The sequence below is a fragment of the Oenococcus sp. genome (genome assembly GCF_047725585.1).
GTDB lineage: Bacteria > Bacillota > Bacilli > Lactobacillales > Lactobacillaceae > Oenococcus > Oenococcus kitaharae_A.
On sequence record NZ_JBDNNF010000002.1, the window covers coordinates 170,927 to 228,597 of the forward strand.

Annotated in this window: 55 protein-coding genes and 4 tRNA genes (2 of these 59 running past the window's edge); 42 read left to right on the top strand and 17 right to left on the bottom strand. The window is 42.8% G+C overall.

The window, feature by feature from the left end:
* The 3 genes in view from ABF487_RS03290 to ABF487_RS03300 are tightly spaced (at most 9 nt apart) and all read left to right on the top strand, a layout consistent with a single transcriptional unit that may run on beyond the window.
* On the top strand, positions 1-1,438 hold the 3' portion of the coding sequence (locus ABF487_RS03290; RefSeq protein WP_415634475.1) for a putative polysaccharide biosynthesis protein. The gene continues 212 nt to the left of window position 1, outside the view; only the last 1,438 of its 1,650 coding nucleotides appear in the window; the start codon falls outside the window, past its left edge; it ends in the stop codon at positions 1,436-1,438.
* Positions 1,439-1,444: 6 nt separating this feature from the next.
* Complete coding sequence (gene pepV, locus ABF487_RS03295; protein ID WP_415634476.1) at positions 1,445-2,863, top strand: dipeptidase PepV; 1,419 nt, start codon at positions 1,445-1,447, stop codon at positions 2,861-2,863.
* Positions 2,864-2,872: 9 nt separating this feature from the next.
* Positions 2,873-3,709: an undecaprenyl-diphosphate phosphatase gene (locus ABF487_RS03300; RefSeq protein WP_415625089.1), complete on the top strand. Its 837-nt coding sequence runs from the start codon at positions 2,873-2,875 to the stop codon at positions 3,707-3,709.
* Positions 3,710-3,768: 59 nt separating this feature from the next.
* Here the strand turns inward: ABF487_RS03300 and ABF487_RS03305 are convergent, their stop codons facing one another.
* A complete protein-coding gene (locus tag ABF487_RS03305) occupies positions 3,769-4,434 on the bottom strand; it encodes a deoxynucleoside kinase (RefSeq protein ID WP_028291697.1) in 666 nt (221 codons plus the stop codon).
* 154 nt (positions 4,435-4,588) lie between these two features.
* Positions 4,589-4,975 carry a large-conductance mechanosensitive channel protein MscL gene (mscL, locus tag ABF487_RS03310; protein ID WP_263778736.1) on the bottom strand — a complete coding sequence of 129 codons (387 nt, stop codon included), beginning with the start codon at positions 4,973-4,975 and terminating at the stop codon, positions 4,589-4,591.
* 97 nt (positions 4,976-5,072) lie between these two features.
* On the opposite strand from mscL, the gene ABF487_RS03315 reads away from it, so the two are divergent.
* Positions 5,073-5,156 (top strand) — tRNA-Leu (locus ABF487_RS03315).
* A gap of 108 nt (positions 5,157-5,264) precedes the next feature.
* Here ABF487_RS03315 and ABF487_RS03320 read toward each other — a convergent pair.
* Positions 5,265-5,552: a hypothetical protein gene (locus ABF487_RS03320; RefSeq protein ID WP_415634477.1), complete on the bottom strand. Its 288-nt coding sequence runs from the start codon at positions 5,550-5,552 to the stop codon at positions 5,265-5,267.
* 351 nt (positions 5,553-5,903) lie between these two features.
* Here ABF487_RS03320 and ABF487_RS03325 point away from each other — a divergent pair, with 351 nt between their 5' ends.
* Positions 5,904-6,377 (top strand): S-ribosylhomocysteine lyase, encoded by a 474-nt coding sequence (locus ABF487_RS03325; protein ID WP_263778738.1) that lies wholly within the window; start codon positions 5,904-5,906, stop codon positions 6,375-6,377.
* A 32-nt stretch (positions 6,378-6,409) separates the two neighbouring features.
* Here the strand turns inward: ABF487_RS03325 and ABF487_RS03330 are convergent, their stop codons facing one another.
* Complete coding sequence (locus ABF487_RS03330) at positions 6,410-6,670, bottom strand: hypothetical protein (protein ID WP_415634478.1); 261 nt, start codon at positions 6,668-6,670, stop codon at positions 6,410-6,412.
* A gap of 218 nt (positions 6,671-6,888) precedes the next feature.
* Between ABF487_RS03330 and ABF487_RS03335 the strand changes: the two genes are divergently transcribed.
* Both ABF487_RS03335 and ABF487_RS03340 read left to right on the top strand, forming a co-directional pair.
* On the top strand, positions 6,889-7,842 hold the full coding sequence (locus tag ABF487_RS03335; protein ID WP_415634479.1) for a DMT family transporter: 954 nt from the start codon (positions 6,889-6,891) through the stop codon (positions 7,840-7,842).
* A gap of 75 nt (positions 7,843-7,917) precedes the next feature.
* Positions 7,918-8,808 carry an AEC family transporter gene (locus tag ABF487_RS03340; RefSeq protein ID WP_415633104.1) on the top strand — a complete coding sequence of 297 codons (891 nt, stop codon included), beginning with the start codon at positions 7,918-7,920 and terminating at the stop codon, positions 8,806-8,808.
* A gap of 49 nt (positions 8,809-8,857) precedes the next feature.
* On the opposite strand, the gene ABF487_RS03345 is transcribed toward ABF487_RS03340, so the two are convergent.
* The 6 genes from ABF487_RS03345 to ABF487_RS03370 all read right to left on the bottom strand — a co-directional run bounded on the left by ABF487_RS03345 (position 8,858) and on the right by ABF487_RS03370 (position 14,065).
* Positions 8,858-9,343, bottom strand: coding sequence for a glutathione peroxidase (locus ABF487_RS03345; protein ID WP_263778742.1), 486 nt, complete (start codon positions 9,341-9,343; stop codon positions 8,858-8,860).
* Between the two features lie 121 nt (positions 9,344-9,464).
* A complete protein-coding gene (locus ABF487_RS03350) occupies positions 9,465-10,892 on the bottom strand; it encodes a nicotinate phosphoribosyltransferase (RefSeq protein WP_415634480.1) in 1,428 nt (475 codons plus the stop codon).
* A 133-nt stretch (positions 10,893-11,025) separates the two neighbouring features.
* Positions 11,026-11,490, bottom strand: a complete 465-nt coding sequence (locus tag ABF487_RS03355) for a nucleoside 2-deoxyribosyltransferase (protein ID WP_415634481.1) — start codon at positions 11,488-11,490, stop codon at positions 11,026-11,028.
* A 70-nt stretch (positions 11,491-11,560) separates the two neighbouring features.
* The gene (locus tag ABF487_RS03360) at positions 11,561-12,211 is read right to left on the bottom strand and encodes a TetR/AcrR family transcriptional regulator (RefSeq protein ID WP_415634482.1); all 651 of its coding nucleotides are present in this window, start codon (positions 12,209-12,211) and stop codon (positions 11,561-11,563) included.
* A 1-nt stretch (position 12,212) separates the two neighbouring features.
* Positions 12,213-13,328 (bottom strand): ABC transporter permease, encoded by a 1,116-nt coding sequence (locus ABF487_RS03365; protein WP_415634483.1) that lies wholly within the window; start codon positions 13,326-13,328, stop codon positions 12,213-12,215.
* Positions 13,325-14,065: an ABC transporter ATP-binding protein gene (locus ABF487_RS03370; RefSeq protein WP_263778750.1), complete on the bottom strand. Its 741-nt coding sequence runs from the start codon at positions 14,063-14,065 to the stop codon at positions 13,325-13,327. Before ABF487_RS03370 ends, ABF487_RS03365 begins: the two co-directional genes overlap by 4 nt.
* Before the next feature lie 184 nt (positions 14,066-14,249).
* On the opposite strand from ABF487_RS03370, the gene arcA reads away from it, so the two are divergent.
* Positions 14,250-15,488, top strand: coding sequence for an arginine deiminase (gene arcA, locus ABF487_RS03375; protein ID WP_415634608.1), 1,239 nt, complete (start codon positions 14,250-14,252; stop codon positions 15,486-15,488).
* Between the two features lie 62 nt (positions 15,489-15,550).
* Here arcA and gndA read toward each other — a convergent pair whose 3' ends face one another.
* The 5 genes from gndA to ABF487_RS03400 all read right to left on the bottom strand — a co-directional run bounded on the left by gndA (position 15,551) and on the right by ABF487_RS03400 (position 22,052).
* Positions 15,551-16,984 (bottom strand): NADP-dependent phosphogluconate dehydrogenase, encoded by a 1,434-nt coding sequence (gndA, locus tag ABF487_RS03380; RefSeq protein WP_263778751.1) that lies wholly within the window; start codon positions 16,982-16,984, stop codon positions 15,551-15,553.
* Between the two features lie 136 nt (positions 16,985-17,120).
* Positions 17,121-19,094 (bottom strand): DUF2207 family protein, encoded by a 1,974-nt coding sequence (locus ABF487_RS03385; RefSeq protein WP_415634484.1) that lies wholly within the window; start codon positions 19,092-19,094, stop codon positions 17,121-17,123.
* Positions 19,091-19,663 carry a LemA family protein gene (locus ABF487_RS03390; protein ID WP_263778754.1) on the bottom strand — a complete coding sequence of 191 codons (573 nt, stop codon included), beginning with the start codon at positions 19,661-19,663 and terminating at the stop codon, positions 19,091-19,093. Before ABF487_RS03390 ends, ABF487_RS03385 begins: the two co-directional genes overlap by 4 nt.
* Positions 19,664-19,696: 33 nt before the next feature.
* Positions 19,697-20,878, bottom strand: a complete 1,182-nt coding sequence (locus ABF487_RS03395) for a pyridoxal phosphate-dependent aminotransferase (RefSeq protein ID WP_415634485.1) — start codon at positions 20,876-20,878, stop codon at positions 19,697-19,699.
* Complete coding sequence (locus ABF487_RS03400; protein ID WP_415633357.1) at positions 20,871-22,052, bottom strand: aminotransferase class I/II-fold pyridoxal phosphate-dependent enzyme; 1,182 nt, start codon at positions 22,050-22,052, stop codon at positions 20,871-20,873. Before ABF487_RS03400 ends, ABF487_RS03395 begins: the two co-directional genes overlap by 8 nt.
* A gap of 56 nt (positions 22,053-22,108) precedes the next feature.
* On the opposite strand from ABF487_RS03400, the gene ABF487_RS03405 reads away from it, so the two are divergent.
* The 33 genes from ABF487_RS03405 (at position 22,109) to ABF487_RS03565 (ending at position 53,433) form a co-directional block, all read left to right on the top strand.
* Positions 22,109-23,245 (top strand): AAA family ATPase, encoded by a 1,137-nt coding sequence (locus ABF487_RS03405; RefSeq protein ID WP_415634486.1) that lies wholly within the window; start codon positions 22,109-22,111, stop codon positions 23,243-23,245.
* 44 nt (positions 23,246-23,289) lie between these two features.
* Positions 23,290-24,786: a Mur ligase family protein gene (locus ABF487_RS03410; RefSeq protein ID WP_415634487.1), complete on the top strand. Its 1,497-nt coding sequence runs from the start codon at positions 23,290-23,292 to the stop codon at positions 24,784-24,786.
* Positions 24,787-24,812: 26 nt separating this feature from the next.
* The gene (locus ABF487_RS03415) at positions 24,813-25,091 is read left to right on the top strand and encodes a hypothetical protein (RefSeq protein ID WP_263778759.1); all 279 of its coding nucleotides are present in this window, start codon (positions 24,813-24,815) and stop codon (positions 25,089-25,091) included.
* 88 nt (positions 25,092-25,179) lie between these two features.
* Positions 25,180-26,880 (top strand): arginine--tRNA ligase, encoded by a 1,701-nt coding sequence (gene argS / locus ABF487_RS03420; RefSeq protein ID WP_415633354.1) that lies wholly within the window; start codon positions 25,180-25,182, stop codon positions 26,878-26,880.
* A 2-nt stretch (positions 26,881-26,882) separates the two neighbouring features.
* The gene (locus tag ABF487_RS03425) at positions 26,883-28,910 is read left to right on the top strand and encodes a transglycosylase domain-containing protein (RefSeq protein ID WP_263778761.1); all 2,028 of its coding nucleotides are present in this window, start codon (positions 26,883-26,885) and stop codon (positions 28,908-28,910) included.
* A gap of 44 nt (positions 28,911-28,954) precedes the next feature.
* The gene (locus tag ABF487_RS03430; protein ID WP_263778762.1) at positions 28,955-29,299 is read left to right on the top strand and encodes a YlbF family regulator; all 345 of its coding nucleotides are present in this window, start codon (positions 28,955-28,957) and stop codon (positions 29,297-29,299) included.
* A 43-nt stretch (positions 29,300-29,342) separates the two neighbouring features.
* Entirely contained in the window at positions 29,343-30,563 is a 1,221-nt protein-coding gene (locus tag ABF487_RS03435) for a metallophosphoesterase family protein (RefSeq protein WP_415634488.1), read from the top strand.
* Positions 30,560-33,028 carry an ATP-binding protein gene (locus ABF487_RS03440; RefSeq protein ID WP_415634489.1) on the top strand — a complete coding sequence of 823 codons (2,469 nt, stop codon included), beginning with the start codon at positions 30,560-30,562 and terminating at the stop codon, positions 33,026-33,028. The genes ABF487_RS03435 and ABF487_RS03440 overlap by 4 nt, the downstream gene beginning before the upstream one ends.
* A complete protein-coding gene (locus ABF487_RS03445) occupies positions 33,021-33,983 on the top strand; it encodes a 3'-5' exoribonuclease YhaM family protein (protein WP_263778765.1) in 963 nt (320 codons plus the stop codon). Before ABF487_RS03440 ends, ABF487_RS03445 begins: the two co-directional genes overlap by 8 nt.
* A gap of 44 nt (positions 33,984-34,027) precedes the next feature.
* Positions 34,028-34,549 (top strand): YqeG family HAD IIIA-type phosphatase, encoded by a 522-nt coding sequence (locus ABF487_RS03450; RefSeq protein ID WP_415625108.1) that lies wholly within the window; start codon positions 34,028-34,030, stop codon positions 34,547-34,549.
* Complete coding sequence (yqeH, locus tag ABF487_RS03455; RefSeq protein ID WP_263778767.1) at positions 34,536-35,690, top strand: ribosome biogenesis GTPase YqeH; 1,155 nt, start codon at positions 34,536-34,538, stop codon at positions 35,688-35,690. The genes ABF487_RS03450 and yqeH overlap by 14 nt, the downstream gene beginning before the upstream one ends.
* Before the next feature lie 14 nt (positions 35,691-35,704).
* Positions 35,705-36,025, top strand: coding sequence for a YhbY family RNA-binding protein (locus tag ABF487_RS03460; RefSeq protein WP_263778768.1), 321 nt, complete (start codon positions 35,705-35,707; stop codon positions 36,023-36,025).
* Positions 36,009-36,662, top strand: coding sequence for a nicotinate-nucleotide adenylyltransferase (gene nadD, locus ABF487_RS03465; RefSeq protein ID WP_263778769.1), 654 nt, complete (start codon positions 36,009-36,011; stop codon positions 36,660-36,662). Before ABF487_RS03460 ends, nadD begins: the two co-directional genes overlap by 17 nt.
* Positions 36,662-37,231, top strand: coding sequence for a bis(5'-nucleosyl)-tetraphosphatase (symmetrical) YqeK (gene yqeK / locus ABF487_RS03470; RefSeq protein ID WP_263778770.1), 570 nt, complete (start codon positions 36,662-36,664; stop codon positions 37,229-37,231). Before nadD ends, yqeK begins: the two co-directional genes overlap by 1 nt.
* Complete coding sequence (gene rsfS, locus ABF487_RS03475) at positions 37,232-37,594, top strand: ribosome silencing factor (RefSeq protein ID WP_415634490.1); 363 nt, start codon at positions 37,232-37,234, stop codon at positions 37,592-37,594. It abuts the gene before it with no gap.
* Between the two features lie 5 nt (positions 37,595-37,599).
* Positions 37,600-38,343, top strand: a complete 744-nt coding sequence (locus ABF487_RS03480) for a class I SAM-dependent DNA methyltransferase (RefSeq protein WP_415634491.1) — start codon at positions 37,600-37,602, stop codon at positions 38,341-38,343.
* Complete coding sequence (locus ABF487_RS03485) at positions 38,340-39,473, top strand: nucleotidyltransferase (RefSeq protein WP_415634492.1); 1,134 nt, start codon at positions 38,340-38,342, stop codon at positions 39,471-39,473. The genes ABF487_RS03480 and ABF487_RS03485 overlap by 4 nt, the downstream gene beginning before the upstream one ends.
* A complete protein-coding gene (locus tag ABF487_RS03490) occupies positions 39,470-40,024 on the top strand; it encodes a YceD family protein (RefSeq protein ID WP_415634493.1) in 555 nt (184 codons plus the stop codon). Before ABF487_RS03485 ends, ABF487_RS03490 begins: the two co-directional genes overlap by 4 nt.
* An 11-nt stretch (positions 40,025-40,035) precedes the next feature.
* Positions 40,036-41,061 carry a membrane protein insertase YidC gene (gene yidC / locus ABF487_RS03495; protein WP_263778775.1) on the top strand — a complete coding sequence of 342 codons (1,026 nt, stop codon included), beginning with the start codon at positions 40,036-40,038 and terminating at the stop codon, positions 41,059-41,061.
* Complete coding sequence (locus ABF487_RS03500; protein WP_263778776.1) at positions 41,061-41,828, top strand: TrmH family RNA methyltransferase; 768 nt, start codon at positions 41,061-41,063, stop codon at positions 41,826-41,828. The genes yidC and ABF487_RS03500 overlap by 1 nt, the downstream gene beginning before the upstream one ends.
* A gap of 21 nt (positions 41,829-41,849) precedes the next feature.
* The gene (locus ABF487_RS03505; protein WP_007746620.1) at positions 41,850-42,158 is read left to right on the top strand and encodes a winged helix-turn-helix transcriptional regulator; all 309 of its coding nucleotides are present in this window, start codon (positions 41,850-41,852) and stop codon (positions 42,156-42,158) included.
* A gap of 233 nt (positions 42,159-42,391) precedes the next feature.
* A complete protein-coding gene (gene pheS, locus ABF487_RS03510; protein ID WP_263778778.1) occupies positions 42,392-43,435 on the top strand; it encodes a phenylalanine--tRNA ligase subunit alpha in 1,044 nt (347 codons plus the stop codon).
* Positions 43,436-45,868: a phenylalanine--tRNA ligase subunit beta gene (pheT, locus tag ABF487_RS03515; RefSeq protein ID WP_415634494.1), complete on the top strand. Its 2,433-nt coding sequence runs from the start codon at positions 43,436-43,438 to the stop codon at positions 45,866-45,868.
* A gap of 59 nt (positions 45,869-45,927) precedes the next feature.
* Entirely contained in the window at positions 45,928-46,632 is a 705-nt protein-coding gene (locus ABF487_RS03520) for a rhomboid family intramembrane serine protease (protein WP_263778780.1), read from the top strand.
* Between the two features lie 61 nt (positions 46,633-46,693).
* The gene (locus ABF487_RS03525; protein ID WP_263778781.1) at positions 46,694-47,665 is read left to right on the top strand and encodes an ROK family glucokinase; all 972 of its coding nucleotides are present in this window, start codon (positions 46,694-46,696) and stop codon (positions 47,663-47,665) included.
* Between the two features lie 87 nt (positions 47,666-47,752).
* A tRNA-Trp gene (locus ABF487_RS03530) sits at positions 47,753-47,826 on the top strand.
* 2 nt (positions 47,827-47,828) lie between these two features.
* Positions 47,829-47,902, top strand: a tRNA-His gene (locus tag ABF487_RS03535).
* 50 nt (positions 47,903-47,952) lie between these two features.
* Positions 47,953-48,036, top strand: a tRNA-Leu gene (locus ABF487_RS03540).
* Between the two features lie 131 nt (positions 48,037-48,167).
* Complete coding sequence (locus ABF487_RS03545; protein WP_415634495.1) at positions 48,168-48,575, top strand: GNAT family N-acetyltransferase; 408 nt, start codon at positions 48,168-48,170, stop codon at positions 48,573-48,575.
* A gap of 247 nt (positions 48,576-48,822) precedes the next feature.
* On the top strand, positions 48,823-49,065 hold the full coding sequence (locus tag ABF487_RS03550; protein ID WP_263778783.1) for a single-stranded DNA-binding protein: 243 nt from the start codon (positions 48,823-48,825) through the stop codon (positions 49,063-49,065).
* A gap of 8 nt (positions 49,066-49,073) precedes the next feature.
* Positions 49,074-49,634, top strand: coding sequence for a GNAT family N-acetyltransferase (locus ABF487_RS03555; RefSeq protein WP_415625117.1), 561 nt, complete (start codon positions 49,074-49,076; stop codon positions 49,632-49,634).
* A 93-nt stretch (positions 49,635-49,727) separates the two neighbouring features.
* Positions 49,728-50,309, top strand: a complete 582-nt coding sequence (locus ABF487_RS03560) for a TetR family transcriptional regulator (protein WP_415634496.1) — start codon at positions 49,728-49,730, stop codon at positions 50,307-50,309.
* Between the two features lie 52 nt (positions 50,310-50,361).
* Positions 50,362-53,433: an MMPL family transporter gene (locus ABF487_RS03565; protein ID WP_415634497.1), complete on the top strand. Its 3,072-nt coding sequence runs from the start codon at positions 50,362-50,364 to the stop codon at positions 53,431-53,433.
* 171 nt (positions 53,434-53,604) lie between these two features.
* On the opposite strand, the gene ABF487_RS03570 is transcribed toward ABF487_RS03565, so the two are convergent.
* On the bottom strand, positions 53,605-54,582 hold the full coding sequence (locus ABF487_RS03570) for a glycosyltransferase family 2 protein (RefSeq protein ID WP_415634498.1): 978 nt from the start codon (positions 54,580-54,582) through the stop codon (positions 53,605-53,607).
* Positions 54,583-54,813: 231 nt separating this feature from the next.
* Between ABF487_RS03570 and ABF487_RS03575 the strand changes: the two genes are divergently transcribed.
* Positions 54,814-55,788, top strand: a complete 975-nt coding sequence (locus ABF487_RS03575) for an alpha/beta hydrolase (RefSeq protein ID WP_415634499.1) — start codon at positions 54,814-54,816, stop codon at positions 55,786-55,788.
* Positions 55,789-55,814: 26 nt separating this feature from the next.
* Here ABF487_RS03575 and ABF487_RS03580 read toward each other — a convergent pair whose 3' ends face one another.
* Positions 55,815-57,671, bottom strand: the 3' portion of a protein-coding gene (locus tag ABF487_RS03580; protein ID WP_415634500.1) for an ArnT family glycosyltransferase. It continues 141 nt past the right edge of the window; the window shows 1,857 of its 1,998 coding nt (coding positions 142-1,998); its start codon lies beyond the right edge, outside the window; its stop codon occupies positions 55,815-55,817.

The following is a 57,671-nucleotide window of genomic DNA, read 5'->3' on the forward strand; positions in this document are numbered from 1 at the left end:
GATGATCTCGACAGCCGGAATTCCGACAGCAATCAGCAATTTAGTGGCGCACTACAACGCCATTTCAGAAGCGCAAACATCTTTAAGGCTGCTTTGGCAAGGCTTAAAAGTGGCACTGCTGACAGGTATTCTGTCAGCTTTGATTTTGGGTTTTTTGGCGCCGATCCTAGCTGCTGGGCATCAATCTTTGGCACCGGTATTATGGTCTTTGGTTCCGGCTGTGTTTGTTTTTCCGATTATGTCCATGTTCCGCGGCTTTTTTCAAGGGAATCAAATGATGAAGGAGTCCGCTATTAGCCAGATTATCGAGCAGTTAGCCCGGATTGTTTATATGCTGGTTGGCACTTTTGCTGTCATGCGCGTGAACGCTGACAACTGGCGAGGGGCTGTGATACAGTCTACGTTCGCCGCCTTTGTGGGCGCTTTGCTGGGGCTCTTATATCTTTTATATGCTTTTTCACTTCACCGCAACCAATTTATTTTGCAGGCCAAGCAGTCGCTTAAAAAGATTCACATTAAGGCTGGCAGGCTGATCCTACATATTCTCAAACAATCGATTCCCTTTGTTATTGTGGCTTCGGCGGTCACTTTTTATCAATTAATTGATCAATATACTTTTTTTGTAGCTATGAACCGTTTCTTCAGCTTTTCTGACCAAGAATTAATTGTGCAGTTTGCACGTTTTAATGCGAATGCGAATAAACTGGTGCTGATCATTGTGCCCATCGCTGGGGCGATTGCTGAAACAAGTCTGCCTATGCTTTCTAATGCTTATGCCAATCGGGATGTGCCGAGCGTTCGCAAACAGATCAAAAATATTTATCGCTTGTTTTATGTCGCGATGTTTCTCAGTGCCTTTGGTCTTTATGCCGTAGCATTGCCTATGTATACTCTTTTTTACGGAACGAGCGACCCAAATCTACAAGCGGGGGTCGGCCTTTTGCGAGTGAATGCCGTCGTTGCGATTTTTTATGGTTTTTTTACAGTTCTTGCTTTTATTATCCAAGGCTTGAATCATTCTAGAATAGCGGTGAGGTCGCTGCTTTACGGCCTTATTTTGAAGATTGCTTTCCAATTGCCGATGATCTTTTTGCTGCAGGCTACTGGCGCAATGCTAAGTACTTTAATTGGTTTTGTTTTCAGTTGCTGTTATTTGTCTTTGACTATCAAACGATTTTATCAGGTTGATGTCACAGACACACAGGATGATTTATTCAAAACAGTTCTCATTGCGATAGCAGTTTTGGTTACTGCTTGGCTAGTTGTTGCGGGACTTGAGAGCTTTCTCCCACTGACCAGATTCGCTCAGATCATTATTCTGATTCCATCGGTTGGAGCAGGCGGCGCAGTTGGTATCTGGCTGCTGGTCAAATTAAAAGTTGCCGATGATTTATTACAGCGTTTTATCCCGGCACGTTTTTTTAAAGAAAGGAATTAACTTGATATGACTAATTGGAAAGAAGCTGTGCAGGCCAATCAGACTCAACTGATTGCTGATTTAAAAGGCTTGATTGCTGTTGTTTCTGTCAGAGATGACAGTCGGGCAACCGATGGTGCACCATTAGGTCCTGGACCGCGTGACGGCCTGCTTAAATTTGGCGAGTTTGCAAAACGTGATGGTTTTGAATTTCATAATTTGGCTAATTTGGTCGGGTATGTTGAATACGCACCTGAATCAGCTGACGATCAATATATTGCACTTTTGGCCCATGTTGATGAAATGCCTGCCGGAGACGGCTGGACAACGGATGCTTTCACTGCTGTAGAAAAGAACGGCCGCCTTTATGGCCGCGGCAGTTCAGATGATAAAGGCCCAGCTTTGACTGCCTATCACGCGCTAAAAACAGTTCGTGACCTTGCATTGCCTCTCAAACATAAAGTCCGCTTTATTTTGGGCACTGACGAAGAAAACGACTGGACCTGCATGGATTATTATTTTAAGCACGAACCAGCGCCTTTGCTAGGTTTTTCGCCCGATGCTGAGTTTCCAATCATTAATGGTGAAAAAGGGCTGGCACAGTATGAAATTCATTTTCAAGGCAGTAATGCTGGAGACATTCGTCTGCTAAAGTTTCAGGCTGGTGAACGGACAAATATGGTGCCTGGAAAGGCGATTGCGACTATTCAGACCGCAGCCCCATCAAAAGTATCGCAGGATTTTCAAATTTTCTTATCACAGCACGCTGTCTTGAGCGGACAAGCTGCTATTGACGGGCAGCAGATCAGTTTGACGGTTAATGGTAAGCAGGCACACGGTGCTTGGCCTGAAGATGGTGAAAACGCCGGTACTTATCTAGCAGATTTCTTAAGCCAATATAGTTTCAAAGAAAGTGCTGCTGCTTTTTTGTCTTATCTAGGCGGTATTGCCCATCAAGATCCAAAGGGCAGCCAATTAGGTATTGCCTCTCATGATGATTTGATGGGTGATTTATCGATGAATGTCGGCATTATGCGTTTTCAGCAAGATGCCGACAGTTACATCAATCTCAATGTCCGTTTTCCTAAAAGCACCAGCAATGCGGCGATTTTGAAAGGACTCAATTCGACTCGGCCCGTGGGCATTTCGGCAGAATTTGCCAATAAGGGTTTTGCTCAAGCGCCGCATTATGTACCTGCTGATGATCCAATGGTTAAAAGCCTGCTGCGTATTTATGAAGAACAGACGGGTCAAAAAGGACACGAACAGGTAATCGGCGGTGGTACATACGGCCGTTTGATGAAACGTGGCGTCGGTTACGGTGCTCTGTTTCCACAAAGAGAATCAACCATGCACCAAGCGAACGAGTATATTGAAATAGATGATTTAAAACTGGCTGATTCGATTTATGCGCAAGCCATTTATGAGTTGGCTAACCTGGATTAAGGAGAGAACATGTTATTTGAGATTTTAAAAGCGATTATTTTAGGAATCGTTGAAGGTGTCACAGAGTTTTTGCCGATTTCTTCGACTGGCCATTTAATTCTCGTTGATGAATTTGTGAAGCTTTCTTCTGATAAAGCTTTCACCACGACTTTTGAATATGTGATTCAGTTAGGTGCCATTATTGCGGTTGTTCTGCTTTATTGGCGTCGACTCTGGCCGTTTGGAAGCGATAAGACTGAAAAACAGCGTTTTAATATCTGGGCAACTTGGGTCAAAGTGGTCGTGGGTGTGATTCCTTCGGTTGTTATTGGTTTTTTGCTGAATGACTGGATGGACCAGCATTTGATGACTTGGCAAGTTGTTTCGGCAGCTCTGATTTTTTATGGTATTGCCTTTATTCTGATTGAAAATTTCCAAAAGAATCGCAAGCCGCGTGTTAGCACTGTTGGGCATTTAACATTAGGCGACGTCATCAAGATTGGTTTGTTTCAGGTACTAAGTATCATACCAGGTACTTCGCGTTCCGGGGCCACGATATTAGGGGGCTTGTCTATCGGTGTTTCTCGTGAGGCGGCGGCGGAATTTTCTTTCTTTCTATCAATTCCAACAATGTTAGGTGTTTCAGTTCTGAAGATTGGCTCTTATCTGCATGATCATGGTATGTTTTCTGGTGAACAAATTGCTGTATTGCTTGTAGGCATGATTGTGTCATTTGTCATCGCCTACGTAGTCATTAAATGGTTGCTGAAATTCATTCAAACGCATGATTTTAAGGCATTTGGCTGGTATCGAATCATATTGGGCGTCGTGGTGGTTATTTTCGGTTTTCTGGGTGTTATTCACTAAAGCATTTTTATTGAAAATTAATCAGCAATTAAAAAACAGCCTGTCAAGGCTGTTTTTGTTTAGGCAATTTTTATACTCGCGCCGTGATTCCCACCGCGAATTTCTGCTAATTTATCATCGATCATTGAAAGAACGACTTCTTGATTCTTTGGGTCTTCTAAGTTCCAGCGCTGGAGATCAACGCGCATTTTTGGTGACTTATCGAAATCATCAAACCATTGTTTATAGGCAGCCCACATTTTGTGGTAGTAATCGCGCAAAGACGGATTGTTTTCGAATTGCTCGTAAGGGCGTGCACGTTTTTTAATACGATACAAAATTGTGTCGAAATCTGTGTCGGCATAAACCATTAAGTCCGGCGCTTTCTTTTTTAATCCCTGCAATTCGGACATCATATTGTCTAGCAGCTCATTGTAAACAGACATTTCTTGATCAGAAATGTTGCCATCTAAATGATTTTGTTCGGTGAATAGGGCATCTTCGTAAATAGAACGGTCTAAGACGTTGTTATCATCCGCTAAGGCGGACTTAATCATACTAAAGCGCCGATTCAAAAAATAAATCTGTAAAAGAAAACCGTATTGTTTCGGATCGGAATAATAAAGAGGCAGCACGGGGTTGTCAGCCACCGGTTCGTAAAAAGGCTTTGTGCCCAAATGGTCGGAAATCAATTTTGTTAAAGTCGTTTTTCCAACACCAATCATTCCTGCTGTTATTATCACCATATCTCCCCGCTTTCAGTTTTTTCTTATTCAATTTATCATCTAGGCGAACATAAAAGGGTGGATAAGTCTGTGGATTTATCCACGCACTTAATTTTGCAATATACAAAAAGCGCTATAACAGCGCTTGAAAAATGTTACAAGTTTTATACAGTGTTTATGCCTTGTTCGCACCTTGATTGCTTTTCTTCAATTCATTACGAATCTCAGTCAGCAGCTTTAATTGGGGATCTTCTTTGACAGCTTCTTTAGTATTTTTCTTGAAGAACTTGTTGATTGCTTTAATGATCAAGAAAATCACAAGTCCAACAATGACAAAATTAATAATGTCGTTCAGTACCTGGCCATATCTGAATACAGCAGAACCGATCGAAAACTTCAAAGCAGACAGGTCAACAGCGCCAGAAAAAATCGCGATAATCGGTCCAATTAAATTATCTACAATCGATTTAACAATTGCAGTAAAAGCGGCTCCCATAACAACGCCAACCGCTAAATCGATTGCATTGCCGCGAATAATGAACTCTTTAAACTCTTTTAACATCGATTTCTCCTAAAAAATTAAATTTACTTGAAAATCATAGCAAAAAAATTGAATTTTTGTCCTTTTTTTTGCGATAATAAGGAAGTCGCGTATTAATGCCCCGATGGCGGAATTGGCAGACGCGCAGCGTTCAGGTCGCTGTGAGAGCAATCTCGTGCAGGTTCGACTCCTGTTCGGGGCATACATCGACAAACACTGTATTGATGAAAATTAATACAGTGTTTTTTTATTTATAATTGCACGAATATTGCTAGCACCGTATCTATCGGTGTTTTGCTGAATTGACTCATTATTTGTCGCTATCATCGTCATCTTTGGGTGTAACATCTTTTGGTGCTTGCTCAGAACCGAAAGTCTCCTCATAATCAGTCGAGGAAGATCGTTGATGGCGGGAAAAATAGGCCCAAATGTAAATTACAAGACCAATTATCACAAACAGCCACCATAAGCGCAGGACCAAAATAAGCAGGAAAATAATGATAGCTGCAGTATCAATATAGATGTTGTAGGGTTTAGCATATTTTTCAGAGAGAAAAAGAATCAGCAGCAGAATTAAAAAACTAATGATTATTGACATTTTTGTCCTCCTTATTAAGGATACATGGTCGTTGCGTTCAGTGCTTAACTTTCAGTTTATGCTGTCTTAATCTTCTTTTAATCTGCCGCATGAATAATCAAAAGTGTTCCAAGGGCGGATTGCAATTTAATCACTCTTGGAACAACCCTCCCTTTAAAATATTGAATCCCCCTGAAACAAGCTGAAAAAACTTTCTTAAAAATATATAAATTTTAATCCCAAATCAAAGCAGCGATGAAACGCTGTTTTTTTATGTGTCGATTAACTTCTTTTTTTCAGAGGTCAACAGTCCTAAGGGTGTTCTTTAACGGTCAAGATTGTATAATGGCATTAACTGTATTGGAGGTTTTTATGGCAGAAGTTGAAAGTTTTACATTGGATCATACAAAAGTCAAAGCACCATATGTGCGTTTGATCACTGAAGAAAAAGGACCAAATGGCGGTACGGTTGCCAATTATGATTTGCGCTTGGTACAGCCAAATGAAACAGCTATTGAAACAGCTGGTATCCACACTTTGGAACACTTATTTGCTGATTTAATGCGTAACCGCTTGGACGGCATTATTGATATTTCACCCTTTGGCTGCCGCACGGGATTTCATATGATTTCCTGGTACACTTATTCGACCGAAGAGGTAGCTAAAGCACTTAAATCGACGCTTCAGGAAATTGTCGATAAGATCAAGTTTTCTGATATTCAAGGCGTTAGTGCTAAGACCTGCGGCAATTACAAGGATCATTCGCTGCATAGCGCCAAAGAATGGTCTAAGATCATTTTGAGTCAAGGCATTTCCTCTGATCCCTTTGTTAGAAAAGTTGTTTAAGATAAATGCCAGCCCTGTCGATGTACAGGGCTTTATTTTGTCTTATTTTTAGCTTGTTTTTGCAAGCGATGTAGTTTTGAAACGAGTTCTGGTACACCATATTTTTCAATCGAGTCCGCGTACTTGAGCATACAGGCCTCTTGAGAAAAATCCGGGAAGTAGTTGCTCTTTAAGTCCTGATCCGGATAACGATTTGTAAATAGCTCGATCAGATTATAATAGGCAATCTGTTTAGCTGGATCAGAGGCATCGTAAACAACTTTTCCTATTGAATTGATAATTTTTGCACCCATAATCTAATTTCATTGTAAAAAGCCTATATTGAAAAAGAGTTAAAGGCAGGTTACTCAAACGTGAAAAAATTCGCCATTTTGCCTTGATTTTGTCATATGCTGAGGGAACAGGGATTTTTTGCAATATAAATGTAAATTGCTTAACAAAGGCTGTAAGTGCTAGAATTACAACTGTTTTTCACAAACTTTTATATCACGGAGAAAATGGAGATCAACTTTTGTTTGCAATCATAATTGGACTATCTATCGGTGTCGGCCTGCCCATCCAGACCGCAATTAATTCACGTCTCAGGGCTTTACTAGCATCACCACTACTTTCGTCAATGATTTCGTTTACTATTGGGGCGGCATTTTTACTGATTGTCAGCTGGCTTGTCTCAGGGACTATCGGTATTAATTTATCTCTAGCGGCTAACCAGCCATTTTGGATTTGGACCGGCGGCATTTTTGGCGTTATTTTCCTGACTGGCAACATTCTATTGTTTCCGAAATTGGGCAGTGTCCAGACTGTCATCATGCCGATTGTCGGACAGATTATCATGAGTATGCTGATCGATAATTTTGGCTGGTTTTTTTCGCCTAAACATACTTTAGGTTTTTTACGGGTCGTTGGTGCACTTTTATTGCTTGCCGGTGTTTTTCTAGCTGTGGCGGCGCGGGATTTGCTTGCCAGCAGAAAGGCAACCGACCTGCAGCAGGACAGATTGCCATCCAGTGAACGCTTGTTGCGGTGGCTTTGGCGGGTTAGCGGGATTGTTATTGGCATGTTCAGTGCCACCCAAACAGCCATAAACGGCCACCTGGGAATTATTTTGCATTCTCCAATAAAATCAGCACTAGTCTCTTTTGTTGTCGGTACAGTGGTACTTTGGCTGCTTGTACTGATTGTTGAGCATGGCTATCATTTGTCTGCTGCCGGTCATAAAAAAGCACCCTGGTGGATTTGGATCGGCGGCTTGATCGGTGCTTTATTTGTCTTGGGAAACGCCTATCTGGTACCTTTGATCGGGACCGGCCTGACTGTGGTTGTGGTATTGTTGGGGCAGATTGCCGGCAGCATGCTTGTCGATCAATTCGGCTGGTTTGGCGCCAAGAAAAATCCGGTTGATTTGGCACAAATTGCTGGTATCGTTTTGATGATTGCCGGTGTCGCTTTGATTAAGCTTTTTTAGGAAATAGCGTAGGGTGAATTCTGAGGTTGGATAGGTAAGGGACTGGATTTGATCATTATATTATTTAGAGAAAGCATGGAGCTGATCATTTTTATGCTGTTCGGCTTCTTGCTTCTCAAACTTGGGTGGATTAAAAAAATACATATTAATGGATTATCAGGCTTGCTGACGAAATTATCTCTGCCATGCGCAATACTCATGAGCTGTCAGATGCCCTTTAGTTGGCAAACGGCGCAGATCATTGGCGAGTCGGCCGTTATTAGCTTGCTGTTTATGATTGTGACGCTATTGTTAGCGTTGCTGATGCCGAAAATTTTCAGAATCAAAGCTGATCTGAAAAATATTTGGGTTGGATGCTGTACTTTTTCAAATATTCTGTTTATCGGTATCCCGATTATTGGCAGTTTGTACGGGCATGTGGGCCTGATTGTGTTGGTGACCTATAACGCGTTTTCAAATCTATTTCTATTTTCTTTGGGTATCAAACTATATTCATCCGTCTCAAAGTTCGAGTGGCGGTCCTTTTTGCTGACACCGGCCATTGCAGCCTCCATCCTGGGATTTCTGCTCTTTTTTGCCCGTATCCGCATTGTATCCCCAATTAGCGATTCTCTGAGCGACTTAGGTAATATGACGGCACCGCTTTCGATGCTGATCACAGGCGCCTTATTTGCGCAAACAGATTTTAAGCACTTATTCAAACGACTCGATCTTTATGAGTTTTGCCTTACTCGTCTGGTGATTCTGCCCTTGGTACTTGTGCCGCTTTTAAAATTCGGCATCCAAAATCAAATTATTCTCGGTGTGATGGTGATTGCAGCTGCCATGCCGGCTGGTGCTATTAATACAGCTTTAGCCGAATTATATTCGGGACAGGGAAGGCGTGCTTCGGAATATGTCGTGAGTTCAACGCTGCTCAGTATGCTGACGATTCCGCTAGTCGCCTGGGTCAGTTTGTTTGCATAAAAAAAGCATCTCCGAAAATCGTGTTGGATTTGGAAATGCTGTTCATGTGTTAGACTGCTTTAGCTTTAAGCAAAGCTTCGATATCAGGTACCATTTTCTCAGGATTTGTCTCTGGTGCATAGCGCTTAACGGGATTGCCTTGTGCATCGACCAAAAACTTCGTGAAATTCCACTTAATCATTTTGCCGGCCGGAGCTGGTGCATTGTCCTTAAGGAATGTAAAGAGTGGCAATGTGTTTTTTCCGTTAACTGAAATAATTTCGTGCATAGGAAAACTCACACCGTAAGTTGTTCGGCAGATCTGAGCTGCTTCTTGACTTGAGTCAACCTCTTGTTTGAATTGGTTGGAAGGGAAACCCAAGACCATCAAACCTTGATCCTTATATTTTTCATAGATTGCTTCTAAATCATTGAACTGTGGTGCAAAACCGCATTTTGTGGCCGTGTTGACAATGACGAGGATCTTGTCTTTATACTTATCGAGCTTGTAGGATTCGCCATTTTCTAACGTCACTTCATAATCGTAAATCGACATATATTCTCCTTTGAATCAATCCGATGGATTGATGGCGTCAATGATTGAATTTATTCAATACGCTGCGCTAAAGAATAGTTTACTACTTTGTGAATTTTTCTTTTTCACTCTGCAGGCAGAATTAATCGATGCCGATCAGCCGATCTTGCAGTTGCGCAAGTTCTTCTGAAATATAGACCGGATACTTATTGGGGTTGGATAGCCGCTTACTCTCTTCAGGAAGCTCTTTTAACGCTACTTGACACGCGGCCTGAATTTCTTTGACGGTTGGGGAAGTATAAACGGGTTTTCCTTGGTCAAAAATGGCCGTTTGCAATGCTTTGAAATCAAAATCGCGTAAGGAACTATGCTGTCTAGTGTCTAGTGGATCAGCCGAACGGACTGAAATCTGACTATTGGCAGTTATTTCTTCATCTGCGAGTGTAATCACATCTGCAAAAGCCTCGTGAGTCTGTTTGTTGTATAAGCGATAAACTTTTTTTAAGCCCGGCAGCGTTACTTTTTCGCGGCTGTCGCTAATCTTGATCTTTGGAACCAGATGGCCATCATGGACAACCGCGACTAATTTATAGACACCGCTTAATACTGGATCGCTGGCGCTCGTAATCAGTTTTTCACCAATACCGAAGTTATCAATCGGTGCTTTTTCGTTTAACAGCAGGGACTGAATGGTCGTTTCGTCTAAGGCGTTAGAGGCTGTGATCTTGGCTTTTTTAAAACCCGCATCATCTAATTTTTGTCTGGCTATTTTAGCTAAATGGGCAATGTCGCCGGAATCTATGCGAATACCAATTGGCTGGTGGCCTTTTTTAACTAGATCACCAAACACTTTAATGGCATTTGTCACACCGGAATTGATGACATCATAGGTATCTACGAGTAGGGCACAATTGTCCGGATAAAGTTCAGCCCATTTTTCAAAAGCGGCTAATTCGCTAGGAAAGGCTTCGATCCAGCTGTGAGCCATCGTGCCGGCTGATGGTACATCAAATAACTTAGCTGTCAGCAGGTTGGAAGTACTGGCACAGCCGCCAATAATGGCTGCCCTGGCGCCATAAGTCGCAGACATTGGTCCTTGAGCCCGGCGTGCACCGAATTCCATGATGGGACGGCCTTGAGCTGCATAAGTTATTCGACGCGCTTTGGTTGCGATCAGTGATTCATGGTTAATGATGCTTAATAAGAGTGTTTCAAAAAGCTGAACCTGGATCAGCGGGCCTCTGACCGTCAGAATCGGTTCTCTTGGAAAAATTGGTGTGCCTTCGGGAACGGCAGACATTTCGCCGCTAAAATGGAAATCTTTCAGAAATGACAGAAATTCCTCAGTGAAGAGATGCAAGCTGTCCAGATACGTCAGATCTGTTTCGTCAAAATGAAAATCGGCGACCGCGTCGATCACTTGTGCCAATCCGGCCGTCACGACAAAACTACCATTATCCGGTACGCGGCGATAAAAGATATCGAAAATGCCTTCTTCATCGGGAATTGTCTGCTGATAGCCGTTAGCCATCGATAATTCATAAAGATCAGTAACCATTGACAAATTCATATAATTAGCCTCTTTCACAAGTTATTTGATTCAAGTAATAATATATTATAAGTTGTTTCACAGATTCAAAATTTTTAAAACTTATAAAAAAGCATACCGGCGATTAAGAGTCGTGGCATGCTTGTTTGAAAAATTAATAAACAAGACCGTAATATGGCTGGTAAACAACATTATTAAAATCGAAATCTTTCAGCTGGCTGATTGTGATGACTTTCGTGACACCCATTGCCGGCATCAGATTAACGGCTTCATTTTCGCCATCCGGCACCACAAGAACAACTGCTTTATGGATGGCATAGGCGTAACCCAATTCCCAAGCAATACCTTCGTCAGCTTCATTGGGCAGATACATTGCGACAACTAGGTCGCTGGTATTAATACCGTTGACATCACCGTTGAAAGTACCCATTTGCCATTCACTGTCGTTAAGCAGTTCTGGGTGTTCTGTCACTGACAATCCCTTATATTGATGATCTAAGGGGTAGTAGGACTGTGCCCAGTTAATTGACTCGTTTTCCTTGATCAGGCTGATGCCTTTGTTCATGTTCTCGACTTGTGTGTCGGTGAACCAAGAACAGGCGAAATAAACTTTTTTCATGCAGATAACCCTTTCGTTTCAAGTTTGCAAATTTTATTATACTACCCGGCTAGCGGCCTTTGAGGTGATTTTATGAATTGGATAAAGCTTTACTGAGGAAAATCACCAAATAACGCGTCTCGCTGGCAAGATCAATTTTGCTGTTGGGGAATAACATCATCCTAATTGCAACCGTAAAGATACTGGCAGCGATCAGCGAAAGAATACGAGGCGCCGGCCAATCGACGAGCTGTTTTTTTGCTTGCAGGATACGTATTGGTTTTTCAGCCTGAACAATAATTGTATCGATGAATTTTTCTTTTAACAGCGCAAGCATCTGCGGATCAGTTAACACTTGTGTGAATATAATTTTCAATACTTTGTGGTTTGCCTGAATGAAGGCGAGGCGGTCTAAGACTACGATATTGAGAAGCTGTTCTAGGTCATCGTAGTCACGATTTAAATTTTGGCCGGCAAATTCCTGAACTGCTCGAGGGAAAACTTCTGTCAGAATCGGTGTCAGCACTGCTGCTAATAAATCTTGCTTGCTTTTAAAACGCCGATAGACAGTGCCTTGGGCAACGTGAGCCTTCGCTGCAATTTCAGCGGTGCTGGTTTTATCAAAACCTTTTTCAGCAAATAAATCCAAACTGGCTTTGAGAATCTGCTGCTGTTTTTCTGGCAAATCCTGCATCTGCAGTAAGACTTGGTCGAAAATTGTTTGCAAATCGTTTTCCGGCATTTTAAACCCTCCGATAACGGCGCATGCCCAAAATATTCAGAGCAATGAAGATAACGGCAAATAGGCAGAGAATAGCCAATGATTGCCAGATATCGCCTAGCTGCCAATTTTTCTCGATGACATTCGTCAGTGCTGAAGCGCCATAGTAAAGCGGCATAATATGGGCAATTGCTTGGAGCCAGCCAGCCATATGGTCGACGGGGATTAGACCGGAGAAGAAGACTTGCGGGACAACGATCAGCGGAATGAACTGAATCATCTGAAATTCGCTGCTTGCAAATGTCGAAACAAAAATACCCATGGCCAAAGCAATCAGAGCCAGCAGCAAGTCAATGAGAATGACCAGCCAAAGAGCACCGAGAATCTCAACTTTTAATACTGAAATGACATAAAACACAATGAGCAGCGTCTGCAGACAGGCGAATAGGCCATATCCGATCAGATAGCCGACAATAATTTGACTGCGGCGAATTGGTGTGGCCAGCAAACGATCCAATGTTCCTGAAGTTCTTTCAGTTAAAAGTGAAATGCCTGAAATCAGAAAAACGAAAAAGAAAACAAAGAATCCCATAAAAACAGGCAAAAAGCTTTGAAAGAAAGTTGAATCACGGCTTCCGTACAGATAATTGTTTTTGGTTTTGTATTGCTGGGGCGATGCTTGCTTAGTGGCGAGCATTTTTCCAGGGAGAAGCTGGCTTTGAGCCTTGGCCTGCTGGATCAGTTTGGTTAGGTGGGCGACCAAAATTTTAGTATTGGCTACTTGCAGAGATTGCTTGACAATGGCGGTTTGCGAAAGGTCACTGTTTGAATAGGTCACAGTCAACTGATGACCGGATTGGTTGATAAAGGCAGACAGGTTATTTTGTTTGATTAAATCCTTGGCCGAACGCCCGCCGGCGTAATGGCGCAGCTTGATATTTTTATTCTGCACAGCTCTTAAAAGAGTCTTATCCAGATTTTCATAGCCTACTTGAGTTTGATTATCTGAATTCGTTTTAAACAAGAAAAACATGAGTGTCAATATGAACAAAGGTGCTAAAAACATTAAAGCGATCGTGCGTTTATCGTGACGCATTTCTAAAATGACGCGACTAACAATTGCCAACACTGCTTTCATTTCTGACTCTCCTTATTCTGTTCGCCTGCTGCCAAAAAGACGGCCTCGATGCTGTTGACGTGGTATAACTGCTTTAATTCCTGTGGTGTGCCGGCAGTGATGACGCGGCCTTCACGAATTAAAGCCAAATAATCACAGCGTTCGGCATCAGACATAATATGCGTCGTAATAATGATTGATTTGCCCTGCTTTTTCAGGTGATTTAATTCCTGCCAAATTTGCAGGCTCAGTGCCGGATCAATACCTACAGTCGGTTCGTCTAAAATTAATAATTGCGGATCGGCTAATAATGCAATTGCTAACGACAAACGGCGTTTCATACCACCGGAATAATTGCTGACACGCTTTTTTAAATCATGGGTGAGATTGACAATGCCGGCGGCGTAATCAATTGACTGTAACAATTCTTGTCCTTTCAAAGACAATAAACGGCCGAAGAAAAGCATGTTCTCCAAACCGCTCAAATTATTGTATAAAGCGTCTGATTGAGCCATGTAACCGATTTTTGCTAAAATAGGGCGATTTGGCATTGACTGACTCAGCACTTTGATTTGACCGGAATCAATGGCCGTCATACCCATAATCGCTTTGATTAAAGTCGTTTTGCCAGCACCTGAAGGGCCGATTAAGCCCATTAGCTGTCCCGGGTGCAGCTGGATGCCAGCATCTTTTAGTAAGACCTGACTTTTGATTGTTTTATAAACGTGGCTCGCGTCAACACTGATCATCTGTGTCATACTAATACTCACTTTCTTTGAAAATGTGAGTGACCACTCACTCACATAGAATTGTAGCACGAACAGATGACAATGCCAAAAATTAGACCAATCGTCAAACCAGTTGATTGTTTTCTCGGATAAGGGATGTTTACAGAGTAGGATTAAATATGTTTAGCAGGTCATTAAAAGGGAGAGATAGAATATCATGCCGGCAATTCACGTATTTTCGGAAATTGGCAAGCTAAAGCGCGTCATTGTGCATCGGCCAGGCCGGGAGGTCGAAAATTTGACTCCGGCAATCATGAAGAGACTGCTGTTTGATGATATTCCTTACCTGCCGATTGCACAAAAAGAACACGATGCATTGGTCGGAATTTTGCAGGAAAACGGTGCTGAGGTTCTATATCTGGAGCAGTTAACTAGTCAAGCCATTGCAGCTGGTCAAATTAAAGCAGCCTTCCTAGAAAAAAATCTTCAGGAGGCTGGTCAAGCTTCAGGAACGATTCACGACGCCTTAAAAGAATATCTGTTAAGTCTGGATACTGATCGCATGGTCAGTAAATTGATTGAGGGTGTTCGAAAAAATGAGCTGGACGTTAAAGCAAATGATTTAGTGAGTGCCGTTGATGACCCTGATTATCCCTTTTACATCGATCCGCTGCCGAGTATGTATTTCACGCGTGATCCGCAAGCGTCCATCGGTAAGGGGATCACAATTAACCGTATGACTTTTGCTGCACGCCAGCGCGAATCAATGTTTATGGAAACTGTCACCAAATATCATCCGAGTTTTGCTAAGAAGGACTTTTCAGTCTGGCGGAATCGTGATCATCAAACACATATCGAGGGTGGAGATGAACTCATTTTGTCAGACCATGTTCTTGCAATCGGCATTTCTCAAAGGACTTGTGCTGCCGCAATTCAAGACGTAGCCAAAAAATTGTTTCTTGATAGCAGCCAGTCGCATTTCGATACTGTGATTGCCATCAAAATTCCAGAAAACCGCGCCATGATGCATCTAGATACGGTTTTAACAATGGTTAATTTTGACCAGTTTACGGTTCACCCCGGCATTTTGGATGCCGGCGGCAAAATAGACACTTGGACCATGCATCCAGCTGATAACGGACAGGGCTTAACGATTAGTTATAGCCAAGACTTGGAAAGTGTTTTAAAAAATGCCTTGGGAGTTTCAGAACTTGATTTGATTCCAACAGGGGCTGGTGATTTAATCACGGCACCGCGAGAACAGTGGACGGATGGCTCAAATACTTTAGCAATTGCACCAGGGGTCGTGGTAACGTATGATCGCAATTATGTATCCAACGCGCTTTTACAGCAGCATGGAATTAAAGTGATTGAGACGGTTTCGAGTGAATTATCTCGTGGTCGTGGCGGCCCGCGTTGTATGACGATGCCCTTGATCCGCGATGATATTTAATTATTAAAAAAAACGGCCCCATAAGGAGACCGTTTTTATTTTGCCTAATGGTTATTGACGAATTAAGCTTCAGCATACCAAGGATAATGGAATGACTGATCAAAAGGTTTGTCAACACGCTGATAGGTATGAGCACCAAAGTAGTCACGCTGAGCCTGCAAGAGGTTAGCTGGCAAAACTTCAGAACGATAAGAATCAAAGTAAGTGATCGCTGCAGACATCGAAGGCACAGGAACGCCGGCTTTAACAGCCAATGCAACGACGTCACGAACGGCATCTTGATACTTGTTGGCGATATCTTTGAAGTAATCATCCAACAACAAGTTGTCCAAATCAGGCTTCTTGTCATAAGCATCCGTGATATTCTGCAAGAATGCAGCACGAATGATGCAGCCGGCACGCCAGATTTGAGCTAACTTGCCATAATCAAAGTCCCAGTCGTACTGTTTAGCAGCAAAACGCAATTGTTCAAAGCCTTGCGCATAGGACATGATCTTTGAGAAGAACAGAGCCTTGCGGATTTCCTCGATCAATTCTTTTTTGTCAGCTGGCAGTTCGACCTTTTTGTCTGGGCCATTGAGAACTTTAGAGGCTGCGACACGTTCGTCTTTCATCATTGAGATGTAGCGAGCATAGACAGCTTCAGTGATAACAGATTGTGGTACTTGAACTTCTAGGGCATCGCCAGAAGACCAGCGGCCCGTTCCTTTATTGTTACCACGATCCAGAATCATATCAACAATTGGCTTGCCGGATCCAAGATCATCTTTACGAGTCAAAATATCAGCAGTAATTTCAATCAAGTATGAATTCAATTCGCCTTTATTCCACTCTTTGAAAATATCAGCTGTTTCATCAACAGACAGACCAAGAACATGACGGAGAATGTTGTAGCTTTCGTCGATGATTTCCTCATCGCCGTATTCAATACCGTTATGTACCATCTTGACGTAATGTCCGGCACCATTTTCACCACAGAAGGTAACGCATGGCTTGCCATCTTGTGTGGCTTTAGCAGCAATTTGTTCGAAGATTGGGCGAACTAATTCATAGGCTTCTTTTTGTCCACCGGGCATCAACGATGGTCCCTGCAGAGCGCCAAGTTCACCACCGGAAACACCAGTTCCGATAAAGTTAATTCCTGAATCTGCTAAACGTGCATTTCTTGCGATTGTATCTTTGAAGAAGGTATTTCCGCCATCAATCAAGATGTCACCCTTATCCAAAATTGGGATCAATTCATCGATAACAGCATCAGTACCAGCGCCAGCCTTAACCATTAACATGATTCGACGTGGCTTTGCGATTGATTTAACGAAATCTTCAATCGTGTAAGAAGGGATTAATTTCTTTTCTGAATGCTTTGCCATAACATCGTCCGTTTTTGCGCGGGAACGATTAAAAATAGCTACGGTATAACCGCGGCTTTCAACATTTAATGCCAGGTTGCGGCCCATTACGGCCATCCCAACAACACCAAAATCTGCTTGAGTCATAAAATTCCTTTCAATTTAGAAATTGTGAAAATTTTTTGATAGCTTTTTCACAACTACGTTTTTAATTATATCTCAAAAAAAATACTAGGTCACAGAGATTATAAATCTTCGATCAGAATCCCTCAGCATCAGGCAATCAGAAGGCACCGCCTCCGCCTCCGCCTCCTCCGCCGGAAAATCCGCCGCCAGATGAGAAACCGCCTCCGCCACCGGTCCAGTTGCCGCTATTTGAGATATTACTCGGTGTTGGTGCTGAGCTGCTGACGAAATTATTATCTACTTGCCACATTGGGAAATAATAGTAGGCAAATAACAGCGGTGTCACTGACGACTTGATTTCGTAGGCAGCTAAATTGCTTCGAAGGTATTTGGCTACTCGCTCGGCCTCATCGAAAACCACCGCATAAGCTAGGATGCGGTCCCAGATAGCAACATCTTGAATCTGCCTAGCATCAAAATGTCCGATATCGTGCAGCATCGATTTAAATCCATCCCAGCGGTATTTTTCTTGGAAACCATCGCTTGTATAATACAAACTTGGTGCTTGCCGGAAAACAAGATAAATAGCTGCTGCAATTACGAGATAGGCTGCCACAAAGAGAAAGAAATAGGCACTTTGCAATATGAAGCCCGCAACTACCAAAGCCGTGGTGCCTAAAAGTGAAGCTAGAATATAAAGAGCCTGTGCTGAATTCTGTCGACTCTTGGCCATATCTGTCTGTTCTGGATCGACAATCGAAAACTTATCTGCTTCCTGACTAATTTGATTAACGAAGCTTGGCAATTTGCGACGAATCTTTTTATTGACTTTAGATTGGGCATTTTTCAATTGGTTTGCATCAAAAGCTGCATTCTCTTCATCGAAAAAAGCGGAAAGAAGCGTGTCTTCGAATGGTTTTGTTTGATCCTTATTAGCCAGATTGAAGAGAATATGTTTGGAGTTGAGTTTGCTGGCTGAGTTAATCTTGACATTTTTACGCGCGATCAAGTCCATGAAGGTTGCCGATAGTAGTTTGCCTTTATCGTGATCACTTTTGGAAAAATTGTCTGGTGAAAGCCGGGCAGCAATCACAGCTGGTCCAAGATCGTTAGGAATGTCGAAATCGTGTACAACTGGCCGGTCAACCCCGGCAGCAGCTTGGGCAAGCTTATAATCCTTTTTTAATCGTAAATTGGTTCGGATGAGTTTAATTGCGGCCAACAGCAGCAGAACCGGTGCCAGAAGGAGACTCAAAGCCAATACGATGCCGCTTCTGACATGAGAACGAAAGGTAATGGCACTCTCTTGTTTGAGAATTTCTGAGGCGCGATTATTGTTTTTATGCAGAGGCGGAAGCTGTGTCACGGCCTTATTCCAGTAACTATGAATTTCCAGCTGTCTATTTGCAGGTATTAGGGGCGAGCTCACTAAAACACGGCCTTGCTTAGGCTTTACATCGACTCTGCCGTTCACACCAGCTGGTGTGTGGACCCAAGCTCTCAGTGTTTTTGCGCGGTCGGGTAACTGCACCTGCATTGAGAAGTTGCGAATATCAGCTTGCCAATTTGAGATAGGCAGCCAATTTAGTTCATCAATTTTTGAATTAGCGGCGATTAGGTTTGTAAAACGCCAAGCCAGGCGTACACGGATTTCCTGTCCCGGCAGAACGTGATCAAAAAGCTTGACCTGCAGAGATTTTGCCGCTGCTGATCCCGCTTGTGCACCGTCAGGGTTGCTAATCAGCTGGGCATAGAAAGGATCCTGCTCGAATCCGCTGCTCTTGCCATCGATGGTCCAATAGCCGTTAGCAGGATGTAATGCCTGCCAGCTACTATTTGAGGCATTGAAGACTTCGAGAGAAGTTAAGGCGATGGCAAAACCTTTTTCATTTTTCGCATTGGCCAATTGATTAATAAAGACGCCATTATGCTCGCCATCAAATCGATAAGTCAGTTCTTGCGAAAAATCAGCAATATTGTCATTTTTGTGGATAGCCAGCTTTGATTGATAGCGGCTAATTTCGTAATCCGCTGCCGAGACTTTATGATTAACGAGAACGCCAGACAAAAAAACCGTTGCAAAAACGGTCAGTAACAATAATAGTTTTTTATAAATCGTTTTTTTAGTCATGATTTGAAATCAACTTTAGGAACTGCCTTTTCATTTTCAGGTGTTTGCAAAAGTTCAAAGGACTTGAAATTAAAGGATTGTGCAACCAGATTTGCTGGAAACTGCTGAATGCTGGTGTTGAAATTGGCTGACATCGAATTAAACAATTGTCTCGTATAAGAGATTTTATCTTCGGTGTTAGACAATTCATTCATGAGTTGCGTGAAGTTGCTGTTTGCTTTCAAATCGGGATAAGCTTCCGCAACGGCCATTAAGCGGCCCAAAGCATTTGTCAAACCATCAGAGGCTGACAATTTATCATTTAAGCTGGCTTGCTGGTCTAAAGTAGCTTGGCTTAAATTTCGCGCACGGGTCACGTCTTCAAGAACAGTTTTTTCGTGGGATGCGTAGCCCTTGACCGTTTCAACCAAGTTGGGAATCAAGTCGTTTCGCCGTTTTAACTGGACGTCAATCGCTGAGCTGGACTCAAGAACGTTATTTTTACCTTTTACAAGACCGTTGTATGTCAGGATCGTATAAAGGATGACCAGCAGCAAAAGTACCAGGATGACAATTAACCAAATAGGCATAAGAAAGAACCTCCTAACAATAATTTTAACATGTTATGCCAGTTTTTTGAGATAGGCAGATAAGCGGCTGATGGCCGTATCAAGGTCTTGATCGGCACCAGCACATGAAATGCGCACATAGGCTTTAGCAGTATCCGAGAAAATAGAGCCTGGAAATATCTGAACACCGGCTTTTTGTGCGAGCTCAACACAAAATGGAAAGGCATCATCGCCGAATTTGTCTGGTATCTTAGCCCATACATAGAATGCGCCAGTCGGAATATCAGCTTGAAAACCAAGATCTGTCAATGCATGAGCGACTTTACTGACACGTGTTAGATAACGGCTTCTTGTTTTTATACCTGCATCCGGGTCCAAGGTCAGTGCTGCTGCTGCTGCCTCTTGAATCGGTGTCGCAACACAAGTGACAAGTGTATCCTGTATTTTTCTCATCGCTGTCATGACAGCGCCGTGTGCAATGACAAAACCTAAGCGGTAACCGGTCATTGAATGAGATTTGGAAAGACCCGTAATCAGGATGGTACGTTCAGGGATGATGGCATAAAGAGAATGGTGTGAGCCTTTAAAGGTCTGTTCAGCATAAATTTCATCACTGAGAACCCAAAGATTCAGTTTCTCAAATACATGTGCCAACGCAGTCAATTCATCCAAACTGTAACTAACGCCAGTCGGATTGTTGGGGTAATTGACGATGATCGCGATGACTTTAATCCCTTGAGCGATAGCCTGATCATAAGTCTGCTGAATTAATTCCGGCGTTAACTTGAAATTGTTTGCGGCTGTGTCGACAGGTACTTTTTGGCCGCCAGCCAACAGAACTGAATTTGAATATTGTGAATATTCCGGTTCAACAATCATGACGCCATCGTGTGGATTCACAATAGCCATTAAAGCTAAGTTAATACTTTCAGCTGCACCGACTGTGACTAAAATATCATCCGGCCCTTGGATATCGCAAGCATATTTATCGTTGTAAAAATGGCAGGCAGCTTGACGCAAAGGCAGGATACCTTGGCCATCTGCATAGTGAGAATGATCGGCATCGATTGATTGCTTGAAGGCTTCTTTGGTTGTTTGGCCAACCGCAAAATCAGGGTCGCCAAAACCGAGGTCGATTAAATTCTTGACCGGTCCGACTTTATCCAAAAAATCCAGCATGGGATCGTGGGGAATACTCGCTACCAATCGGCTGAGTGGATTTAATTCATTAGACATAGTCAACACCTTCTTGAATATAATTTGTCATTCTCTGCAATGCTTCGTCTAAGTCGGCATCCGAACTGGCATAAGAAATTCGGACATAGTTTTTTGCGTTTTTACTAAAGGCTTCTCCCGGTAATACAGCGACTTTTGCCTGATTGGCTAAACGGATTGCAAAATCGTAACCATCACTTCCAAAGGCAGCTGGAATTTTTGCAAATACATAAAAAGCACCTTGCGGGTTGACTGGCTCAAAACCAAGCAGCTTTAACTGTTTAACCAAGCGGTCTCGTCGTTTTCTGTAGGCCTTTAATGCATATTCAGGCACATCTTCGCCAACTGTCAAAGCTGCAAATGCCGCATCCTGGCTCAAAGTGGAAACAGCAAACGCTAGCGCTTCGTGAACTGTCAGCATTTTTTTAATCAAGGCTGCATCGCCAAAGATAAAACCGATTCGATATCCTGTCATGGCATGGGATTTTGAAAGACCGGTCAATAGAATTGTCTGATCCGGCAGCATTCTATAAAGAGAACTATGCTGCCCCGAGTAAGTCAGTGCTGCATAAATTTCATCTGAAATAACCCAAATTCGGTGTTTTTTCAAGGTGTCGGCAATGGCAGATAACTCAGATTCAGAATAGGTGACACCAGTCGGGTTATTTGGATAATTGATCAAGATGGCTTTAACAGGAACAGTGGCCTGGTCGATTGCTCTTTCGATAGACGCAGGTGTGATTTTGAAATTATCTGGAGCCGTGTCCAAGGCTACTTTCACGCCGCCAGCCAAGGCTAGGCTGGTAGAATAGGGCGAATAGCTTGGTTCGGGAATAATCACACCATCGCCGCGCTCCAAAATCGTCATGAAGACAACGTTAATCCCTTCGCTGACGCCTTGTGTGACCAGAACCTGGTCAATTCCGCCTAAATGGATGTCGAAATGGCGGTTAAAGTATGACACAGCTGCGCGTCTGAGATTGGTTTCTCCTTGTGAATTGGCATAGTGACTGCGGTCATGATCAATTGATACTTTTGCGACAGCTTTGATGCGGTCATCAACAGCAAAACCGGGTTCTCCAAAAGTTAATTGAATTAGATCCTCAATATCACGAATTTTGGCTTGGAAGTCCAAGATTGGATCACGTTTCAATTGATCAACGGTTTTATTGAGTGGAAGTATGAAGTTAGACATATTTTTATTATACGTATGACAAGCTGAAACTCGTGTTCGATGTTAGAATAATTGAGATGAATTATGTCACGAATCTAAAAAAAGAAGATCTTTCCGGTGATCGGATCGGTGTTTTTTTTGGCACTTTTGCGCCTTTGCATGTTGGCCATCAGGCTGAGATTTACAAAGCAGCCGCACTAAATGACGGCGTTTTGGTGGTAACTTCCGGTTATACTGGCGATCGAGGTGAAAAAATCGGGCTGCCGCTTCGCAAACGTTTTCGATATCTGCGCCAGGCCTTTGCTGATGAATGGCAGATTAAAGTTGACTATCTCAATGAAGATAATATGCCAAAAATGCCCAACGGCTGGGATGCTTGGCTGGCAAAGCTGATCGCCATTGTAAAACGGAATATCCTTAATAAGGACGCAAAAATTATTTTTTATACTGGTGAACAGGATTATAAAGACGAGATTGAAAAACGTTTGGGGGATGACCCGCAATACAGTGTTTCGCTGATGGACCGTACCATTCTAAATATCTCTGCTACAAAAATCCGTCAGGATCCCTTGAAATATTGGGATTTCATTAATCGTGTCTTTCGTCGGCACTTCGTACAAAAAGTGGTCGTCATGGGCGGTGCCAATTCAGGAAAATCAACCTTGATCAGACGTTTGGCACGGTCAGCGAACTCGCCATTTTCTAATGACTTTGCCGAAATTTACCAAGAAGCCTCAAATGTGGCTGATTCCGAAATGGATATCAAAGATTACCTCAATATCATCCAAGGCCAATATCAAGCTAATTCAACGGAAATTAATTCCCCAGCCAACAACGGCTTGGCCATTTTTAATGGTGATGCCATTAGTTTGCAGGCCTATTCGAATTTGCTGCTGAATGAGGACGAACGAGAACAGTTGGAACATTTGTATAATACAACTATTTCTGCTGAAGAAATTGACCTCATTTTGGTGATTCCGCCATTCAGTGATCAAAGACGAACGATCATCCGGGCAACTGGCGAAGCTGTTGATCCGATTAGATATCATCGCGAATTATTGCGTCTAATTAATCAATATGGTTTTACCGACAAATTGGTTGTTTTGGATGCTCAAAATCAGCCCAATGACCCAGCTGGGTATTATGCGCGTTATTTGCAGGCTTTGGATGCAATTCAAGCCTACACAGGTTTTGATATTGAACACCGTCGTTGATTTTTACCCGGTTTCTCTTTAAAAACCGTTACAATGGTCACAGTATGAGTGAAGGATTTGAAAGTCTTATTGTTGGCAAGACCCTAAGAGAAGCGGGCGTTTTGCTGAAACAAACTTCTAATATGCCCGCAGTTTTTCAGGACTTGCAGTTTGATACCCGAAAAGTTACCAAGACGGGTACTTTATTTGTCGTCAAGGGTGATTTTAAGGCGGACTATCTGACGGCAGATTTGTTAGAAAAGATTTCTGCTTTTGTCTGCAGCCAACCCATCCATACTAAAAAACCGCAATGGCTTGTTTCTGATTCACAAATTGCGCTAGCTTCTTTATCAGCAGCTTTTTTTGGTCATCCGGAAAAAGAGCTGATTATTTTGGGTATCACCGGGACAAAAGGCAAGACTAGCAGCTCTTATATGGCCTATGCCATGCTGGATCAATTAACAGACCATCGAACAGCCCTTTTTTCGACCATTGATACAATCATCAGTCCGGAACTGCATTTTAAAAGTCATTTAACAACCCCAGAATCTTATGAGCTGTTTAAAAATATGCGTCTTGCAATTGAAGCGGGTGATCGCTATTTGGTCATGGAGGTCAGTTCACAGTCATATTTGAAGAAACGTGTTTTTGGCATTCATTTTCAAGTCGGCGCTTTTTTGAATATCAGCCCTGACCATATCGGCGTCAATGAGCATCCGACTTTTGCTGATTACATTGCAAAGAAAAAAATGCTGGCTGAAAATTCGGACATATTTGTTTCTAATATTGATGATGCCCATGGCCAGGAATTTATTGAACATGCTCGTTCATTCGGTGCCAAGGCGCTTTCGATTTCGGAAATGCATCCGAGTGATGTGACTTTTACCATCCAGCGAGCGGATTTGGACCAATCTTTATTTACAGTTAGCCACGATCATAAAGAGACAAGATATTTATTAGACATTCCGGGCAGTTTTAATATTTATAATGCCGTTACTGCAATTACGATGGTGGAAGCGATCGGTTTTGATCCAAGTAAGGAAAACGCAAAAAAAGCACTGGCCGACTTGCAGATTCCTGGAAGAATGGTCAAAATTAAGACGAGATCACATGGTTTGATCATTGTGGATTATGCCCATAATGGCCAGTCGGTCTCGACCTTGCTAACTTTTCTAAAGTCTCAGCACCAGGGCGGCCGCATCATCATCGTCTTGGGGTCTCCTGGAGACAAAGGGGAAGATCGGCGAGCACAGTTTGGCCAAGTCATCAGCGAAATGGTTGATGTCGCCTACCTCACGACTGACGATCCTGGCAGTGAGAATCCGCACGTTATCAACGATCAAATTCGGGCTGCAATTACTAATCCTAAAGTTGAATTGCACGAAGAGTTAGATCGGGTAGAAGCGATCCATCTTGCTATTGACCAGGCCGGCCCAAAGGATTTGCTGCTTCTGGCTGCGAAAGGTGATGATGCTTTTCAAAAGACCAATCGTATCGATGTGCCATATATTGGTGATCGGAAGGCAGCTTTGCAATATTTAGCTGAAATTGAGAAAATCTGATAGAATAGCACGGTTAAGGAGAAAAAATGCCACTTAAACCAAATGAATTAGCAGAACAGAATTCAAGATTCCGTGTTGGCGATGTGCTGTTAGCTGAACCTTATGGCGGCTTGCAGCACCCGATCACGGGGCAGGTTGAAAGAATTTATGAACATTCGCTTCTAATTGAGATTACAGATAACCAAAAAGATGATCAGATTACAGTTACTGAGATGAATCATCGGGCAGTGGTGCCGATGGATTCTGTTGAAATTATTAAGCGCGGTCCCAAACCTAAAAAACCTGAGACTGATGATAACGCGTGATTACTAAACATTTATTAGACACATACAATATTGTTAGAACCGCCAAATGCGGTTTTTTTAATCGGAAAGGCTCTGTATAATTAAAGTTATGAATTTTAAGCAGATTATCTCAGAAAAGCTGAATCAAGCACTGAGCCAACAAGTAAGTAGCGAAAAACTGGCACAATTAATCGAAAAGCCAAAAGATTTAGCCAAAGGGGACTATGCTTTTCCAACCTTTACCTTGGCTAAACAATTCCGTCAAGCGCCTCAACAAATTGCTGCAGACATGGCAAGGAAGCTGAATACGGATGGTTTTGAGAAAATTGAGGCCGTTGGACCTTACATTAATTTTTTTATACAGCGTGACCAGTTTACCAGCCGAATTATCAAACAGATTCTGACCGAAGCTGATTTTGGAAAAAATCAGGAGGGTGCCGGCAAAAACATTGTCATTGATCTCTCGTCGCCAAACATTGCCAAACCTATGAGCATGGGCCATTTGCGTTCGACCGTTATTGGCGAGGCAATTTCCAAGATTGCTCAAGCCAATGGCTATCACACAATTAAAATCAATTTTCTAGGAGATTGGGGGACTCAATTTGGCCTCATGATTGCCTCATATAAGCGATGGGGCAATGACCAAGTGATCAACGCTAATCCCGTAGATGAGTTGGTTAAACTTTATGTGCGTATCAATAATGAAGCACAGACACAGCCCGAATTAAAGGATGAAGGACGGCGCTGGTTTAAAAAGCTGGAAGATGGTGATCCAGAAGCGACCAAGTTATGGAGTTGGTTTAAAGAGGTTTCTCTAAAAGAATTCCAAACTATTTACGATCGTTTGGGTGTGACTTTTGATTCCATGAATGGCGAATCTTTTTATAACGATAAAATGGATGCAGTTGTTCAATTATTAGCAGATAAGGATTTGCTGACTAAATCTCAAGGGGCTGAGATCGTTGATCTGCCAAAACTGCTTCCTGATGCTAATTTTCCGATTGCGATGATCAAAAGAAGCGACGGTGCAACACAGTATATTACACGAGATTTAGCTTCAGCTATCTATCGACAGGATCACTATCATTTTGATAAAGCTTTATATGTTGTTGGTGCAGAACAAAAGGATCACTTCGAACAGATGAAGGCTATTTTGCGTTTGGCTGGGGATGACTGGGCAGACGATATTGAGCATATCGGTTTTGGCTTAATTACAATGAACGGCAAAAAGATGTCGACCAGAAAGGGCAATATCGTCCCTTTGGTGGATGTCTTGGATGCTGCACACAAATTAGCCGCTGAACAAATAGCTAAGAAAAATCCAAATCTGCAGAATGCTGAACAGATAGCAGAAGAAGTCGGCACCGGGGCCGTTATTTTTAATGATCTGCAAAATGATCGTAATTTAGCAATCGATTTTAATTTGGAAGATATTGTCCAGTTTGAAGGCGATACCGGGCCGTATGTACAATATACGCATGTTCGTGCTATGAGTATTCTTAGAAAAGCAGACCAGTCCGTTGATAGTACACAGGAAATTGGCCTGGTCGACAACGAAGCTTGGGGCATCGTTTCTAAATTATCAGAGTACGGGTCTGCAATTCAAAGAGCTTGGCAGTTAAGGGAACCCAGCATTATTGCCAAATACCTATTGAATCTGGCGCGTGAATTCAATTCATACTATGCCAACACCAAAATTTTAGTTGCTGACAAGAATTTGAACTCGCGTTTGGCCCTTGTTCAATCAGTTGCGGATGTTTTGGCGAGCGGCCTCAAATTATTAGGCGTTGCTGCACCAGACAAAATGTAATTTTGCAAAATAAATGGCAAAAACTAAAAGCTGTCAACCATCGTTTCCAGCTGGTTCGCTGGATCATCGTCTTTGTTTTGTTTATTTTTTTGTCTGCTTCGGTATTTTTAGTTGCTCAGGCTAAGTTGGCTAATGTTGGTAATTTGGCAAATCAGTTGGCTAAGCCGACGCTAATTTATGACAAGGATGGCAACCAAGCGGGCCAGTTGGCAGATCAGAAGGGGCAGACAGTGGCGCTTTCTGCCATTTCCCCGAATTTAAAGAATGCAGTTCTTTCAACCGAGGATCGAGAATTTTACCGAGAACCCGGTTTTTCTGTAAAAGGGCTAAGCAGAGCTCTAGTCCTGTTTGCCTGGAATAAATTAAGCGGTAAGAATTATATTTCCGGAGGCGGGTCGACAATCACGCAGCAGCTGGCCAAAAATGCTTATCTTGGGCAGCAGCAGACTTTTAATCGCAAGTTCAAAGAACTTTTTCTAGCGATAGAGATCGAAAAGCACTACAGTAAGGATCAAATCTTGGCCATGTATCTGAATTCGTCTTACTTTGGCCACAATATTTATGGTGTCGCTGATGCGGCTCAAGGTTATTTTGGTGTCTCCGTTTCACAGCTTTCAGTTTCGCAAGCTGCTTCAATTGCTGGTATGCTGGCGAATCCAACTATTTATGATCCAACTAGGTATCCTGATTTAGCCACTAATCGTCGCAATACTGTGCTTCAAAATATGGTAGCAAACCGGAAATTGAGCCAGGCTGATGCGGATTTAGCCCAAAAACAGCCGCTTGGCGCTAAAAATCCGTCTGTTAATCATGCTACGAATTACCAATATCCCTGGTTCTTTGATGCGGTTATTAATGAGGCAATTAATAAATATCACTTGACCGAGACGGAGGTTATGAACCGGGGTTATCGCATTTATACGACACTTGATCAGACAGATCAACGGGATTTGCAGATGGATTATGCGAATGCTGCTCTTTTTCCAATTGCCGATGACCAGTCTGCCTCAATTGCCCTAGATGCTCGGACGGGTGGCGTGCTCGCCGTTGTGGGCGGCAGAGGGGAACATGTCTTTCGCGGTTTTAATAGAGCTGTTCAGGCCAGGCGCTCACCAGGTTCTTTGATCAAACCCCTAGTCGTTTATGCACCAGCTTTAAGCCGTGGATTTCAACCAAGCAGTCTATTCCCAAATCAGGTGATGACTTTTCCAGGAAAATACCGACCAGAAAATGCATTAGGCTATCAGTCGGCAGATGTTGATATGCCGACTGCCATTGCGCATTCATATAATATTCCGGCAGTCTATCTGCTTAATAAGATAGGTGTTAAAACCGGCTATGCATATGCCAAAAAATTTGGTCTTCCTGTTCAAAAGAGTGATGAGAATTTGGCATTGGCTTTAGGCGGTATGTCTCAGGGTGTTTCGCCTCAGCAAATGGCCCAGGCTTATACCGCTTTTGCTAATCGAGGACGAATGTCTCAGGCACACTATATTACGCGGATTTTAGATGCCAGCGGTAAAGTAGTTGTCGGTCATCCTGATGTTTCTCAAAAACAAATTATTTCCGCATCAGACGCGAGCCAGATGACTAATATGATGTTTCGTGTTTACCAGACTGGTACTGGTGCGGGTGCAGCACCGGTTAATTATCGTGTAGCGGGCAAAACAGGCACAACTGAAGATGTTGATAATACAGGCATTCCAAATGCATCCAAAGACCTTTGGGCTGCTGCCTACACACCGGACATCGTGACCGTTTCCTGGCAGGGATATGACATTTCCAGTTCAGGGAAAACCCTGCCTGTCTTGCTGAACCAGTCCTTGGGGCCGCTCTTTCAAGCCCAAACGACCCAATTCATTGCGAATTCGCCTAAAACACCTTTTGGGGAACCTGGAGCGGAATCTTGGACAGATCAGGTGCTGGCTTTCTTTAATCGCATCGGGCAGTCAGCTAAGCAATTTGGTAAAAAAATCAACGATTTTGGACAGAACCTATCACAGTTTATTCAAGAACAATTTAACCGGTAATCCGAGCCATCCTTTGATAAAATTGATTAGAAACAGGAGAAAAAATGACAGCATTATACGACCAAGCCAAATTAATGGCCAGAGAATTACAAGATACTCAGGAGTTTGCCGATCTTAGTCGAGCACTAGCAAAAGTCAGAGAGGACCCTGAGTCCAATAACGCTTTTACGGAATTCCAAGCTGCTCAGCGGGAGATCCAGCGTTTACAGGAACAAGGACAAGAACCAAAGCCAGAACAGATTCAAAGCTGGCAATCAACCGCTCAGAAAGCACAAGAATTGCAGCCGATTAAAGATCTCAGTGCCCTCGAGCAGAATTTAAATAATATGCTGGGCGAAGTGAATGAGTTGATCACCGCACCGTTAAATGCACTATATTCAAAGAAGTAACCGGCACAGTTTTGCTTGGCCGGTTTTTAAATAAAGAGGGAAAATGAAATTTATTCACGCAGCAGATATGCATTTAGGAAATACGATTAATGGTATTGACCGTAAAATAACTATTCCTTTGCCGATTAGAAAAGAAATCAGTTTTGCTACTTTTTCGGCTTTTAAGAATGTTATTGATTTGGCTATTGACCATCACGTTGATTTCATTTTATTTCCCGGAGATCTTTTTGATTCTAGCCAGCAGAGTGCTTATCTTTATAATTTTTTGAACCAGCAATTTGAGTCTCTCAAACAAGCCGGTATTGCTGCTTTTGTGTCCTTTGGCAATCATGATTTTCAGTCGGATGCCGATCAGGACTTTCTCTGGCCGGATAACGTTCATGTTTTTCCAAGAGGCCGCGCAAAGACTTTTTATCACGATTCTTGGGACGGTAAACGGATTGCCATTTCCGGAACAAGTTTTGCTGTTAGAAACCCGCAGGAGAGTCTGGTCAGTTTATATCCTGCCCGGGATCAATCGGTTGCCTATGAAATTGGCATGTATCATGGCAGTCTTGGTGATAATGCTACTAATCAATACGCACCATTTACGGTTGACCAGCTGCAAGCGCTTAATTATGATTATTGGGCTTTAGGACACATTCATGTTCGTCAAGTGCTGTCTAAAAGCCCGGCTATTGTTTATTCCGGAGATCCTCAAGGATTAGATTTAACTGAAACAGGTGAGAAAGGCGTTTATCTTGTCTCTGACGAAGATGAGCAGCAACAGCATCTGAGCGCCAAGTTTCTGCCAACCAGCAAGTTCATTTTTCAACCGATTTCACTAACCGTTGAGGATAATTCTATGCTGCCAAAACTCAATGACATGATCGCTGATGTGATGCAGGCAAAGCACACGAACAAATTAGTGCTGAATATTTTGACTTTGAATTTATCGTTTAATTTATCCGACAAAGTCAGGGAGCAACTAACTGATTCAAGTTTTCTTGATCTGATCAATTCAAGAAGTTTGCCTTTTAAGCAATGTGTTATTCGGATCAATATCAATGAATCAGGGCAGAAACAGCCATTCAACCGTCTAGATTCGCGTTTTTGGCAGCAGGCAAAAGAAAATGTTTTCGATGCCGAACTTTTTAATCGTGATATTGCTAAGACGTTTTCTCGAAAAGAACAATTTATCATCGACCACTTTACAGACTCGGCCGTTCAAGCACAGCTGATGTCGGCGGCACAAAGGCTGATTTCACAGAGGGCAGACGTATGATCATTAGAAAACTCCATATTGTTGGTTTTGGAAAATTTTCAGATTTTGATCTTGATCTGAGAAATGATTTGCAGATTGTTTACGGGGAAAATGAGAGCGGCAAGTCGACTTTGCGCCAGTTTATCAGCGGCGTTCTTTTTGGATTTACACAAAACAAGCGTCAGGCCAGTAATTTGTATGAACCGCATAATGGCGCACAATATGGTGGCAGCCTGCTCTTGGAAAAAGACCAGGGTCTTTGGGAAATTTCCCGTTTAGGCAGAACACAGTCTCAATTAACTGTCAAAAATCCTAACGGTAGCGAGTCATCTCATCCCGAAGATCAATTAAAGCAGCTGTTGGCACCATTTACAGAAGACAGCTTTCAAGATATTTTTTCTTTTGACCAAGAACAATTGAATGAAATTAGGAATCTGTCTGGGAAAGATTTGTCAAACCGCCTGCTAAGTTTTTCGGCTGTTAATGCAGATCTTTGGCAGCAATTAAGTGGAGCGCTGGATAAGGCTGCTAGCGACCGTTTTGGTGTGGCCAAGACTGCTAAACGCCCGATCAATCGACTCATTAAGGACTATGAGGATCTTGATACTCAGATCGGCGCTATGTCTGATCAGTTGTCTAAGTATCGCCAGGCCGAGGAGAACAAAGACCACTTATCGCATCAATTAGAGGAACTGAAGCAGCAACAAAAAAAATTGCAGATCCAGGTTGATCAATTCACTAAGCTGGCTGATTTATCTGATTTATATGCTGAAAAAAATGAGCTTGCAGCGAGCGGATCTGATCAAGAGACTTTTTCAAACGCACAAGTTACAGCTTTGACAGATGGCGTGGCGGCGCAAGTCGAAAAATTGGAGGGTCAGATTAACGGCATTAATTTAGATGAAGGAAGCGACCATTCAACTGAAATTTCCGAAAACCCGCTTTTAACAATTTATAAAAACAACCAGAGAGACTTAGATCTTTTGGATCAGTCGATTCCAAACCTCATTGCCGGCAACAATTTGTTCGATCAGACCAAAAACGAGTTGAAAGTCCTTTCCAGCCGTCTGGATCAATTACATGCTGATTTGAAAAACAAGTTTAATGATCCGATTCCAAAACCGCTGCCGCAAGGCCTGAACATTCAGCCAAAGACCAAGATATCAGCCTTCTTTATCATTGGCCTTTTCTTGGCAGTTGCTGGAATTTTGGGTGTCGTTTACGGTTTTCTTTCACTTGAATTTCCACTTCCTTTTTTTATCTGCGGCGCAGGCGGCCTAGTCATTGGTGGCTTACTGGCATTTTTTGAACGGCCAAAAAAAGAATCAGTTGACTTGTCTAAATACGGTTATGGTACACAGACGGATCCGGCGCTGATCACTTCGTCTCAGAGAGAATTGCAGGAATATGACGAGAAAGTCCAGAATTTCAATCAGCTGGTCAAACAAAAGCAGGGTCAGCTCTATAAGATTGATTCACTTTTAAAATTGGCCATGCCGTTAAAGCAGTACTTGCCGGATTCGGCTCAGAGCCACGATACGCTTGTCGGCCAGATTCAGGTTTTGCTAAATGAGATTCGGGATGAAAAACGGTCAGCCGCATTATCTGCCGAGCAAAAACGTTTAGTTGAAGACAACCGTCAACAACAGCAAAATCATCTAAATGATTTAAAAAATCAGCAGCGACAGATTTTTGACAGTCTAAAAGTGACAGATTATTCCGAGTTTCAAAAACTGCTGGCAGCACGTTCATCGGCGCAGCAACGGCAGGATCATTTACAGAATATCGAACAGGTTCTCACAGCTGACAAAGAAGCACAGATTAATCAGCTAGGAGGAATTGATCAGATTATTTTGAAGATTCAAGCTGCCAAAGCTCAGTTGACAAACTTTGATGCACAAATTCAAGACGCAAATGGAGGATTGCTAACTGTTCAATCCCAATTGATGAGTCTAAGCGGTGATCAGGATTATCAAGATAAATTACAGCAGCGGGCTGATTTGGAAACTGAAATTAATAATGAATTAGAGGGTTATTTCACGAACCGGCTGGCAGCCAGTTGGATTAATGAAAGCTTGTATGAAATCAGCCATGAACGGATGCCTGAAATTAAAAAACAGGCAGAATCCTATTTCTCTGAACTGACTGATGGCAAATATCGGGAGATTATTTTTCAGGACCGTGCTTTGCTGGTTACGAACATCCAAGGCGATCATTTTTATGCCTATGAGCTTTCTAAGGGCAGTTCGGAGCAGTTGTATGTGGCACTTAGGCTGGCTTTTGCTGAGTCACTAGCCGTGAAAAATCCGCTGCCTTTCTTAATTGATGATAGTTTTGTCAACTTTGACGCTTCAAGAAAAGATGTTATGGATCGTATCCTGCATCATTTGGCTGAAAAATATCAAGTCATTTATTTTACTGCCAATCATGATCAAAATTTCATGGAAACGAATATCATTGACTTAGGAGCACTGGCAAATGCTTAATGAACATAAAAAAGGTGACAACTATAGTATTTATCTGCTGATCAAAGCAGCCGAAAAGCGATCCACTAGTAAAGGATCTCCTTACATCCGCTTGACCTTAACAGACCGTTCCGGTGAAATTCAGACGAATATTTGGGATGCCAGCGAGCAGGATAGCGAGAACTATATAGCTGGGAAAGTTGTTTATGTCACGGCTATTCAAGATGAATATCAGGGCAAACCGCAATTAAAAATTCAGGATATTCGTCTTGCTAGTGACAGTGAACCAAGCGATCCATCGATTTACGAAATTAGTTCGCCAATTTCTAGAAAAGAACTGCAATCGCAAATCAATGACCTGCTTTTTCAAATTACTAATCCGACTTGGAATCGTGTCGTGCGCAATATTTTGAATAAATATGCAGATGCCTACTATGAATTCCCGGCAGCTAAGAAAATTCATCATGCTTTTCGCGGTGGTTTGGCTTTTCACTCTCTTTCCATTGCTAAACTAGCTTTAAAAGTCACTGATTTATATCCGCAAATTAACCGCTCCTTACTGCTAGCTGGTGCTTTAATCCATGATATTGGTAAAGTAGTTGAACTTTCTGGCCCGGTTGGAACTGAATATACAATGGAAGGGCAGCTTTTGGGGCACATTGTCATTGGTGATGAGATCATCGTGCAGGCGGCAACCGAACTAGGTTTCGATTTAAGCTCCGAAGACATGATTCTATTGAGGCACCTGATGATCAGCCACCACAACAAACCAGAATTCGGTTCGCCAGAATCGCCCAAGGAATTAGAGGCCTATGTCTTATCAAAATTGGACGATCTTGATGCACATATTCAAATGATCACGGATGCTGTCGGCAAAACGGCAGTCGGTGGATTTTCAGAAAAAATATTTGGTGCGGATAATTTATCTTATTACCATCCCAAAGATGGTTTATTAGCTGACGATGATAGCAACTAGGACAAGTAGCAAACTTATGAGGGGAATTGATACAATAACATTTAATGCGTACGATATTTGAACCAACCTATCGAGTCAAACGTGTCTGGGGGATTAGCCCAAAAGCGCTCCAGTCGCGTGGTATCACAACAGTTTTAGCGGATTTGGACAATACTCTAGTTGCGTGGAACAGGCCTGAAGGCGACCTGGATTTTTTTGATTGGCATGCAAAATTGCAGGAGGCAAAGATTAATCTGATAGTCGTTTCCAATAATTCCACTGCCCGAGTCAAAAGAGCAGTGACGGCCTTGGGCGTCCCATTTGAATCCTGGTCCTGGAAACCACTACCACGCGGCATCAAAAAAACATTGCGCGATTTTGATCTCTCTAAAGATGAAGTTATTATGGTTGGCGACCAAATTACTACGGATATCATTGCATCCAATCTAGCTGGCGTACGCAGCGTTTTGGTACAGCCTTTAACGGAAACAGATGGTTTTCCGACTAGAATCAATCGTCAAATTGCTAAAATTGTTACCGGCCGCAAAGAAATTCGTTGGGAGGATGATTTAATTGACCCTAAATAATGACCAGATTCAACAAATCTTGGATGAAGGTATCACCTGTATCGGCTGCGGTTCTTTGTTTCAAACGACAAATCCTGATCAGGCCGGATATATCAAGGCTAGCAAATTACATGATTATTTGGCTGGACTTAATTCGCCTGATGATCCAATTGATTTATTATGCGAGCGTTGCTTTAAACTGCGTCATTACAATCAAATTCAGCCAGTGGCGCTTGAATCCGGGCATTTCCAGAAAATTTTATCGGCAATTGCTGATAAAAAGGCACTTGTTCTTTACTTAATCGACTTGTTTGATGTTAGCGGATCGATGATCAATGGCATTTCGCGTTTTATCGGTAATAACCCCATCGTGATCGTCGGTAATAAGGCTGATATTCTGCCCAAGTCAGTCAAAAAACATAAATTAGCTGATTGGCTGCAAAGAGAGGCTAAAAAGCAAGGCCTTCAAGCCGTTAAAACCGTTATTTTGTCCGCCGACAAAGGCGATGCTGGTGAAACACTTTTAAATGAAATCAATGACTATCTTGACAACTATCCGGAAATTTATGTTGTTGGTGTCACGAATGTGGGCAAGTCTACTTTGATTAATCAGATCATTAAAGCACTGTCTGGCAGCGGGTCAGTCATCACAACATCCCGTTTTCCTGGTACGACGCTAGACAGGATAGTCATCCCGTTGACTGAGAAAACGGCGATTATCGATACACCGGGAATCATACATGCCTCACAAATGACGCACATTGTCAGCCCCAAAGATTATAAGTATTTGCTGCCGAATAAAGAAATCAAGGCGCGCACTTTTCAATTACAATCAGGACAGACGATCTTCTTTGGCGGACTGGGCTGGATGGATTTCTTGAATCGACAGAATATCTCAATCACAGCTTATTTTGAAAATAATTTGCTGCTTCATCGTGGTAAAACAGAAAAATCATCTGATTTCTTTAGGCTCCAAGCTGGCAAAACTTTGCTGCCGATTACTGAGTCGGTGATGGATTGGATTAGTCAGGAAATCAAAATTCTACCCGGTCAGGATGTTGTTATTTCTGGCTTAGGGTGGGTGACTTTCCGTAATTCAACGACAATTCGCCTGCATTTACCGAAAGGTGTGGCCTTTTCCGTACGCCAAGCCGAAATTTAGATAGAATAAAAGAAATGGAAATTTTATCAGGCAAACAAAAAAGATATCTCCGCGCACAAGGCAATCAACTGCCAGCGGTTTTTAGTATAGGAAAAAATGGCTTGAGCAAGGTCTGGTTAGGAGAGGTGCTGGATGCACTACGTGTCCGGGAATTGATCAAAATCAGTCTGCAGCAGAATAGCAGTTCCGATATTGAGGATGCGATCACTTTTATTCAGAAAAATTCTCAGATCACGGTTGCCCAAAAAATTGGGCACACGCTGCTGCTTTATTTACCAGCCACAAATCCGGATTATCAAAAAATTTCTCTTGAGGTAAATGAACTTGCTCACTAGTTTTTCATCAATGACAGCATTATCTCAACCGCAGACTGCCTTAGATCGCCTCAAAGAAAAGCATAGAATCGGTATTTTTGGCGGGACTTTCAATCCTATTCACAATGGTCAGTTAATCGCCGCTGAACAGGTATGTACACAGTTGGGCTTGGATCGCGTCTACTTTATGCCGGACGCAGTGCCTTTTGGCGGAACACATGAGAACGCTGTTGAGCCCTCAACGCGATCAGAAATGATTCGTTTAGCTATTCGAGGCAATTCTAAATTTGATATTGAATTGACTCCTATTCATGATGGCGGTCAGCAGTCTACTTACAGCGTTTTAAAGAAATTAACGACGGCTCATCCAGAAAATGATTATTACCTGATCATGGGTGCTCATTTAATCAGGCAGATATCGAGTTGGGATCAGGTTTCGTCACTGACTAAATTGGTTCATCTTGTTGCGATTGAAGAACCGGGTGTTGCCCGTAGTTCTGATTTTCAAGCGATTTGGGTTTACGTAAACTGGCTAAACATTTCTTCGTCTGATATTAGATCCCGTTTACGGACCCGCCAGTCTGTACGCTATTTGATTCCGGATGTTGTTGCAGCTTATATTGCCGAATATGGTTTGTACCAAGGGAGGTTTTTGTAATGGCTTATCCAAAATATGATCAACTTTACCCAGAAGTAAAAGCAGCTTTGTCTCGGGAAAGGTTCGAACATGTCGTGCGAACCGGCGAATATGCTGTTCATCTCGCAGAGCTCAATCACTATGATATCGAGAAGGCCCGGATTGGCGGTTTGATTCACGATTATGCCAAAGAACGCACAGCAGATGACTTTTTGGCTGAAATTGACAAAAAACACCTGGATCCGGATTTAAAAAATTGGAATAGTGCTATCTGGCACGGTGTTGTCGGTGCAGAATTTGCTAAGGACGAACTTGGTATTGAAGACGAAGAATTGTTGAATTCGATGCGACGTCATACGACGGCCGATGTCAATATGACGATGCTTGATAAAATCGTGTTTATGGCTGATTTTCTTGAGCTTGGCCGCAACTTTGCCGACACAGATGTCGCTCGTGATGTTACTGAACAGTCTTTGGATGACGGTGTTGCTTGGCAGCTTGAGTTTTCAGTAACGAGATTGGTTCGGAACCACCGAGCTGTCTATCCGAAAACAATTTATGCATATAACCATTGGGTTGGGGGAAAATAATTGACAAACAAAGAATTACTGGAAAGAATTGTCACTGCAATTGATAGCAAGAAAGCAGAGCGGATTGTCGCTTTAGATATTCAAAACATTTCATTCATTTCGGATTATTTTGTGATAGCAAGCGCAGATACAAGCCGTCAAGTCAAAGCTATTGCAAATGAATTGATTGATCAGTTAAGCCAAACCGGCCGCGCGCCATTGCAGATAGAAGGCCTGAGCCAAGGTGATTGGGTCCTGATTGATTTCGGTGATATCGTGGTCCATCTTTTTACGAGTGAACAGAGAGATTATTACAAATTAGAGCACCTGTGGAGCGATGCGAAAACGATTGATGTTTCTAAGTGGGTAACGGTTGAGTTTTAGTTACGATGGCTGATAATTATTCAACATTCGCTGATCTTTATGATTCGCTATTTGATCTTGACCTATACCAGGCGTGGGCTGCTTTTGTCAGAGAACGCAGCACTGCTTGCCCAATGATTGATTTGGCCGGTGGGTCCGGCAGATTGGGCGTTTTGTTGTCACAAGCCGGTTATCAGGTCACACTTATCGATTTGTCCGAACAAATGCTTGGTCTTGCTGCTAAACACGCTGCAGAAAATGATGTTCATTTAGATTTGATTCAAACAGATATGACGGCAGATTGGGGGATACCTGATCAGTTTCCTCTCATTACAAGTTTTGCCGACTCATTAAACTATTTAGTTAATAAACAGCAGTTTGCCAAGGCTCTCATGCAAGTATATCGGCATTTAAGGTCTGGCGGCCGTTTTTTGTTTGATGTGATCACACCTTACCAGGTTAATGTCCATTATGATAATTTCATGTATAATAATGACGATGATCCCGAGAAGATTTTTATGTGGAGCAGTTTTCCAGGCGATGAGAAAAATTCAGTGGATCATGATTTGAAGTTTTTCATTTATGATGAGCGCCTCGATGCTTTCAAATTGGTGCGGGAAGTTCATCATGAACAAGCATTCCCTTTGACTGATTACACACAAATGCTGAAACAGGCTGGTTTTGTCAATATTCAGATTTCGGCTGATTTTGGCAAGCAGCCGGTTGGCTCAGACACGGCACGTGCTTTTTTTTCTGCGGAGAAAGCATGAAGTCTGTCGGTCTGATAACTGAGTATAATCCCTTGCATAACGGTCACTTGTATCATTTGCAGCATGCCAAAGAACTGACTGGTGCTGATATTGTCATTGTACTGATGTCAGGAAACTGGGTTCAGCGCGGTTTGCCAGCAATTGTCGACAAATGGCAGCGTGCCCAGGCAGCTCTTACTGCGGGTGCGGACTTGGTCTTTGAACTGCCTTTCTATTATGCCGTGCAGTCGGGAGACATTTTTGCTGATGGTGCGGTCAAATTATTAGCAGATTTGCAAGTAGATACAATTGTTTGCGGTGCTGAACATAGTGATACTGATTTTATTACTTTAGCTAGGCAGGCACCTGATGATCAAGGACAAGCACAATTTGACGCGAAGAATCAGACTTATGCCAGTAATTTTGCTGCGGCTCTAGCTGAAAAAAGCGGCTTTTATCTGGAAGAAGCTAATGATATTTTGGCTTTCAGCTATGCGCGTGCTATTGTAAATCAAGGATTGGAAGATCGACTAGCCTTGAAAACAATAGCTCGTATTGGTGCCTCTTATCATGACGAGACAGCCAATAAAGAAAGAATCGCTTCTGCGACTGCGATTCGAAATATTCTAAGCCAAGGTGGGGATGCAACAGCTTATACACCCATGAAAAACTTGGTTTTTAAAGAATATGAGACTGAATTGTTTCAACTTCTCAGGTATCGCTTGTCTACAGACGGATACGGCCAGCTTCGTGGTATTTATCAGGTTAGTGAGGGGATGGAGTATCTTTTCAAACAGGCAATGGAACAAAATCCGAAAGATTTTCAAAGTTTTCTGGCGATGATCAAGTCAAAGCGGTATACTTTTGCACGTCTGCATCGCGTTCTAGCTTACATATTAATGAATATTAAAGTGGACCAAATGAATCTCGCGATGAATCATCCTTATCATCGCTTACTGGCTTTTAATGATGCCGGGCGAAGTTATCTTCATGAAAACAAGCCAAATTTTGCCTTTCCAACCATCAGCCATGTGGATCAAAAACGAGCCGTTAAGGAACTCAATATTGATTATAAAGCAGGCCTTGTCTACCAGCAGATTATGGCTGTCCCGCAAGGGCAAGATGTGGCAAGGACACCAATTCAAAAATGAAATTTTTAGTTCAACAATTACAAAAATATCGTCAAAGCCCCTTGGTCATTGATGAGCAGGTTGATTTATCAGCACCTGTCAAAGAAAATTTTGCTGACCGTCTACTGGATCTATTGCCAATACATGTGACTGGTGAAATTAGTTATGAGAAGAATGACCAAATCAAGTTGGATCTGCTCTTGAAAGGGACAGCAGTTCTGCCTTCTGCCCGCAGTTTTAAGCCGGTTCAATATCAGTTTGAAATTCCAGTTAGTGAATTGTATGTGCAGGATGAAGAGACACTGGACACTTTTGATCAGAGCGAACAAGTATTTCTCGTTGAGAAGAATCAGATTGATCTCGATGCGATTATTCTGGAAAACATTATCACTGATTTGCCCATGACGGCCTACACGCCTGAAGAAACGGCGGATAACCCGATTTCCGGAGATGGCTGGCAGATTATCAGCGATGAAAATTATGTCGCGCCCGAACGGGATTTGCAGGGGCCGCAAACGCAAAGCCTTGGTGATTTTTTCCCGGATGAACCAGAAAATAAAAAAGATAGGTAAAATAGTATTTTATGAGTAAAGAAAAAACAAGTATGTGGCAGTCAATTCGGCGTTTGATTATTTTTGCTTTAATTGCATTGGAAATTCTGCTGGTCTTTGGTGGCTATACCAAAAGCGGCAGAACCTGGCAGTGGATTGGCCAGTACATGGTTGGTTTCATGGACTGGATGGCTAATGATGTTTTTAAATCAACGAACGGCATTGGTTTTGCGATTATTATTATTACAGCCGTCATTCGTTTGGTACTGCTGCCAATCATGTTCGATCAGCAACGGCAAGGCACAATTCAGGCTGAAAAAATGGCCATGCTGCAGCCACAATTATCCAAGATCCAAGAGGCAATGAAAAAAGCCAGCACGCAACAGGAAAAAATGACTATCAACTCAGCGATGATGGCCGTTTATCGTGAAAATAATGTTTCGATGATGGGCGGAATCAATTTTTTGTCAATGCTGATTCAATTACCGATTATCTCTGCTTTGTATACAGCGATCAGATTGTCGACTAGTGTGTTGGCAACTGACCATATCAACCCGGCGACTTATAATCCTGGATTTTTGCTTAACGGCGCTCACTTTTTTGGCATCGCGCTTTATCGGCCTTCTCTGATTATTGCTGTGATTGCGGCTTTGTTTTATGTTGGGCAGTCCATGATCAGTTTGAAAATGGCACCAGAGGCTCAGCGCAAACAAATGCAGACCATGATCTGGATTAGTCCAATTTCCATTTTCTTCTTTTCAATTTTTCAGTCAGCGGCCTTAGGCCTGTACTTCTTGGTTGGTGGTTTTTTCGTATTAATTCAATCTTATATTCTGCTAAAAATCAGACCAAGTCTGCAAGAAAAAATTCGAAAAGAGTTTACAGTTAAGAATGTAGCTGATGACTTATTAGCAAAAGCAGGCAGTAGCCAGGCAGCAACTGATGCGGTTAACACACTTGCTAATAATATAGATAATAAAAAAGGGAATGAGTCTCAGAAAATCACTGGTACCGGTGCAAGAAATGCCGGTAAACAGCACAGAAAGCCAAAAATATAATGGAAATTATTACGTCGAATCAGAATTCAAGAGTTAAGTTGTGGACCAGCCTTCAGACGGCAAAGGGCAGGCAGCAATCAGGCAGTTATCTATTGGATGGCTGGCATTTGGTTCAAGAAGCTTTGAACCAGGCAGCACCAATTCAAGCTGTGATTGCAACTGAAGCACAAATGGACGAACATTTGGCCGATGTCCCGCAAGGTGTTCCTGCTTTTCAGGTGACTGACGAAGTTGCTCGCCACATTGCAAAGACAAATAACCCGCAAGGTATTTTTGCGCAGACCAGCCTGCCTAATAATTCTTTCGATCCTAAGTACGTGCATGCCGGCCAGTGGCTTTTGCTAGATCGTATTCAAGATCCTGGAAATGTTGGTACCCTAGTTAGAACAGCTGATGCGGCTGGTTTTGTAGGTGTGGCTCTTTCTGTGGGATCCGCGGATCCTTTTGGTCCAAAAGTTGTTAGAGCTATGCAAGGCAGCCAGTTTCATTTGAAAGTCATTAAGGATCTCGACCTGGCGACCTGGATTGATGATTTGGAAGAAAATAATTACGATGTTTATGGAACAACGCTCTCTGATACGTCTGTTGATTACAAGACAGTTGTACCAGAAAAATCTTTTGCGCTCATTCTAGGAAATGAAGGACAAGGATTGGATCCCGAATTATTGGAAAAGACATCTGCCAATCTCCATATTAATTTCCTTGGCAAAGCAGAATCTTTGAACGTTGCTGTTGCCGGCGGCATCTTAATGTTTGCATTAAATTGAATTTGCTTATAATATGTAAGTATGGCCGGAAGACTAGAATTAACAGAATCAGCATTTGAAATCCTTGGAAGAAAGTGGAATGGCTTGATTATTCAGACACTGCTTGATAGCCCAGATGGGTCTTTGCATTTTACGGAACTATCTAGGACAGTACATGCGTGCAGTGACCGTGTTTTGACAGTTCGTTTGAAAGAATTAGAAGACGCTGGTATTATTGAACGTGGTTGTTGTCCGGATAATGGCAAATTTGGCTACCGTTTGACCGAGAAAGGTTTTTCGATGCGGCCGCTCATGTCGGAAATTTCAAGCTGGGCAGCAAATAATATTTAAAAATTTGAGAAAGACTAGTAAGTCCTGACACGCAAAGCGAACCGGAACAGTGAGAGCCGGTGGTGGTGAAGGCTGAATTTCACTTTCGAGTATTTTGGTTAATCACCAACGGGTTGTTCCGTTATTGACAACTAGAGTTAGGAAATTTGTTTCCTAAAAAAATGGGTGGTAACACGATAATTCGTCCCTTATGCTTGATGGCATAAGGGATTTTTTTATTAGTTAGGGTGAAAATGGATATCAAAGAGAAGTTAAAAAGTTTACAAGAAAGGGTTATCCAGCAGCTCAGTTTATCGAAAACCGATGATGCAGTTGAAGATATCCGTGTTCATTTGTTAGGTAAAAAAGGCGACCTCACAAAAATTTTGAAGGGCTTAAAAGACTTGACCGCAGATCAGCGGCCGTTAGTCGGCCAATTAGCCAATGAAATTCGACATAATTTGGAAGAGCAGATCGAAGACAAAAGAGCACGTTTAGCAAAGGCTATTCTTGATCGTCAATTAGCTGCCGAACAAATTGACGTAACTTTGCCTGGAAAAACAGTGATCATCGGCACGAAGCATGTGCTTCAGCAGATTCAGGATCAGATCGAAGACCACTTTATCAGTCAGGGCTTTCAAGTGATGTACGGAACGGAAGTCGAGACCGATGAATTTAACTTTGCTCGCATGAATCTGCCTAAAGACCATCCGGCTCGTGATATGCAGGATACTTTTTATTTGACGCCAAATATTTTATTGCGGACTCAGACCTCAGCCATGCAGGCACGCGCCATGGATAAGCACGATTTTGCCACTGGCCCTTTGAAAATGGTCAGTCCTGGTAAAGTCTATCGGCGTGATAACGATGATGCGACTCATTCGCATCAGTTTCATCAAGTTGAGGGTCTAGTAGTGGGCAAGGGGATTACACTCGCGGATTTAAAGGGCACCTTGCAGGCTTTAACCGATGAACTATTCGGAAAAGGCCATGCCATGCGTTTTCGCCAGAGCTATTTTCCTTTTACGGAACCGAGTCTAGAAGTTGATATCAGTTGGAATATTGTCGATGAACATACACCGGCAGAAGATATTCAATGGATTGAAGTGCTGGGAGCCGGTATGGTTCACCCAAATGTCTTGAAGATGGCTCATATTGATCCAGATGAGTACACAGGCTTTGCCTTTGGCTTGGGCCCGGATCGTTTTGCGATGATCAAATACGGTATCGATGATATTCGCAATTTTTATCTAGATGATCTTCGTTTCTTAAAGCAATTCAGTCAGGTGGGCAAATAAATGAAAATTTCAGTTAATTGGATCAAAGAATTTATGCCGGATTTTCCGGTGAACAATGAAGCGGATGCTCAAAAAATTTCTGACAAACTGGCGCTGACTTCGACAGAAGTTGAGGACAAAGGCTATCAGATTCCGCAATCTACAGGACTCGTCGTCGGGCAAGTGCTGGAAGTACGGTCAATTGAAAATTCGACCCATTTGAAGATCACGATTGTCAATGCGGGTAAGAAAGATTATCAAGTTGTCACCGGCGCACCAAATGTGGTCAAGGGCCAGCTGGTTGTTTTGGCATTGCCAGGTGCACATTTGCCAGAAAATAAGCTGATCGAAGCCACTGAGCTGGATGGCCAAATTAGTCAGGGAATGCTGGTGTCACTGCAGGAAATTGGTTTTGATGATGCCATTGCGCCAAAAAAGCATGAAGCCGGTATCTATGTTTTCCCAGCTGATTCAGAGGTTCAGCCTGGCGATGACGCTGTGAAGGTTTTGGGCATTGACGACTTGATGATTGATACAGAACTGACGGCCAACCGTGGCGATATGCTGTCGATTCGAGGCAATTTGTACGAATTTTCTGCTTTGTTTGAAAAAGACTTCAAAAAAATCGACTTTGATTTACAGGAATCTGCTCAAACAGCTGCTTCGCAGTTAAGTGCTAGTGTCGATCCAACTTTGGCAAATCCTTATTATCTAAGGATTGTTAATCACGTGACGGTTAAGGAAAGCCCATTATGGCTGCAGCGGCGGCTTTGGAATTCCGGGATTCGCCCGATAAATAATTTAGTAGATGTGACAAATTATGTCATGCTGCTTTTGGGACAACCCATGCATGTTTTTGATCTTGATCAATTACACCATCATGAGATCAGAGTGGCTTTATCGTCAGACGAGACGATCACAACTTTAGATGGTGAAAAACGTCAACTGAAAGCTGGCGAGGATATTGTTGTCTATGATGGCCAAGATCCGCAGATGCTGGCCGGAGTGATGGGCGGTTCACAATCCGAAGTGACAGAAAATACGAGCAACGTGGTTTTAGAATCAGCTGTTTTTAATCCTGTTTTGATCCGTAAAACAGCTCGCCGTTTTAATCTCCACTCACAAGCAAGCCAGCGTTTTGAACGCGGTATTGATGTCAGCAACTCACGTAAAGCTTTGGATTATGCAGCAGCTCTGATTAAGGACCTGGCTGGTGGGGAAATCGCTCAAGGAGTGATTGAAGCACAAGCTGATATTGCCAAAGAAAAGCAGATCGCCATCTCATTAGGTGATATTAATGGCTATTTGGGTACACAGGCCGGTCTTGACGATGTAGCAGATATTTGGCGGCGGCTCTCTTTTACATTCGAACAAGAAGGTGAAAATTTCCTTGTAATGATACCGCGGCGCCGTCCGGATATTACGATTAAAGCCGATTTAATTGAAGAGTTCGTCCGTATTTATGGTTACGAGAAGATACCGGCTCATCTGCCACAGGCTGTTAACCAAAAATCGGGCCTAACTGCAGACCAAAAATTAGACCGCTCGATTCGAGAAATTTTATTGGCTTTAGGGTTAACTCAAGCCATTTCATATTCGCTCACCACGACTGAATTCGCGTCACAATTTACGTCTCAAGCCCGTCCGCTTGTCAAATTAGCTTATCCGATGAGTCAAGAACACGCTGTCATGCGCCAGTCGGTCTTAGCTACATTAATTCAGGCAGCTGCTTATAATGCCGCTAGAAAGATATCTGATATCCGGCTTTTTGAAACAGGTGATGTTTTTTATGGCCGTCCGGATAACGATCCTGATCAGCTGCCAATCGAAAAGCAGCAGATTGCTGCGGTAATTTCTGGAAAACCGTCTGCTGATTGGCAGCACAACGATCAAAACTATGATTTTTATGATATCAAGGGTTTACTGACAGCATTACTGAGCAAGCTGAACTTAAAGGGAAAAATTCTTTTTAAAAAATCTCAAAGCCAGCCTGAGATGCATCCTGGGCAGACGGCAGATGTCTATCTAGATGATCAGTATTTGGGTTTTGTCGGACAAATTAATCCGCAGTTAGCTAACCAGTATAAGCTGGGACGGACTTTTGTTTTCCAATTGGATAGTAATTTGGTTCATGACCGCTGTCAGCATGGCACTGATTATCGTCCATTAGACAAGTTTCCTGCGATTGAACGTGATCTTTCGCTGCTAGTGGATAAAAACCTGCAGGCCGCTGATATTGTTTCGATTATCACCAAGAATGCCGGCTCTTATCTGCGTCAGGTTAACTTGGTGGATGTCTATGAGGGCACTGAATTGGGTCAGCAGAAAAAATCTCTTTCGTATCGCCTGCAGTTTGTTAATCCAGATGCAACTTTGACAGACGAGATCGTTAATGCAGCAATGGCACGGATCAGTACAGCACTTTTTGATCAATTGCAGGTCACGACCAGATAATCTTTGCTAAGCTTGTAGATATGAGAAAATCCATTTGGCGTATACTTCCGCCGGTTACGATGACACTTTTTGTATTGACAGTTGCCATCTACCTGCTGCAGATCTTGTTTGATGGTTATTTGATTTTGTCCTCAGGGCAACCGGTCGGCGTTTTTTATTTAGTTTCCCGATTCATTAATGGCCCTTCGATCCAATCTTTAGTGCTGCTAGGCGGTGGTGTTGACAGCCTTTTCCTTTCTGGCGAGTGGTATCGTGCTTTTACGCCGATTTTCCTGCATGCTTCGTTGATGCATATCTTTTCTAATATGCTGACACTGGTGATTGTAGGGCCTTTTGTTGAAAAACTTTTTGGCAAAGGGAAGTTTCTTTTGATTTATTTGATCACGGGAGTTTGGGGAAACCTGTTAACGTTTATTTTTGACCCCAATCCCAACGTTGTATCCGTTGGGGCATCAGGCGCATTATTCGGCCTTTTCGGCGTCATGATTGTGAGCGGCTGGTACAATCGCAATAATTTTGTTTTTCGACGTCAGCTCATCATTTTTGCTGCCTTGGCAGCTTTCAACCTAATTGGTAATCTAAACGATCCTAGCGTGGATATTTGGGCTCATATCGGCGGATTGATTTCCGGCAGTTTGTTAGCCATCGTATTTGATTTTCCAACTTCGGTTTATGGCCGCATCAAACAGCCGGCTCGAATCTTGGCTGTTATTCTGCTGCTTTTGCCGGTTGCCTATTTTGCTTGGAGAATGAGAATTTTATGAGAATCATTTGAAAGCGCTTGTGTTTATTGAAAAAAAAAATTAATCTATTAATGAGGTAATTATGGCTAAAGATAAATTAATTGGTGTCGACCTTGGCGGTACGACCATTAAGTTTGCTATTTTAACGGATACAGGAGAGATTCAAGAAAAATGGTCGGTTCCGACTAATATTTTAGATAATGGTTCACATATCGTCCCCGATATTATTGATTCGATTAATGGCCGGCTGGATTTGCTGAAACTAGATCGTGACCGTATCATCGGTATTGGCATGGGCACTCCAGGAACAGTTAACCGTGAAAAGGGCACTGTTGAAGCAGCTTACAATCTGAACTGGAAAAATGTTCAGCACGTGCGTGATCAAATTCAGAAAAGTACTGGTTTGAACTTCACGATGGACAACGATGCTAACTCAGCGGCTATTGGCGAACAGTGGAAGGGTGCTGGGGAAAATGATCCTAATGTCTCTTTTATCACGCTTGGCACTGGTGTTGGCGGCGGCATTATTGCAAATGGCCAAATGGTTCGCGGCGTTTTTGGTGCCGGTGGCGAATTTGGCCATATGGTTGTTGAACCTGGTGGCTATTTGTGCACCTGTGGTAATCACGGCTGTTTGGAACAATATTGCTCAGCTACCGGTGTTGTTCATTTGGCACGTGATTTTGCTGACGAATATGAAGGCGATTCAAAGCTGAAAGCAATGCTGGATAACGGCGATGAAGTGACTTCTAAAATTGTCTTTGATTTGGCCAAGGGCGGTGACTTTTTGGCCAATGAAGTTGTTAACAAAATGGCTTATTATCTGGGCTATGCGACGGCGGCTCTGTCGAATATTTTGAACCCGGCCTACGTTGTCATTGGGGGCGGCGTTTCAGCTGCAGGCGATTTCCTGCTTGACAAGGTCAAAGCTAATTGGACACAGTATGCTTTTTCATCAGTTCGTTCATCGACACAGCTGCGTTTGGCAGCTTTAGGAAATGACGCTGGTGTGATCGGCGCTGCCAGTCTGGCCAGAGAATTTATTGAAAAATAAGCTTTTCACGCTTCAAATTCGTGTCATTATTTGGTAGAATGATTCAGTTGGCTTCGCTTGTGTCAGAGCTTAGTGGACTGATTATATAGGGATATAGTATAGAGGTAGTACAGCGGTCTCCAAAACCGTTAGCGGGGGTTCGATTCCCTCTATCCCTGCCATGGCGGTATTGGTGAAGTTGGTTAACACACCGGTTTGTGGTACCGGCACGCGTGGGTTCGAGTCCCACATACCGCCCTTGCAAGTTTCATAGGATTCTTGCTATAATCTATATTCGTGATTCAAATGCCGTTGTGGCGGAATTGGCAGACGCGCTGGACTCAAAATCCAGTGGTGGCAACACCGTGTGGGTTCGACTCCCACCGACGGCAAATAAAGCATTTCATAATAGTGAGGTGCTTTTTTTATATAGTTTTTACTGAAAGGAAACTTATCATGTTGCTCTTGTTTAACATTCCGATAGCTTGATTCTTTAACAAATACTTCAAAAGGAGCAATGTTCATGATCATACATACAGAAAAGATACCGTCAATGGCGCAAATGGAGGATCTTTATGGTGCAGTTGGCTGGATTGCCTATACGCATCAGTTGAGTACGCTGGGCAAAGCCTTAGAGAATTCGGTATTGATTTCTGCTTGGCAAGAGGACGAACTTCTAGGTTTCGTCAGAGGGGTAACGGATCAGACGACTATTTTGTTCATCCAGGATTTATTGGTGTTTCCAAAATATCAAAGAGAAGGCATTGGCCGTGAACTTGTTGAGCGGCTGATGAAAAAATATCCTGTTGGGCAAACGGTTTTAATCACTGATGACAGTCCGGCAACCAACTGCTTTTACGAAGCAATAGGTTTGCAAGATTTATCGAAAAATCGTATGAAAGCTTTTTATAGCGACACGCGGATCATTTAAGATACTGAGAAAACAGATACAGAGATGATAAAGACCTGCATTGACCGCACACTAGATATGGTGTCACACAGATTGTTGTTGAGAGATCAGCCAAGTTGTAGGGAGGAGATAATTAGTTATTCTGTTGGGTCTGTTAAATATGTGTTTTATGTTGTACTCTCTCCACAAAAAACGTGTTTTCAGTCAATTGCTCGCAGAAGTCAACTGGATCTCTTCGATGGCGTATGATCTATTTAAGGATTGCAAAATGAATAGAGAACTAGACCAGATTTTTCATAAAGTTAATTCACGGTTGGAAAGTTTAAAAACGGGTACGACTTTTTCCCTACCTGATTTATATGGTGAGGAAGCTTGGCGAAACTTGTATATTGGTGATCGTGTTATGGCTGGTAATTTTTTTCTGCGTCGTGTTCGACAAGGCGAGTATCCGCATGTCAAAGAACTAGCAGATAAAGACGCAAAAAATCGTCGTCAGTATCTCAAATATTAAAGGAGTTTGTGTTGTTTATTTTTTCAGAGTTTAGTATCAATCAACATCGGGTTCGTCTGCTTTTTCCCGATCAAAGCCAGGCCAAGGATCTGATCGAGCAGATTAATCGGGACAGAGAAAGTTTATCCCGCTGGATGCCTTGGACCAAGGAGACAAATAATGAGCAGGATGAGCTGCATTTTATCGATTATGCCCGCCAGCAGAATGCGAAGAACCAATTGCTAGAACTGACGATCGAGGTAGACGGCAAAGCTGTTGGTATGATTGACCTGCACAATATCAGTTCGCGTTCTCACCGTGCCGAGGTCGGTTACTGGTTGTCGAGCAGCTGTCAGGGCAGCGGCATTGTCACTCGGTCGCTTCATCAGTTGATCAAAATAGCTTTTGGCGAGCTGGCCTATAACAAAATTATTATCATGGCAGAAAGCGAGAATCTCAAAAGCAGAGCCGTAGCAAAACGACTTGGATTTCAGCATGAGGGCACTTTACGGGAAGAATACTTTGCGGCAGGCAAATATCGGGATTTAGAAGTTTATTCGATGCTGGCTGCGGAATACAAAAAAGCATAAATTGATGAAAAAAGTTCTAAATTGGACTTTTTTTATTTAATTGTGTTAGTATTTTTTGAGTAGGAATGAATATTCTTTCATTTTTAGGAAAATATGGCCGAGACAATCAAAAAAGTAAATAAGAAAGAGGCTATCTTAAAAGCGGCCTTGCAGTTGTTTTCTCAAAGAAGTTTTTATGGGACGACAATGCCGGATATTTCAACACTTGCTGATGTTGGAGCGGGGACAATTTATCGTTACTTCACATCCAAGGAAGCTCTGGTTAACGCGCTCTTTTTTAGGATTATGACTGAATTTGATCAGCGCTTGGAATCTGATTTTCCAAATGGCATGGACACAAGAATCCAGTTTCACCACTTGTTTCAAAGCCTTTGGGGCTATGTAGTCGACAATACACAGGCATTTGTCTTCATTAATCTGCACGACGAAGGGAAATATCTAGATGAGCGGAGTCACGCGAGCTTTGATAAGTTGTGGAATTTTATTACAACGATTATTGATAAAGGGCAGCAAAGAGGCGACGTCGTAGATCTGGATCCAAAATCAATTGTGTCATTGGTATATGGGCCTTTGATTCCAATCTCAAAGTTGTTGATTAATCATAAGTACACGGCATCGAAAGATTTTGTTTATGCGTTAGAAGAAGCGACATGGCGGGCCGTTTCAAGCAAATAATTTTTTTCGTTTAAAAAAGGAACGATCATTCATTCATTTATTGGAGCGTAAAATGGAAAGATTTTTAAAGAAAACACGTATTTTTATTATTATCTTTTGGGTTCTGGCGGCAGTTGTTGCTGTTTTTGCTTTACCAAATGTGTCTCAGCTGGTTCAAAACAAGGGGCAGATTACTGTACCGAGATCGGCTAATGTTTCTGAAGGCCGTCGTTTGCAGAAGAAACTAAATCCAGGAGAACCTGTTAGCAGCGATATCATCGCAGTTTATAATAGCGGCGCGAACAAAAAATTAACCAAACGGCAGATTTCTGAGATTCGCAGCTCGGTTACAAAAGTGTCGCGGAATCGGGCTAAATATCATATCACAGCTATTACGTCGCTTTTGGATGGCAAATCTGTCCGCCAGCAGCTGACTTCTAAAGATCAGACCACGATGCTGGTACAAATTTCAGTGAAGTCCAATCAAAACCAAATCAGTCAGCGAAGCGCGGCAATTAAGCAAGCGCTCAAGGCCGACCATTTGCGCTTGAATATGACCGGCAGCAGCCTTGTGAATCATGACTTTGCTTCAGCCACGCAGGATGGTGTTAAAAAAACAGAAGTGATTGCCATCATCTTCATCTTGATCATCCTTGTGCTTGTTTTCAAAACGCCAATCATTCCCGTGATCAGCCTGTTGACAGTTGGTATTTCTTTTCTGACTTCGTTTTCTTTGGTCACAAATCTTGTACAGAATTACAATTTTCCGTTTTCAAACTTCACACAAGTCTTTATGGTGGTGGTTCTCTTCGGGATTGGAACTGACTATAACATCCTCTTTTACACAAGATTTAAAAGAGAACTGGGCTTAAATCCCGAGAAGACTACGAATGAAATCGCAGTTAAAACACTGTTCTCAGCTGGTAAAACGATTCTGTTCTCCGGTTCCTCTGTCTTGATCGGATTTTCGACACTGGCTTTGGCAAAATTCAGCCTCTATCAAGCTACAAGTGCTGTCGCAATTTCTGTTCTGATCCTCTTGCTAGTACTAATTACGCTGACACCGGCTTTAATGAGCTTATTTGGCCACGGATTATACTGGCCGTCTAAGAATTTTGATGGCGAGGGCGGTTCTAAGATCTGGCAGGGGCTGACTTCGACAGCTGTCAAACATAGTGTCATCACTGCATTGGCCACTCTTATTATTGCTGTACCTGTGGCGATGATGTTTTCCAATCGATTGAACTTTAACGATTTATGGGAAGTTCCTAATCAATATGAATCCAAACGCGGCATTAATCTGATTCAAAAACATTTTCCAGCTGGTTTTTCATCGCCGATGACTTTGATTATTTCCGGCGATAAACGTTTGGATAATAACCAGCAGCTGTATGCCTTGGATATGCTGCAAAATAGGTTAAAACATGACAAAGATGTCAGTGCGGTCATGGGCGTGACACGGCCTTTAGGCGATCGGATTAATCAGCTCTATGTGAATAATCAGCTGAAAACTTTGAATTCTGGCATTGGTCAGGCCGGGACTGGCGTTTCAACGATTAATAATGGCTTGAAAAATGCTAGTGACCAGCTTGGCCGCCAACAGACCAACACAAATGGTGTCCAGCGCCTGATTGACGGTACAGGCCAATTAAGCAGTGGCGCTAACCAGCTTCAAGCGGCTTTAAACACACTGCAATCCCGCCTGGCCAGTGGTGCCGCTGGAGCTAATCAATTGAATGATGCTTTAGCTACTTTATCTGCTAGTACAGATCAGCTGAAAAACGGTGTCGATCAGATTTTGGCGCAGTTAAACCAAACTCAGGTTCCTTCGCGTGAACAGGTACAAGCTCAGATTGATCAACTGAATGCAATGAAAACAGTTTTGACACCAATCATTCAGAATGCGGTGCTTTCAGGACAACTTCCAGTGGACCAAGCAGAGCGTATTAATCAGGCATTTGCAGATTTCCCAAATCAATTACAGCAATTAAGTGGCTTGGGTTCTCAGATCGATGATTTGAAGAACGGATTGACGCGTGTTGATAATGGCCTTGGTGCGATGCAATCCGGCATCGCTCGTATGCGCACCGGGGCTGGCCAATTATCATCAGGTATGCAGCAAGGAGCTAGTGGCGCAGGTGAAATTGCTTCTCGCACGAACGATTTAACAAATGGTTTAGCACAGATTCAAGCCGGCCAGCAGCAGATGAAGACGGCTTTGGATGGTTTGGCATCACGCAGCCGCGAGCTTAAAAATGGTTTGGACCGTGCGTCTGATGGTCTTAACCAGGTCGGCCAAGGGTTAAATCAGGGACAAAGTTATGTTAAAGGGCTGGTCGGTAATTCTTCTAGCGACTGGTTGAACGTGCCGGATTCAGTCCTCCATTCAAAGACCTTTAAGCGTTCTTTGGATCAATATATGAGCCCGGATCGCAAGACCACACAGTTGACGGTCATCTTGAAATTAAATCCTTTTTCTCATCCGGCCATTGGCGTTGCCAATCATATCAAACAAGTAACGGCTCGTTCACTCAGTGAATCTGGACTAGACCACGCAAAAGTAGGGATCACGGGCACCAGTATGCAGAATTTTGACCTCCAGCAGATTTCGACTTCTGATTTTCTACGAACTGCCATTATCATGTTAATCGGTATCACACTGGTTATGATTTTAATTACGCATTCAACACTGTATGCCGTTACAATTGTTGCTTCTCTAGCGGGTACTTATTTCGTTTCATTGGGCATTGGCGAAAAAATTAGCCAGGTTCTTTTGGGAAGAAACATGTTGTCCTGGAACGTGCCTTTCTTCAGCTTTATCATGCTGATCGCTTTGGGTGTGGATTATGCCATTTTCGTCATGATGGCTTTCAACGAGGAAAGAGGTAGTACGGTCGAGCGTTTGGTTTCTGCTTCAAACCGTCTTGGCAAAGTTGTTATGTCGGCTGTCGTCATCTTAGGTGGTACTTTTGCTGCTATGATTCCGTCAGGCATTCTGACCTTGATTCAGGTACCGATTGTTGTCATTACTGGGTTGCTGATTCTGGCCTTTGTGACAATTCCGATGTTTATTCCGGCTGTGATCACGATCAGTGATTGGATGCTGAGACGTAAATTTGCTTCAATGAAAAAATTTGAACGTTAATCGCGATGATTCATTATTGACAAAAATGAGTGGATAATGCCCACTCATTTTTTATACGAAAAAATCTTTGTTCGCGCTGAGATCTAATCATCCCTGCTGGGATTGTTTCATCTGATTAATAATTTCAACGCCGTGATTTCTGTTGAATCGCAGAGCTATGTTAAAGAGAGATCATTTCAGCAATTTTTTTTCAATCGTATACCGAGGGCGGTGTTTGACCTCGGAGAAAATCTTGCCGATGTATTCGCCGGTCAGGCCGATGGCCATCATCTGGCAGCCGCCGACGATCCAAATGGAAATCATCAAAGAAGACCAGCCGGCGGCTGTCACGCCTCTGAGTTTGGCCACCAGGGTATAGATCAGCATCACGAAGCCGAAAAGGGCAAAGCCGACACCCAAACTCAAGACCAGCCGTAAAGGAGCAATGGAAAAACTGGTCACCCCGTCCCAAGCAAAGCTCAGCATCTTAAACAGCGGGTACTTGGACTTGCCGGCCAGGCGCTTATGCCTGGCATAGTAGACACGGCTGCTGTTAAAGCCTAACAGCGGGATGATGCCGCGAATGAAGATGTTTTCCTCTTGGTACTGCAGAAAGGCTGTGATGGCTTTCGGACCAAGGAGACGAAAGTCCGCGTGTTCCGGCACCAGATGGACGCCTAGCCTGCCTAATAGGCTGTAAAAAGCTTCAGCTGATACGCGTTTAAACCAGCTGTCTGAATCCCGGTTGTTGCGCACGCCAAAGACCACCTCAGAGCCGGCCTGGTACTGTTCGACCATCTGGAAAATGGCCTGCGGGTCGTCTTGCAGGTCGGCATCAATAGAGATCACAAAATCAGCCAGCTGCTGTTTAGACATCACGGTCAAACCTGCGATCAGCGCATTCTGGTGGCCGAAGTTGCGGCTGAATTTCACACCCATCACTCGGGCATCGGCTTCATGTGCTTGTTCAATCAAAGACCAGGTCTGATCCGTTGAGCCGTCGCTGACAATCATCAAGCCGGAATCCGAGGCAATCAGCCGCCGATCAATCAGCTGCTGGATAATCTTTTGTAAGATCGGCAGGCTTTCGGGCAAGACCTCTTGTTCGTTATAGGCCGGTATGAGAATCATGAGCTTTTGTAGGGATTGTGTTAAAGAGTTTTTTGTCATATTTTTTTGCAAAGACTTGTCAGTTAACATCTCAGCTGAGTCATTTACATTAGAAGATTATAGTTTGACAAGAGGGGAGAAGACCTGTGAATATTATGATAGAATCTCATTTAATTCGTGTTTTCGTTTTTTTCACATTGAGATCATAATTTTGTGCACTTGAACTACGATAAATCTATGCCCAAAAAAAATAAAAAGTCTCATTCCTTGTTGAAAAAAATAGTTCTGTGATTGCTGTCAGCTATTGTTCTGCTGGCCGCTTGTGTTTGGCTGGCTTTTCAGTTATCCCCACGGCCTTTTGTGATGTTATTGAATGCAATTCCTCAAGAACATCCTAAACAGCCGAAAGATTTTCAAACAGTATTGGCTAAGACAAACTCGTTGAAGAACATTACCTATTTGACTGGCAAAAAGACCGGCAAGTTGCAGATGGACATTTACTATCCTAAGAAACAAACGATCCAAGGAACAATTATTTGGTTCCATGGTGGCGGGTTTATTGGTGGCGATAAGGCCATGCTGGATTATTGGGGACCGAGTTTGGCTAGCCAGGGTTATAGTTTTGTCGCGCTGAATTATTCAACGGCACCGGATTTTCATTACCCTGTTCCGTTACGGCAGGCTAATGTAGCTTATCGTTTTTTGGAATCTCAAACAGGTGTCAATCAGGTGATCAATTTGAAAAACATTATTATCGGAGGAGATTCGGCAGGTGCACAAATCGCATCGCAGTATGCAGCAATTCAGACAAATTCTAAATTAGCTCGGCAAATGCATATGAAACAGCTCATCAAGCCCTCAGCAATCAAAGCGGCACTGCTCTTTTGCGGTCCTTATGATTTGAAGAGCCTTTCTGAAAACATGCCTGCGAGTTTTAGAAAATATGTAAATGATATTGGATGGGCCTATATCGGCCAGAAAAATTGGCAGCGATCTGCTGCAGCACGCCAGGCATCTACGGTTGATTTCGTTACGAAAAAATATCCAGCAACTTTTTTGACGGATGGCAACACAGCTTCCTTTGAGACGCATGCTAGAAAAATGATTCAGGTTCTGCGACGGAAAAATATTTATCATGAATCTTTGTTTTTTCCAAAATCGCAATATGGCAAAGTCAATCATGAATATCAACTGGATTTAAATACTGCTAATGGACAGCGATGCTTGCATCGGGCAATTCATTTTCTGAAAAAAGTTGTTCACTAGGCCGGTCGTTTACTCGCTTGACAGGATTAAAGTGCTTTCCGGTCACGAGTCTGATTGATTTGATATAGTTGGTTTTTATGCTGCGGATCTCGGTGGTTGTCTGAAACAGATTTAATGACTCGTCCTCGGTCAATAACCCAATCGGCAATTTTGGCGTTTTGACTCTTTGGATCCAAGGAACGCAAACCACTGCTGCCAAAATAAAAATATTTGATTTTATGTTCGAAAACGAGTCTTTTAAATCGATCCAGTGAAATGGCTGGATCTGTGCCATTATAGCCGCCAATTGCCATGACTGCTTTATGACTCTGAATCATGAATGGCGCAGCCGTAGGAGCATTAATCGTGGCAAACAAGTATCGAGACTGTCTGTTTTCTGAATACCTGCTTTTCAAAAAAGATAGTAGATTCTTACGTGCCTCGTTGGCTTTTTGCGATCGCCTTGCGGAGATACCGATATATCTTTTTGGGTCCAGGTAAGTGCTGATTAATCGATCCGCCGGGTATTTTAAAAGCAGCTGTGGGCTTGCGGCCGGGAAAGAAGCCGAAGTGCCAAACAGGGGCACTGTCGACCATAAACCGGGAATTAGGCAGGCTACAAACAGGGCAATTTGAAATGTTTTTTTATATCTATCAGGAAATTTAATCCAAAACAAGCTCACTATGAGTGCAAGGACAAAGAAAATTACCACGAAAAACTGGGCATAGTACCAAGAAAAATAGCTCTGCAGCAGTAGTGTCGCTAGAAAAATACCTGCCATGGCGATATGTGCGGCTGCTTTGTTCACAATTCCGAAAGGTAATTGATTCTTTTCAGCTGATATAAAAAGGATTGCCGCTAAGGCCGCAATGGCAGGTGCAAGAATATTCGTGTAGTAGGGGTGAAAAAATCCGGCCACACTGAAAAAAGCCGATATTGAAATTAGCCAACTGCCCCAGAAGATGGTCTGAGCACCTTTTTGGGTCAGCTTGCGTTGGTTGGCTTTAAATAGACGAATGCCTTGGATCGTTGCAGCTAACAGGCCGAAAAGAGCTAGAGGCAGAAACCAGCTGATTTGTGTTCCCAGTGCAAGATCGAATAGTCGAAATGGACCGGGTTGACCAATGTTTCCCGGATGTCCTAATCTTTGCAAGACTTTTAATGGCGACTGTTTTTTTAACGATGTTGGATAATTACTAGCAGTAAAAACACTGTTTTTCATACCTCTATGGCTGGCTGAAATGCCGCTGGTCTGACCTAATAATCTTTGGCTGCCATTGTATCCAAAAACGAGATTTGTCATCGAATCATTCTGTGAGGAACCGACGTAAGGGCGCTGGCTTTGCGGAATATGGTCCACGATGACCGGATAAGCAAAGGAAAAAGTTAACAAGGTCAGTAATGCTGCTAATAGTTCGACTACTTTTTTCTTTAAATGCTGATTGTTTGTTGCTAGCCAATAGTATAAAAGCATTGCCGGCAGGATCATAAAAGCTTCAAGCATTTTGACGTTGAATGCTAGGCCGACTGAAGCAAATGCGGCTATAAGATTAATAAAATGATGCTGCAAAATAAATTTTTCAAGCAGTCGTGCTGCCAGCAGCAGGAAGAAAAGCATGACAGCGTCCATGTTGTTGCTTCGCGCATCGGCCACCACAATTGGCGTCAAAGTCATCAACAATGCCGCAATATGCCCGGCACGATTGCCAAAAGTTGTTTGAACGATCTTGAACAATAGAAATATGCTGCCTAGACTACATAAAACACTTGGTAAAGCCGTCGACCAGCCGGATAAAGAAAAAATTTTGGCTGACAAAACCATCATCCAAAGTGCTACCGGGGGCTTATCGACACTGATAAAATTAGTTGGATCAAAGGAAGAGAAGAAAAAGGCTTTCCAATT

What these genes read in the sequence shown, in the direction of transcription:
- ABF487_RS03365 (WP_415634483.1), bottom strand. Translation starts at nt 13,328, where the DNA reads ATGAAAGCAGTGTTGGCAATTGTTAGTCGCGTCATTTTAGAAATGCGT.
- ABF487_RS03325 (WP_263778738.1), top strand. Translation starts at nt 5,904, where the DNA reads ATGGCAGAAGTTGAAAGTTTTACATTGGATCATACAAAAGTCAAAGCA.
- ABF487_RS03360 (WP_415634482.1), bottom strand. Translation starts at nt 12,211, where the DNA reads ATGCCGGAAAACGATTTGCAAACAATTTTCGACCAAGTCTTACTGCAG.
- ABF487_RS03370 (WP_263778750.1), bottom strand. Translation starts at nt 14,065, where the DNA reads ATGACACAGATGATCAGTGTTGACGCGAGCCACGTTTATAAAACAATC.
- ABF487_RS03415 (WP_263778759.1), top strand. Translation starts at nt 24,813, where the DNA reads ATGCCACTTAAACCAAATGAATTAGCAGAACAGAATTCAAGATTCCGT.
- ABF487_RS03480 (WP_415634491.1), top strand. Translation starts at nt 37,600, where the DNA reads ATGGCTGATAATTATTCAACATTCGCTGATCTTTATGATTCGCTATTT.
- ABF487_RS03525 (WP_263778781.1), top strand. Translation starts at nt 46,694, where the DNA reads ATGGCTAAAGATAAATTAATTGGTGTCGACCTTGGCGGTACGACCATT.
- ABF487_RS03345 (WP_263778742.1), bottom strand. Translation starts at nt 9,343, where the DNA reads ATGTCGATTTACGATTATGAAGTGACGTTAGAAAATGGCGAATCCTAC.
- ABF487_RS03330 (WP_415634478.1), bottom strand. Translation starts at nt 6,670, where the DNA reads ATGGGTGCAAAAATTATCAATTCAATAGGAAAAGTTGTTTACGATGCC.
- ABF487_RS03450 (WP_415625108.1), top strand. Translation starts at nt 34,028, where the DNA reads ATGCGTACGATATTTGAACCAACCTATCGAGTCAAACGTGTCTGGGGG.
- ABF487_RS03485 (WP_415634492.1), top strand. Translation starts at nt 38,340, where the DNA reads ATGAAGTCTGTCGGTCTGATAACTGAGTATAATCCCTTGCATAACGGT.
- ABF487_RS03385 (WP_415634484.1), bottom strand. Translation starts at nt 19,094, where the DNA reads ATGACTAAAAAAACGATTTATAAAAAACTATTATTGTTACTGACCGTT.
- ABF487_RS03435 (WP_415634488.1), top strand. Translation starts at nt 29,343, where the DNA reads ATGAAATTTATTCACGCAGCAGATATGCATTTAGGAAATACGATTAAT.
- ABF487_RS03545 (WP_415634495.1), top strand. Translation starts at nt 48,168, where the DNA reads ATGATCATACATACAGAAAAGATACCGTCAATGGCGCAAATGGAGGAT.
- ABF487_RS03400 (WP_415633357.1), bottom strand. Translation starts at nt 22,052, where the DNA reads ATGTCTAACTTCATACTTCCACTCAATAAAACCGTTGATCAATTGAAA.
- ABF487_RS03570 (WP_415634498.1), bottom strand. Translation starts at nt 54,582, where the DNA reads ATGACAAAAAACTCTTTAACACAATCCCTACAAAAGCTCATGATTCTC.
- ABF487_RS03520 (WP_263778780.1), top strand. Translation starts at nt 45,928, where the DNA reads ATGACACTTTTTGTATTGACAGTTGCCATCTACCTGCTGCAGATCTTG.
- ABF487_RS03430 (WP_263778762.1), top strand. Translation starts at nt 28,955, where the DNA reads ATGACAGCATTATACGACCAAGCCAAATTAATGGCCAGAGAATTACAA.
- ABF487_RS03390 (WP_263778754.1), bottom strand. Translation starts at nt 19,663, where the DNA reads ATGCCTATTTGGTTAATTGTCATCCTGGTACTTTTGCTGCTGGTCATC.
- ABF487_RS03340 (WP_415633104.1), top strand. Translation starts at nt 7,918, where the DNA reads ATGGAGCTGATCATTTTTATGCTGTTCGGCTTCTTGCTTCTCAAACTT.
- ABF487_RS03490 (WP_415634493.1), top strand. Translation starts at nt 39,470, where the DNA reads ATGAAATTTTTAGTTCAACAATTACAAAAATATCGTCAAAGCCCCTTG.
- ABF487_RS03460 (WP_263778768.1), top strand. Translation starts at nt 35,705, where the DNA reads ATGGAAATTTTATCAGGCAAACAAAAAAGATATCTCCGCGCACAAGGC.
- ABF487_RS03500 (WP_263778776.1), top strand. Translation starts at nt 41,061, where the DNA reads ATGGAAATTATTACGTCGAATCAGAATTCAAGAGTTAAGTTGTGGACC.
- pheS (WP_263778778.1), top strand. Translation starts at nt 42,392, where the DNA reads ATGGATATCAAAGAGAAGTTAAAAAGTTTACAAGAAAGGGTTATCCAG.
- ABF487_RS03560 (WP_415634496.1), top strand. Translation starts at nt 49,728, where the DNA reads ATGGCCGAGACAATCAAAAAAGTAAATAAGAAAGAGGCTATCTTAAAA.
- nadD (WP_263778769.1), top strand. Translation starts at nt 36,009, where the DNA reads ATGAACTTGCTCACTAGTTTTTCATCAATGACAGCATTATCTCAACCG.
- ABF487_RS03505 (WP_007746620.1), top strand. Translation starts at nt 41,850, where the DNA reads ATGGCCGGAAGACTAGAATTAACAGAATCAGCATTTGAAATCCTTGGA.
- ABF487_RS03395 (WP_415634485.1), bottom strand. Translation starts at nt 20,878, where the DNA reads ATGTCTAATGAATTAAATCCACTCAGCCGATTGGTAGCGAGTATTCCC.
- ABF487_RS03300 (WP_415625089.1), top strand. Translation starts at nt 2,873, where the DNA reads ATGTTATTTGAGATTTTAAAAGCGATTATTTTAGGAATCGTTGAAGGT.
- ABF487_RS03445 (WP_263778765.1), top strand. Translation starts at nt 33,021, where the DNA reads ATGCTTAATGAACATAAAAAAGGTGACAACTATAGTATTTATCTGCTG.
- pheT (WP_415634494.1), top strand. Translation starts at nt 43,436, where the DNA reads ATGAAAATTTCAGTTAATTGGATCAAAGAATTTATGCCGGATTTTCCG.
- ABF487_RS03355 (WP_415634481.1), bottom strand. Translation starts at nt 11,490, where the DNA reads ATGAAAAAAGTTTATTTCGCCTGTTCTTGGTTCACCGACACACAAGTC.
- yidC (WP_263778775.1), top strand. Translation starts at nt 40,036, where the DNA reads ATGAGTAAAGAAAAAACAAGTATGTGGCAGTCAATTCGGCGTTTGATT.
- gndA (WP_263778751.1), bottom strand. Translation starts at nt 16,984, where the DNA reads ATGACTCAAGCAGATTTTGGTGTTGTTGGGATGGCCGTAATGGGCCGC.
- ABF487_RS03320 (WP_415634477.1), bottom strand. Translation starts at nt 5,552, where the DNA reads ATGTCAATAATCATTAGTTTTTTAATTCTGCTGCTGATTCTTTTTCTC.
- ABF487_RS03410 (WP_415634487.1), top strand. Translation starts at nt 23,290, where the DNA reads ATGAGTGAAGGATTTGAAAGTCTTATTGTTGGCAAGACCCTAAGAGAA.
- mscL (WP_263778736.1), bottom strand. Translation starts at nt 4,975, where the DNA reads ATGTTAAAAGAGTTTAAAGAGTTCATTATTCGCGGCAATGCAATCGAT.
- ABF487_RS03550 (WP_263778783.1), top strand. Translation starts at nt 48,823, where the DNA reads ATGAATAGAGAACTAGACCAGATTTTTCATAAAGTTAATTCACGGTTG.
- ABF487_RS03565 (WP_415634497.1), top strand. Translation starts at nt 50,362, where the DNA reads ATGGAAAGATTTTTAAAGAAAACACGTATTTTTATTATTATCTTTTGG.
- ABF487_RS03405 (WP_415634486.1), top strand. Translation starts at nt 22,109, where the DNA reads ATGAATTATGTCACGAATCTAAAAAAAGAAGATCTTTCCGGTGATCGG.
- argS (WP_415633354.1), top strand. Translation starts at nt 25,180, where the DNA reads ATGAATTTTAAGCAGATTATCTCAGAAAAGCTGAATCAAGCACTGAGC.
- yqeK (WP_263778770.1), top strand. Translation starts at nt 36,662, where the DNA reads ATGGCTTATCCAAAATATGATCAACTTTACCCAGAAGTAAAAGCAGCT.
- ABF487_RS03305 (WP_028291697.1), bottom strand. Translation starts at nt 4,434, where the DNA reads ATGGTGATAATAACAGCAGGAATGATTGGTGTTGGAAAAACGACTTTA.
- ABF487_RS03350 (WP_415634480.1), bottom strand. Translation starts at nt 10,892, where the DNA reads ATGAATTTGTCAATGGTTACTGATCTTTATGAATTATCGATGGCTAAC.
- ABF487_RS03440 (WP_415634489.1), top strand. Translation starts at nt 30,560, where the DNA reads ATGATCATTAGAAAACTCCATATTGTTGGTTTTGGAAAATTTTCAGAT.
- pepV (WP_415634476.1), top strand. Translation starts at nt 1,445, where the DNA reads ATGACTAATTGGAAAGAAGCTGTGCAGGCCAATCAGACTCAACTGATT.